Annotated in this window: 54 protein-coding genes (1 of these 54 cut by a window edge); 5 read left to right on the top strand and 49 right to left on the bottom strand. The window is 71.5% G+C overall.

Going from position 1 to position 57,262, the window contains the following annotated elements; genetic code table 11:
* Positions 1-246 precede the first annotated feature (246 nt).
* Positions 247-2,391, bottom strand: coding sequence for a primosomal protein N' (locus tag AB0P17_RS21370; protein WP_365813177.1), 2,145 nt, complete (start codon positions 2,389-2,391; stop codon positions 247-249).
* A 61-nt stretch (positions 2,392-2,452) separates the two neighbouring features.
* On the bottom strand, positions 2,453-2,896 hold the full coding sequence (locus tag AB0P17_RS21375; RefSeq protein ID WP_365813179.1) for a helix-turn-helix domain-containing protein: 444 nt from the start codon (positions 2,894-2,896) through the stop codon (positions 2,453-2,455).
* Positions 2,897-3,028: 132 nt separating this feature from the next.
* Between AB0P17_RS21375 and AB0P17_RS21380 the strand changes: the two genes are divergently transcribed.
* Positions 3,029-3,901, top strand: a complete 873-nt coding sequence (locus tag AB0P17_RS21380; protein ID WP_365813180.1) for an aldo/keto reductase family oxidoreductase — start codon at positions 3,029-3,031, stop codon at positions 3,899-3,901.
* Between the two features lie 331 nt (positions 3,902-4,232).
* Here AB0P17_RS21380 and metK read toward each other — a convergent pair whose 3' ends face one another.
* The 13 genes from metK to pyrR all read right to left on the bottom strand — a co-directional run bounded on the left by metK (position 4,233) and on the right by pyrR (position 18,986).
* Positions 4,233-5,456, bottom strand: coding sequence for a methionine adenosyltransferase (gene metK / locus AB0P17_RS21385; protein ID WP_365813182.1), 1,224 nt, complete (start codon positions 5,454-5,456; stop codon positions 4,233-4,235).
* A gap of 354 nt (positions 5,457-5,810) precedes the next feature.
* Positions 5,811-7,019, bottom strand: coding sequence for a bifunctional phosphopantothenoylcysteine decarboxylase/phosphopantothenate--cysteine ligase CoaBC (gene coaBC, locus AB0P17_RS21390; protein ID WP_365813381.1), 1,209 nt, complete (start codon positions 7,017-7,019; stop codon positions 5,811-5,813).
* 115 nt (positions 7,020-7,134) lie between these two features.
* A complete protein-coding gene (gene rpoZ / locus AB0P17_RS21395; RefSeq protein ID WP_003970369.1) occupies positions 7,135-7,407 on the bottom strand; it encodes a DNA-directed RNA polymerase subunit omega in 273 nt (90 codons plus the stop codon).
* Between the two features lie 226 nt (positions 7,408-7,633).
* Complete coding sequence (gmk, locus tag AB0P17_RS21400; RefSeq protein ID WP_365813184.1) at positions 7,634-8,197, bottom strand: guanylate kinase; 564 nt, start codon at positions 8,195-8,197, stop codon at positions 7,634-7,636.
* A gap of 38 nt (positions 8,198-8,235) precedes the next feature.
* Complete coding sequence (locus tag AB0P17_RS21405; protein WP_329828420.1) at positions 8,236-8,559, bottom strand: integration host factor; 324 nt, start codon at positions 8,557-8,559, stop codon at positions 8,236-8,238.
* A gap of 233 nt (positions 8,560-8,792) precedes the next feature.
* Positions 8,793-9,647, bottom strand: a complete 855-nt coding sequence (pyrF, locus tag AB0P17_RS21410; protein ID WP_365813383.1) for an orotidine-5'-phosphate decarboxylase — start codon at positions 9,645-9,647, stop codon at positions 8,793-8,795.
* Positions 9,648-9,691: 44 nt separating this feature from the next.
* The gene (locus tag AB0P17_RS21415; protein WP_365813384.1) at positions 9,692-10,837 is read right to left on the bottom strand and encodes a quinone-dependent dihydroorotate dehydrogenase; all 1,146 of its coding nucleotides are present in this window, start codon (positions 10,835-10,837) and stop codon (positions 9,692-9,694) included.
* Between the two features lie 32 nt (positions 10,838-10,869).
* Complete coding sequence (gene carB, locus AB0P17_RS21420; RefSeq protein WP_365813186.1) at positions 10,870-14,181, bottom strand: carbamoyl-phosphate synthase large subunit; 3,312 nt, start codon at positions 14,179-14,181, stop codon at positions 10,870-10,872.
* Complete coding sequence (gene carA, locus AB0P17_RS21425) at positions 14,174-15,310, bottom strand: glutamine-hydrolyzing carbamoyl-phosphate synthase small subunit (RefSeq protein ID WP_365813188.1); 1,137 nt, start codon at positions 15,308-15,310, stop codon at positions 14,174-14,176. Before carA ends, carB begins: the two co-directional genes overlap by 8 nt.
* Positions 15,307-15,939: a hypothetical protein gene (locus AB0P17_RS21430; protein WP_365813190.1), complete on the bottom strand. Its 633-nt coding sequence runs from the start codon at positions 15,937-15,939 to the stop codon at positions 15,307-15,309. Before AB0P17_RS21430 ends, carA begins: the two co-directional genes overlap by 4 nt.
* Positions 15,936-17,222 (bottom strand): dihydroorotase, encoded by a 1,287-nt coding sequence (locus AB0P17_RS21435; RefSeq protein ID WP_365813191.1) that lies wholly within the window; start codon positions 17,220-17,222, stop codon positions 15,936-15,938. Before AB0P17_RS21435 ends, AB0P17_RS21430 begins: the two co-directional genes overlap by 4 nt.
* 2 nt (positions 17,223-17,224) lie before the next feature.
* On the bottom strand, positions 17,225-18,262 hold the full coding sequence (locus AB0P17_RS21440) for an aspartate carbamoyltransferase catalytic subunit (protein ID WP_365813192.1): 1,038 nt from the start codon (positions 18,260-18,262) through the stop codon (positions 17,225-17,227).
* 94 nt (positions 18,263-18,356) lie between these two features.
* The gene (pyrR, locus tag AB0P17_RS21445) at positions 18,357-18,986 is read right to left on the bottom strand and encodes a bifunctional pyr operon transcriptional regulator/uracil phosphoribosyltransferase PyrR (RefSeq protein ID WP_365813193.1); all 630 of its coding nucleotides are present in this window, start codon (positions 18,984-18,986) and stop codon (positions 18,357-18,359) included.
* A 299-nt stretch (positions 18,987-19,285) separates the two neighbouring features.
* On the opposite strand from pyrR, the gene bldD reads away from it, so the two are divergent.
* A complete protein-coding gene (gene bldD / locus AB0P17_RS21450) occupies positions 19,286-19,786 on the top strand; it encodes a transcriptional regulator BldD (RefSeq protein WP_329828429.1) in 501 nt (166 codons plus the stop codon).
* Between the two features lie 210 nt (positions 19,787-19,996).
* Here the strand turns inward: bldD and nusB are convergent, their stop codons facing one another.
* The 15 genes from nusB to rpsD all read right to left on the bottom strand — a co-directional run bounded on the left by nusB (position 19,997) and on the right by rpsD (position 34,568).
* On the bottom strand, positions 19,997-20,425 hold the full coding sequence (gene nusB, locus AB0P17_RS21455; RefSeq protein WP_365813196.1) for a transcription antitermination factor NusB: 429 nt from the start codon (positions 20,423-20,425) through the stop codon (positions 19,997-19,999).
* 2 nt (positions 20,426-20,427) lie between these two features.
* The gene (gene efp / locus AB0P17_RS21460; protein ID WP_365813198.1) at positions 20,428-20,994 is read right to left on the bottom strand and encodes an elongation factor P; all 567 of its coding nucleotides are present in this window, start codon (positions 20,992-20,994) and stop codon (positions 20,428-20,430) included.
* Positions 20,995-21,135: 141 nt separating this feature from the next.
* A complete protein-coding gene (locus AB0P17_RS21465) occupies positions 21,136-22,248 on the bottom strand; it encodes an aminopeptidase P family protein (RefSeq protein WP_365813200.1) in 1,113 nt (370 codons plus the stop codon).
* A gap of 105 nt (positions 22,249-22,353) precedes the next feature.
* A complete protein-coding gene (locus AB0P17_RS21470; RefSeq protein ID WP_365813202.1) occupies positions 22,354-23,409 on the bottom strand; it encodes an AAA family ATPase in 1,056 nt (351 codons plus the stop codon).
* A gap of 152 nt (positions 23,410-23,561) precedes the next feature.
* Complete coding sequence (gene aroQ / locus AB0P17_RS21475) at positions 23,562-24,002, bottom strand: type II 3-dehydroquinate dehydratase (RefSeq protein ID WP_365813204.1); 441 nt, start codon at positions 24,000-24,002, stop codon at positions 23,562-23,564.
* On the bottom strand, positions 23,999-25,093 hold the full coding sequence (gene aroB / locus AB0P17_RS21480; RefSeq protein WP_365813205.1) for a 3-dehydroquinate synthase: 1,095 nt from the start codon (positions 25,091-25,093) through the stop codon (positions 23,999-24,001). The genes aroQ and aroB overlap by 4 nt, the downstream gene beginning before the upstream one ends.
* Complete coding sequence (locus tag AB0P17_RS21485) at positions 25,090-25,665, bottom strand: shikimate kinase (protein ID WP_365813206.1); 576 nt, start codon at positions 25,663-25,665, stop codon at positions 25,090-25,092. Before AB0P17_RS21485 ends, aroB begins: the two co-directional genes overlap by 4 nt.
* The gene (aroC, locus tag AB0P17_RS21490) at positions 25,662-26,846 is read right to left on the bottom strand and encodes a chorismate synthase (RefSeq protein ID WP_365813208.1); all 1,185 of its coding nucleotides are present in this window, start codon (positions 26,844-26,846) and stop codon (positions 25,662-25,664) included. Before aroC ends, AB0P17_RS21485 begins: the two co-directional genes overlap by 4 nt.
* 165 nt (positions 26,847-27,011) lie before the next feature.
* Positions 27,012-27,836, bottom strand: a complete 825-nt coding sequence (locus AB0P17_RS21495) for a shikimate dehydrogenase (protein ID WP_365813210.1) — start codon at positions 27,834-27,836, stop codon at positions 27,012-27,014.
* Positions 27,836-29,638, bottom strand: coding sequence for an endolytic transglycosylase MltG (mltG, locus tag AB0P17_RS21500; RefSeq protein WP_365813212.1), 1,803 nt, complete (start codon positions 29,636-29,638; stop codon positions 27,836-27,838). The genes AB0P17_RS21495 and mltG overlap by 1 nt, the downstream gene beginning before the upstream one ends.
* Positions 29,639-29,760: 122 nt before the next feature.
* Positions 29,761-30,234: a Holliday junction resolvase RuvX gene (gene ruvX, locus AB0P17_RS21505; protein ID WP_365813214.1), complete on the bottom strand. Its 474-nt coding sequence runs from the start codon at positions 30,232-30,234 to the stop codon at positions 29,761-29,763.
* A 14-nt stretch (positions 30,235-30,248) separates the two neighbouring features.
* Complete coding sequence (gene alaS, locus AB0P17_RS21510) at positions 30,249-32,918, bottom strand: alanine--tRNA ligase (protein ID WP_365813215.1); 2,670 nt, start codon at positions 32,916-32,918, stop codon at positions 30,249-30,251.
* On the bottom strand, positions 32,918-33,253 hold the full coding sequence (locus tag AB0P17_RS21515) for a DUF6167 family protein (RefSeq protein ID WP_365813217.1): 336 nt from the start codon (positions 33,251-33,253) through the stop codon (positions 32,918-32,920). Before AB0P17_RS21515 ends, alaS begins: the two co-directional genes overlap by 1 nt.
* A gap of 8 nt (positions 33,254-33,261) precedes the next feature.
* Positions 33,262-33,708, bottom strand: a complete 447-nt coding sequence (locus AB0P17_RS21520; RefSeq protein ID WP_365813219.1) for a DUF948 domain-containing protein — start codon at positions 33,706-33,708, stop codon at positions 33,262-33,264.
* Between the two features lie 245 nt (positions 33,709-33,953).
* Complete coding sequence (gene rpsD / locus AB0P17_RS21525; RefSeq protein ID WP_365813221.1) at positions 33,954-34,568, bottom strand: 30S ribosomal protein S4; 615 nt, start codon at positions 34,566-34,568, stop codon at positions 33,954-33,956.
* Between the two features lie 185 nt (positions 34,569-34,753).
* Between rpsD and AB0P17_RS21530 the strand changes: the two genes are divergently transcribed.
* Positions 34,754-35,449 carry a DUF2470 domain-containing protein gene (locus AB0P17_RS21530; RefSeq protein ID WP_365813223.1) on the top strand — a complete coding sequence of 232 codons (696 nt, stop codon included), beginning with the start codon at positions 34,754-34,756 and terminating at the stop codon, positions 35,447-35,449.
* Between the two features lie 69 nt (positions 35,450-35,518).
* Here AB0P17_RS21530 and AB0P17_RS21535 read toward each other — a convergent pair whose 3' ends face one another.
* The 4 genes from AB0P17_RS21535 to AB0P17_RS21550 form a co-directional block, all read right to left on the bottom strand.
* Positions 35,519-36,874 carry a replication-associated recombination protein A gene (locus AB0P17_RS21535; protein WP_365813225.1) on the bottom strand — a complete coding sequence of 452 codons (1,356 nt, stop codon included), beginning with the start codon at positions 36,872-36,874 and terminating at the stop codon, positions 35,519-35,521.
* Between the two features lie 52 nt (positions 36,875-36,926).
* Complete coding sequence (locus tag AB0P17_RS21540; RefSeq protein WP_365813226.1) at positions 36,927-37,562, bottom strand: vitamin K epoxide reductase family protein; 636 nt, start codon at positions 37,560-37,562, stop codon at positions 36,927-36,929.
* A gap of 138 nt (positions 37,563-37,700) precedes the next feature.
* Entirely contained in the window at positions 37,701-38,963 is a 1,263-nt protein-coding gene (gene hisS, locus AB0P17_RS21545; protein ID WP_365813228.1) for a histidine--tRNA ligase, read from the bottom strand.
* Positions 38,964-38,976: 13 nt separating this feature from the next.
* A complete protein-coding gene (locus AB0P17_RS21550) occupies positions 38,977-39,690 on the bottom strand; it encodes an MBL fold metallo-hydrolase (RefSeq protein WP_365813230.1) in 714 nt (237 codons plus the stop codon).
* A gap of 215 nt (positions 39,691-39,905) precedes the next feature.
* Here AB0P17_RS21550 and AB0P17_RS21555 point away from each other — a divergent pair, with 215 nt between their 5' ends.
* Both AB0P17_RS21555 and AB0P17_RS21560 read left to right on the top strand, forming a co-directional pair.
* The gene (locus AB0P17_RS21555) at positions 39,906-40,694 is read left to right on the top strand and encodes a peptidylprolyl isomerase (RefSeq protein ID WP_365813232.1); all 789 of its coding nucleotides are present in this window, start codon (positions 39,906-39,908) and stop codon (positions 40,692-40,694) included.
* 149 nt (positions 40,695-40,843) lie between these two features.
* Positions 40,844-42,073: a DUF349 domain-containing protein gene (locus AB0P17_RS21560; protein WP_365813234.1), complete on the top strand. Its 1,230-nt coding sequence runs from the start codon at positions 40,844-40,846 to the stop codon at positions 42,071-42,073.
* Between the two features lie 162 nt (positions 42,074-42,235).
* Here AB0P17_RS21560 and AB0P17_RS21565 read toward each other — a convergent pair whose 3' ends face one another.
* The 15 genes from AB0P17_RS21565 to pgsA all read right to left on the bottom strand — a co-directional run.
* A complete protein-coding gene (locus AB0P17_RS21565) occupies positions 42,236-44,743 on the bottom strand; it encodes a RelA/SpoT family protein (RefSeq protein WP_365813236.1) in 2,508 nt (835 codons plus the stop codon).
* 204 nt (positions 44,744-44,947) lie between these two features.
* Positions 44,948-45,493, bottom strand: a complete 546-nt coding sequence (locus AB0P17_RS21570) for an adenine phosphoribosyltransferase (protein ID WP_365813238.1) — start codon at positions 45,491-45,493, stop codon at positions 44,948-44,950.
* Positions 45,490-46,614 (bottom strand): protein translocase subunit SecF, encoded by a 1,125-nt coding sequence (gene secF / locus AB0P17_RS21575; protein WP_365813240.1) that lies wholly within the window; start codon positions 46,612-46,614, stop codon positions 45,490-45,492. The genes AB0P17_RS21570 and secF overlap by 4 nt, the downstream gene beginning before the upstream one ends.
* A 1-nt stretch (position 46,615) precedes the next feature.
* The gene (secD, locus tag AB0P17_RS21580) at positions 46,616-48,448 is read right to left on the bottom strand and encodes a protein translocase subunit SecD (protein ID WP_365813241.1); all 1,833 of its coding nucleotides are present in this window, start codon (positions 48,446-48,448) and stop codon (positions 46,616-46,618) included.
* 143 nt (positions 48,449-48,591) lie between these two features.
* Positions 48,592-49,134, bottom strand: coding sequence for a preprotein translocase subunit YajC (yajC, locus tag AB0P17_RS21585; protein ID WP_365813243.1), 543 nt, complete (start codon positions 49,132-49,134; stop codon positions 48,592-48,594).
* Positions 49,135-49,299: 165 nt separating this feature from the next.
* Entirely contained in the window at positions 49,300-50,385 is a 1,086-nt protein-coding gene (gene ruvB / locus AB0P17_RS21590; RefSeq protein WP_365813245.1) for a Holliday junction branch migration DNA helicase RuvB, read from the bottom strand.
* 89 nt (positions 50,386-50,474) lie between these two features.
* On the bottom strand, positions 50,475-51,098 hold the full coding sequence (gene ruvA, locus AB0P17_RS21595; protein ID WP_365813247.1) for a Holliday junction branch migration protein RuvA: 624 nt from the start codon (positions 51,096-51,098) through the stop codon (positions 50,475-50,477).
* Entirely contained in the window at positions 51,095-51,652 is a 558-nt protein-coding gene (ruvC, locus tag AB0P17_RS21600) for a crossover junction endodeoxyribonuclease RuvC (RefSeq protein ID WP_365813249.1), read from the bottom strand. The genes ruvA and ruvC overlap by 4 nt, the downstream gene beginning before the upstream one ends.
* A 120-nt stretch (positions 51,653-51,772) precedes the next feature.
* Positions 51,773-52,525, bottom strand: a complete 753-nt coding sequence (locus tag AB0P17_RS21605) for a YebC/PmpR family DNA-binding transcriptional regulator (RefSeq protein WP_249951051.1) — start codon at positions 52,523-52,525, stop codon at positions 51,773-51,775.
* 63 nt (positions 52,526-52,588) lie between these two features.
* Entirely contained in the window at positions 52,589-53,179 is a 591-nt protein-coding gene (gene pdxT, locus AB0P17_RS21610) for a pyridoxal 5'-phosphate synthase glutaminase subunit PdxT (protein WP_365813251.1), read from the bottom strand.
* Positions 53,179-54,093, bottom strand: coding sequence for a pyridoxal 5'-phosphate synthase lyase subunit PdxS (pdxS, locus tag AB0P17_RS21615; RefSeq protein ID WP_365813253.1), 915 nt, complete (start codon positions 54,091-54,093; stop codon positions 53,179-53,181). The genes pdxT and pdxS overlap by 1 nt, the downstream gene beginning before the upstream one ends.
* Before the next feature lie 79 nt (positions 54,094-54,172).
* On the bottom strand, positions 54,173-54,724 hold the full coding sequence (locus AB0P17_RS21620; RefSeq protein WP_365813386.1) for a hypothetical protein: 552 nt from the start codon (positions 54,722-54,724) through the stop codon (positions 54,173-54,175).
* A gap of 60 nt (positions 54,725-54,784) precedes the next feature.
* Positions 54,785-55,945 (bottom strand): glycosyltransferase family 4 protein, encoded by a 1,161-nt coding sequence (locus AB0P17_RS21625; RefSeq protein ID WP_365813255.1) that lies wholly within the window; start codon positions 55,943-55,945, stop codon positions 54,785-54,787.
* On the bottom strand, positions 55,942-56,847 hold the full coding sequence (locus AB0P17_RS21630) for a phosphatidylinositol mannoside acyltransferase (protein ID WP_365813257.1): 906 nt from the start codon (positions 56,845-56,847) through the stop codon (positions 55,942-55,944). The genes AB0P17_RS21625 and AB0P17_RS21630 overlap by 4 nt, the downstream gene beginning before the upstream one ends.
* Positions 56,844-57,262, bottom strand: partial view of a phosphatidylinositol phosphate synthase gene (gene pgsA / locus AB0P17_RS21635; protein ID WP_365813259.1) — the 3' portion only. It continues 271 nt past the right edge of the window; 419 of the gene's 690 nt are visible here — the last part of the coding sequence; its start codon lies off the right edge, out of view; it ends in the stop codon at positions 56,844-56,846. Before pgsA ends, AB0P17_RS21630 begins: the two co-directional genes overlap by 4 nt.

The raw sequence follows: 57,262 nt of genomic DNA on the forward strand, positions 1-57,262 counted from the left end.
GGCGGCCGGTAGCCGCTGGTGTCACGCCCCCCATGTTGCCGGGACAGCCTGCCAAATGTGACGCACTGTGGGGGGCAGCCGCCCGGCCGCACCGCCGCGCTCCGCTCCGTTCTGCACCGCCGCGCTCCGCTCCGTTCTGCACCGCCGCGCTCCGCTCCGTTCTGCACCGCCGCGCCGTACCGCTCCGTCCCGTCCTCCCGCCCCGTCTGTCCCGTCCCGTCCGTTCCGCCCCGTCCTGTCGCGGCCTCAGCCGATGTCCGGGGGATCGATCCTGATCCGCACCGGATCGCCGCCGCCCCGCGACATCCGCGCCGCCTGAGCCGCCTTCAGCGCCCGTGCCAGCGCGGCGCCGCTGCCCGGCGGCACCCGGAGCAGAGCGCGCTCCCAGCGCTCCCCCGGCGGCGGATCGCCCGGTCTGCGCGGCCGGCCCGGGTCGGTCATGGGCAGTGGTACGGGCCCCAGCACCTCGGCGTCGCCCGGCAGTTCGGCCGAGGTGAGGAACGCGCCCACCGCCTCCGTGCGCCCCACCACGGCGGCCATTCGTGACACCGGGGGGAACCCCAGCTCGGTCCGCTCGGCCAGCTCACGCCGCGCGTGCCCCACCGGGTCCCAGCGGACCAGCGCCTGCACCGGCCGCAGGGTCGGTTCGGCGACCACCACCACCGTGCCGCCCTCGCCCTGCCCCCGGACCAGGGACGCCGCCTGCGTCCAGCGGCGCAGCGCCTCCTCGCCCGCCCGCAGATCGGGGCGGCCGAGCATCGCCCAGCCGTCGAGCAGCAGCGCCGCCGCGTAGCCGCCCTCCGCGACGGGCTCGGCGCCCGGCGTGCTGACGACGAGCGCGGGGCGCCCCGGCACGGAGTCGAGCACATGGTCGCGTCCCGACGTACGGACCGGGACGGCCGGGAAGGCCCTGCCCAGCTCCTCCGCCGTACGCCGTGCCCCCACGATCCGCGCGCGCAGCCGGGGACTCCCGCAGGCGGCGCAGTGCCAGTCCGGCTCCTCACGTCCGCACCAGCCGCAGTGCAGCTCCCGCTCGCGCGGGGCCTCCAGCGGCCCCGCGCAGTGCCGGCACCGGGCCGGGGTACGGCAGAGCTCGCAGGCCAGCCGGGGCACATAGCCGCGGCGGGGCACCTGCACCAGCACCGGGCCGCTGCGCAGCCCGTCCCTGACGGCCCCCCAGGCGAGGCTGGGCAGCCGGGCCGCCCGCGCCGCCTCGTCGCGCGCCAGCTCACCGTCGCCGATGGTGCGCACCAGCGGCGCGGCCGTACGCACCTGCTCCCGGCCCGCCGCCAGCGGCAGCGCCCAGCCCGTGGAGACGAGCTGGGCCGCCTCGACCGTGCACGACGTACTGCCCAGCAGGAAGCCGCACTTGTCGTGCGCGGCGCGCAGCAGCAGCACCTCGCGGGCGTGCGGCTGGGGGGCGTGCGGCTCGCTGTGGCTGGAGTCACCGTCGTCCCAGATGGCCACCAGCCCCAGGTCCCGGACGGGCGCGAACATGGCCGCACGGGTCCCGACGACCGCCCGCACCGCGCCGCGCCGGACCGCGAGCCACTCCCGGTAGCGCTTCTCGGGCCCGGCCTCCGCCGTGAGCAGCGCGTGCCGCCCCTCGCCCAGCAGCGCCGTCAGCGCGGCGTCGGCCCGCGCCGCGATCCGCCCGTCCGGTACGACGACGAGCGCGCCCCGCCCCGAGGCGAGCGTCGCGGCGACGGCCCGCGCCAGCTCGTCCGCCCAGCCCGGCCCCGGCAGCGCGGTCCACACCGCGCGCGGCGCGCCACCTCCCGCGAGCGCGCCGAGGAACGCGGGCCCGTTCGCATACCGCTCCCAGCCTCCCGGCTCCGGCGCGGCGGGCGGCGGGGCCGGCTCCGGCGACGGCTTCGCCTCGGCGCGCGCGTTCCGCGGCGGCACGGCGAGCTGGAGCACGTCCGCGAGGCTCCCCGCGTACCGGTCGGCGACGGCCCGCGCCAGCCCCAGCAGCTCCGGGCTGAGCACCGGCTCGGTGGACACGACCCCGGCCAGCGCGGCGAGCGGCCCCGCGTAGTCCGACTCGGCCCGCCGCTCCACCACGAACCCGTCGATCAGCCGGCCGCCCTCACGCCGCCCGCCCCGCACCTGATGCGCCCCGGCCCCGAACCGCACCCGCACCCGCACCCCGGGCTGCGCCGCCTCGTCCAGTTCCTCGGGCACGGCGTAGTCGAAGAACTGGTCGAGATGGAGCACCCCCTTGTTCACCACCACCCGCGCCACCGGCAACCCCCCGGCCAGCGCGGCCCCCCGCCAGGTCCGCGGCTTGGCCCGCGGCACCTTCGCCTTCCGCACACTCTCCCGAATGAGCGCAAGCTGCTCGGGCCCACCACCGGCGGGTTCGTCGGGCCGCTCGTTGTCGCTGCTCACAGCTTCATACCTACCAGACGCCACCGACACCGTTCGCCCGGTGCGGTGCCCGGTCCCCGGTTCAGACGACGCGGGTGTCGTATGCCGAGCGGTTGGCGAGGACATCGTCCATATGTGTCTCGGCCCAGGACTTGAGGCCGCGCATCATCCGGTGCAGGGAGAGACCGAGGTCGGTCAGCTCGTAGGAGACCGTGACGGGCACGGTAGGCACCACGGTGCGGGTGACGAGCCCGTCACGCTCCAAGGAGCGCAGCGTTTGGGTCAGCATCTTCTGGCTGACGCCTGCCAGCAGGCGATGCAGCTCCGAGTAGCGCATCGACCGGGGTTCACCGGCGCAGTCGGCGCCGAACTGATGCGAACCGTCACTGCCCAGGGCGGCCAGAATCAGCGTGACCCATTTGTCGGAGATCCGGTCGAGCAGCTTGCGGCTGGGGCATGCGGCCAGGAAGGCATCGTATGCGGCCTTGGCCTGTGCCTTCTTCTGGGCCTCCGTCGTCGTGACCATCGACCGCTCCTTCAACTCGCGGGTGCCTTACGCACTCCAGAGTGCCTACTTCCCATCAGGGAGTTACCTCCCCATAGTGACGCAAGGAGCCATTGGGCACCATCACTCACCTCAGCACGAAAGGCACGGGGCATGAACACCTACTCCCCTTCGCTTCCCGGCGGCACCTGGTCTCTGGGTGATCTGACCGTCACCCGGTTCGGCTACGGCGCCATGCAGCTCGCCGGTCCCGGGGTCATGGGGCCGCCTGCCGACCAGGACCGCGCACTCGGCGTCCTCCGCGAGGTCGTCGGCCTCGGGATCACCCATATCGACACGAGCGACGCCTACGGGCCGCGCGTGACCAATCAACTGATCCGCCAAGCGCTGCACCCGTACCCCGCGTCGCTGCACATCGTGACCAAGGTCGGCGCGACCCGCGACGGACAGGGCGGCTGGCCCACGGCCCGAGAGCCCGAAGACCTGCGCCGCTCCGTCCGCGAGAACCTTGCCGGCCTCGGCCTTGAGGCGCTCGACGTGGTCAACCTCCGGCTCGGCAACGCCGAAGGGCCACAGTCCGGCTCACTCGCCGAGGCGTTCGAGACGCTGGTCGAACTCCAGGAGCAGGGCCTGATCCGGCACCTGGGGGTAAGCAACGCGACGGCGGAACAGGTCGCCGAGGCACGGTCCATCGCGCCGATCGTGTGCGTGCAGAACATGTACAACCTCGCCCACCGCCAGGACGACGAGCTGATCGACATGCTCGCCGAAGAGGGCGTCGCCTACGTGCCCTTCTTCCCACTCGGCGGCTTCAGCCCCCTGCAGTCCTCGGCGCTCTCGGCCGTCGCCGCCCGGTTGGATTCGACACCTATGCCGGTCGCCCTGGCCTGGCTGTTGCAGCGGTCACCGAACATCCTGCTGATTCCCGGCACGTCGTCGGCGGAGCACCTGCGCGAGAACCTCACCGGCGCGGGACTCTCACTCTCCGGCGAGGATCTCGCCGAGCTGGACAAGATCGGCCGCTAGGGCGTGTTTCGAAAGTCCCGCCTGGCTCGCGGCGTCTGGCAGGCACGCTCGCTGCGTTGTCGGAGTCGTCCACGTACGGCCAGGCCATCGAGGGCGCCGATCCTCCGCCTTGCGATCGCGCTCGGCGTCCACAGGACGAATCAAGGTGCCGAGACGGAGCGAGCGGAGCGAGTGCAGTGCACCAGACGCCGCAAGCCCCGCCCTACGGGCGGACGGCGCTCCTTTCGAAACACGCCCCAGGCCCTCTCCGTGAGCTTCGCCCCCGGCCGACAGCGAGGCCCCGGACACCGAGGTGGTGTCCGGGGCCTCGCTCAGGAACGCGGTCCGCGGCTCAGACGCCCGCGGCCTCGCGCAGCGCGTCCACGCGGTCCGTGCGCTCCCAGGTGAACTCGGGGAGCTCGCGGCCGAAGTGGCCGTACGCCGCCGTCCGGGCGTAGATCGGGCGCAGCAGGTCGAGGTCGCGGATGATCGCCGCCGGGCGGAGGTCGAAGACCTGGCCGATGGCCTGCTCGATCTTCTCCGGCTCGACCGTGGCCGTGCCGAAGGTCTCGACGAAGAGGCCGACCGGCTCCGCCTTGCCGATCGCGTACGCGACCTGGACCTCGCAGCGCGCGGCGAGGCCCGCGGCCACGACGTTCTTGGCGACCCAGCGCATCGCGTACGCCGCCGAGCGGTCGACCTTGGACGGGTCCTTGCCGGAGAAGGCGCCGCCGCCGTGGCGGGCCATGCCGCCGTACGTGTCGATGATGATCTTGCGGCCGGTGAGGCCGGCGTCGCCCATCGGGCCGCCGATCTCGAAGCGTCCGGTCGGGTTGACCAGCAGGCGGTAGCCCTCGGTGTCCAGCTTGATGCCGTCGTCCACCAGCTCCTTGAGCACGTGCTCGACGACGAACTCACGGACGTCGGGGGCGAGCAGCGAGTCCAGGTCGATGTCGGACGCGTGCTGCGAGGAGACGACGACCGTGTCGAGGCGTACGGCCTTGTCGCCGTCGTACTCGATGGTGACCTGGGTCTTGCCGTCGGGGCGCAGGTACGGGATGGTCCCGTTCTTGCGGACCTCGGAGAGGCGGCGCGAGAGCCGGTGCGCGAGGTGGATCGGGAGCGGCATCAGCTCGGGGGTCTCGTCGCAGGCGTAGCCGAACATCAGGCCCTGGTCGCCGGCGCCCTGCTTGTCCAGCTCGTCGTCGTCCCCGCCCGCGGCGGCACCCTCGACCCGCTTCTCGTACGCCGTGTCGACGCCCTGTGCGATGTCGGGCGACTGCGCGCCGATGGAGACCGAGACGCCGCAGGAGGCACCGTCGAAGCCCTTCTTCGACGAGTCGTAGCCGATCTCCAGGATCTTGTTCCGCACGAGCTGGGCGATCGGCGCGTACGCCTTGGTGGTCACCTCGCCGGCGACGTGCACCAGACCGGTGGTGATCAAGGTTTCCACGGCGACCCGGGAGGACGGGTCCTCCTGGAGGAGCGCGTCGAGAATGGTGTCGCTGATCTGGTCAGCGATCTTGTCGGGGTGACCTTCGGTCACCGACTCCGAGGTGAACAGACGGCGGGACACATCGCTCCCTGAGGTTGCAGCGGCTGCTGGCTGATCATTGGCGGACGTGCGGGGCGCTGCACGCCCCGCGGCGGTCCTCGACCACTTTATCGGTCGAATCGGGCCACGGGGGCAAGTGTCTCGATCTGTGGGAGCCCCCACGCTCGCGGTCTCGCATTATGCGCCACCGTGATCGCCCCTGGCCAGAGCCCCGAGAAAGATGTGACGAAGGGCGCGTAAGCGGCACAGGGGGAGGAAGGGTGCGTAATAAAGAAATTCATCCGGCCGGAGGCTCCTCGCCGCCCTGGCCGGCGCCGGCGGACGGGAGCCCGTCGCCGAGGCCGTCCGTGGCCTCGGGCACCCCGCCGCCCCGCCCTATCCGGCCACCACCCGGGGCACCACCAGGTCCCAGACCACGTCCGCCAGGGTCTCCTTCGGACCGTACGGTACGGGCGTCTCCGCACCGTCGGCCGCGAGGACGACGGCCTCGTTCTCCTCGGCACCGAACGCCTTGCGGTCCCCGACCTCGTTGACCACGAGGAGGTCGCACCCCTTGCGCCGCAGCTTGCGCCGGCCGTTGGCGAGGACGTCGTCCGTCTCCGCCGCGAAGCCGACGACCACCTGTCCCGGGCGGGGCCGCTCGGCGGCGAGCTCGGCGAGGATGTCGGGGTTGCGGACGAGGTCGACCGGGGCGGGCTCCTCGCCGTCCTTCTTCTTGATCTTGCCCGTGGCGTAGGCGGCCGGCCGGAAATCGGCCACGGCCGCCGCCATGACCACCGCGTCGGCCTCGGCGGCGGCCTTCAGTACGGCCTCCCGGAGCTGTACGGCGGTGCCGACGTGGACCATGTCCACGCCCGCCGGGTCGGGCAGTCCCGTGTTCGCCTCGATCAGCGTGACCCTGGCCCCCCGGGCCACGGCCGTACGGGCCAGGGCGTACCCCTGCTTGCCCGAGGAGCGGTTGCCCAGGTAGCGGACCGGGTCGAGCGGCTCGCGCGTACCGCCCGCGCTGATCACCACATGGCGTCCCGCCAGGTCGGGCGCGGGGACGCCACGGGCCAGGATCCGGCGGCAGAGCTCGAAGATCTCGCCCGGGTCCGGCAGCCGCCCCTTGCCGGTGTCGACGCCCGTGAGGCGGCCCACGGCGGGCTCGACGACGACGGCGCCCCGGGCGCGCAGGGTCGCGACGTTCTCCTGGGTGGCGGGGTGCTCCCACATCTCGGTGTGCATGGCGGGCGCGAAGACGACCGGACAGCGGGCCGTGAGGAGCGTGTTGGTCAGCAGGTCGTCCGCCAGGCCGTGCGCCGCCTTCGCGAGCAGGTCGGCGGTGGCCGGGGCGACGACGACCAGGTCGGCGCCCTGGCCGATCCGTACGTGCGGCACCTCGTGGACGTCCGACCAGACCTCGGTGGAGACGGGATGGCCGGACAGGGCCGACCAGGTCGCCGCCCCGACGAAGTGCAGCGCCGAGTCGGTCGGCACGACCCGTACGTCATGGCCCGACTCGGTCAGCCGGCGCAGCAGCTCGCACGCCTTGTACGCGGCGATCCCCCCGGCGACCCCCAGTACGACCTTCGGCTTGCCCACCGTGCCCACTTCCCCTCCACTGGCCCCACAAGGACGTGACAGCTCCCATGACACACCACAGGCCCGGCGGTCGCTCCACCGGGCCTGTGCCGAAAAACGTGTGATGCCTGGGCGCCTACTGGGCCGGGCCCTCGATGGCCTCGGAGGTCAGCAGACCCGCGTTGATCTCGCGCAGGGCGATCGAGAGCGGCTTCTCGTGGACGTGGGTGTCCACCAGCGGACCGACGTACTCAAGCAGGCCCTCACCGAGCTGCGAGTAGTACGCGTTGATCTGGCGCGCGCGCTTGGCCGCGTAGATCACGAGGCTGTACTTCGAGTCCGTGGCTTCGAGCAGCTCATCGATCGGCGGGTTGATGATGCCCTCGGGCGTGGTGATGGAAGAGGACACTCTCTTGCCTTCCGAAGAAAATTCAGGGAAACACTTCAGGGAAATACTGTGGTCACACCCTCACCGAGGGTGCGGGACCGTGCACCGCGGACCGGGGAATCCTCGGGGTTCGGAGAATCCTCGCGGTTCTGATGATTCTCGTGGTTCTGATGATTCCGTCGTTCTGGTGATTCTCGCGCTTCGCGCAATTCCGATGGCCCCCGGTGTCCGGACGGCACACCAAAGATCATGCAAGTGCCATCAAGGCTAGCAGCTCGCGTGCGACGTCCTCGACCGAGGTGTTGACCAGCGTCGTATCGAACTCCGACTCGGCGGCCAGCTCCACCTTCGCGGCCGCCAGCCTGCGCTCGATCACCTCGGGCGATTCCGTGCCCCGGCCGGTGAGCCGGCGCACCAGCTCGTCCCAGCTCGGCGGGGCCAGGAAGACCAGCCGGGACTCCGGCATCGACTCCTTGACCTGCCGGGCGCCCTGGAGGTCGATCTCCAGGAGTACGGGCTCCCCCGCGGCCAGCCGGTCCAGGACCGCCTGCCGCGGGGTGCCGTAGCGGTTTCCCGCGAACTCCGCCCATTCCAGCAGTTCGCCGTTGGCCACCGACTTGTCGAACTCGTCGTCGGTGACGAAGAAGTACTGGACGCCGTGGCGTTCGCCGGGGCGCGGCTTTCTCGTGGTGGCCGACACCGAGAGCCATACCTCGGGGTGGACCTTGCGCATATGCGCGACGACCGTGCTCTTGCCGACCCCGGAGGGGCCGGAGAGCACGGTCAGCCGCGGTCGTACGTCTGCTGCCATGCGGCGATTATCCAGGTTCCCGGGGGAACCCGGAAACGTCAGGCGCCGCCACCGCCGAACTCGCGCTCCAGGGACGCGATCTGATTGGAGCCGAGACCCCGCACGCGACGGCTCTCGGAGATCCCGAGCCGCTCCATGATCTGCTTGGCACGGACCTTGCCCACGCCGGGCAGCGACTCAAGGAGGGCGGAGACCTTCATCTTCCCGATGACGTCGTTCTCCTGACCCTGCTTGATCACGTCATGGAGCGAAGCGCCGGAGTGCTTGAGTCGATTCTTGACCTCGGCCCGCTCCCGGCGAGCCGCGGCGGCCTTTTCGAGCGCGGCTGCGCGCTGTTCAGGGGTAAGGGGCGGAAGAGCCACGCCTACGTCACCTCGGATGTCGAACTGTCGGATACGGACCGGTGAGGAACCTAATCGCCCCACACCAGGCGAGCAACGGGCAACGAACTGCGCGTTGACTCTCGACGGAGACTAGCGGCCAACTCCGCCCGAGTCAGCGAGAACAGACGAAAAGTCCTGGTCAGCATCGATCAGGGGTGACATTTTGGTCATTTTGCCCAACTTTTTGGACAGGAAGCCGCGCATTGCCTCCGTCACCTGCCCGCCGTGTCACCGCCGACGGCCGTTCTCACGTCGTCCGCGAAGCGGTCCGCGGCCTTCCGCAGCGCCCCTGCGTCCGGACCGTGTCGGAGAACACCCCGGCTGACGCTCGGTACGACGTTGCCGACCGCCGCGCCGAAGACGGCGGGCAGATCCGCGGGCGTCGCGCCCTGCGCGCCGATGCCGGGCGCCAGCAGCGGCCCGTTGATCGCGAGGTCCACGCCCGTGTCCGCGAGATCACCGAGGGTGGCCCCCACGACGGCGCCGACCGAGCCGAGCGGCGTCGCGCCCGCGTTCTCGGCGGCCATGTGGCCGAGCATGAGCCCCGCGAGCGGGCGCCCGTCGGCGGCGGTGGCGCGCTGCACCTCGGCGCCCTCCGGGTTGGAGGTCAGCCCGAGGACGAAGACCCCGCAGCCGGCCGCCGAGGCCGCGTCCAGCGCCGGGCGCAGCGAGCCGAAGCCGAGGTACGGGGAGAGCGTCACGGCGTCCGAGAAGAGCGGCGAGGCCGGGTCCAGGTAGGCCGCCGCGTACGCGCCCATCGTGGAGCCGATGTCGCCGCGCTTGGCGTCCATCAGGACCAGCGCCCCGGCCGCCCGTGCCTCCGCGACGGCCTTCTCCAGGACGGCGATGCCCCGCGACCCGAAGCGCTCGAAGAACGCCGACTGCGGCTTGAGCACGGCGACCCGGTCGGCCAGCGCCTCCACCGTCGTACGGGTGAACCGCTCCAGGCCCGCGATGTCGTCGTTCAGCCCCCAGTCGGTGAGGAGCGAGCCGTGTGGGTCGATGCCGACGCAGAGCGGGCCGCGGCGGTCCATCGCCTGCCGCAGCCGTGCGCCGAAGGGGGCCATGGGGTGCGCGGGGCCCGGAGTGCTCGTGGGGGCCTGTGGTGCGGTCATGCCTCGGCCTTCTTCCGGTTCGCGGTGTCCCTGGTGGACCGCGTGGCCGCGCCGACGGCCTCGGCGAGCGTGGCGTACGGGGAGAGCGCGAGCCGCGCCGCGAGCCCCTTGTGGATCTCGCGGCTCCAGAACGGGCCCCGGTAGATGAACGCGCTGTATCCCTGGACGAGCGTGGCACCGGCCAGGATGCGCTGCCAGGCGTCCTCGGCGTCCTCCACGCCCCCGACGCCCACCAGGGTGATCCGGTCGCCCACACGCGCGTACAGGCGGCTCAGCACCTCCAGGGAGCGCTCCTTGAGCGGCGCGCCGGAGAGCCCGCCGGTCTCGGCGGTCAGCTCGGGGCCGGAGACGAGGCCGAGCCCCGCGCGGGCGATGGTGGTGTTGGTGGCGATGATGCCGTCCAGGCCCAGCTCCACGGCGAGGTCGGCGACGGCGTCGACGTCCTCGTCCGCCAGGTCGGGCGCGATCTTGACCAGCAGCGGCACCCGGCGCCCGGGAACCGTGCGGTCGGCGGCCTCGCGTACGGCGGTGAGCAGCGGCCTGAGCTGGTCGACCGCCTGGAGGCTGCGCAGCCCGGGGGTGTTGGGCGAGCTGACGTTGACCACGAGGTAGTCGGCGTGGCGGGCCAGGCGCTCCGTGGAGAGCACGTAGTCCGCAACCGCCTCACTTTCGGGGACGACCTTGGTCTTGCCGATGTTGACGCCGACGGTCGTCCTGAAGACCGGCTTACGGGCCGTACGGGCCGCGAGGCGCTCCGCCACGGCGGCGGAGCCCTCGTTGTTGAAGCCCATGCGGTTGATCAGCGCGCGGTCGGGGACGAGCCGGAAGAGCCGCTGCTTCGGGTTGCCGGGCTGCGGTTCGCCGGTGACGGTGCCGATCTCGACGTGGTCGAAGCCGGCCATCGCCAGTCCGTCGATGCCCACGGCGTTCTTGTCGAACCCCGCGGCGAGCCCGAACGGGCCGTGCATGCGCAGCCCGAACGCCTCGGTGCGCAGCTCCTCGTAGCGGGGCGCGAGCGCGGCGGCGGCGAAGGTGCGCAGCACGGGGACGCGGGCGGCGAGCCGGATCCACCGGAAGGCCAGGTGGTGCGTCTGTTCGGGGTCCATCCGCCGGAAGACCAGCCGGAAGAGCACCTGGTACATCGTGTTCGTGTTGTCCGCGATATTCATGGGCATCAGTCCTCGCGCGCCGCGGTGAGGTGCTCCGCGTGCTCCTGGAGGGAGCGGACGCCGACGTCACCGTGCTTGAGCGCGTCGATGCCCTGGACGGCGGCGGCCAGCGCCTGGACCGTCGTGAGGCAGGGGATGCCGCGCGCCACGGCCGCCGTGCGGATCTCGTAGCCGTCGAGCCGGCCGCCGGTGCCGTACGGGGTGTTGACGATGAGGTCGACGTCCCCGTCGTGGATGAGCTGGACGATGGTCTTCTCGCCGGCCGGGCCCTCGCCCTCGCTCTGCTTGCGTACGACGGTGGCGTTGATGCCGTTGCGCCTGAGGACCTCGGCGGTGCCGGAGGTGGCCAGCAGTTCGAAGCCGTGGGCGACCAGCTCGCGCGCCGGGAAGATCATCGAGCGCTTGTCGCGGTTGGCGACGGAGATGAAGGCGCGGCCCTTGACCGGCAGCGGTCCGTACGCCCCGGCCTGCGACTTGGCGTACGCCGTGCCGAAGGCGGAGTCGATGCCCATGACCTCGCCGGTGGAGCGCATCTCCGGGCCGAGGACGGTGTCGACGCCGCGGCCGTGGATGTCGCGGAAGCGCGACCAGGGCATCACGGCCTCCTTGACGGAGATCGGCGCGTCGAGCGGCAGCGTGCCGCCGTCGCCCTGCGCGGGCAGCAGCCCCTCCGTACGCAGCTCCGCGACGGTGGCGCCGAGGGAGATCCGGGCGGCGGCCTTCGCGAGCGGTACGGCGGTCGCCTTCGAGGTGAAGGGGACGGTGCGGGAGGCGCGCGGGTTGGCCTCCAGGACGTAGAGGATGTCGCCCGCCATCGCGAACTGGATGTTGATCAGTCCGCGCACGCCGACACCGCGGGCGATGGCCTCCGTGGAGGCGCGCAGCCGCTTGATGTCGAAGCCGCCGAGCGTGATGGGCGGCAGGGCGCACGCCGAGTCGCCGGAGTGGATGCCGGCCTCCTCGATGTGCTCCATGACGCCGCCGAGGTAGAGCTCCGTACCGTCGTAGAGGGCGTCGACGTCGATCTCGATGGCGTCGTCGAGGAAGCGGTCCACCAGGACCGGGCGGGTGGGACTGATCTCGGTGGACTCGGCGATGTACGCGGAGAGCCTGGTCTCGTCGTACACGATCTCCATGCCGCGTCCGCCGAGGACGTACGAGGGCCGGACGAGGACCGGGTAGCCGATCTCGTCCGCGATGGCCTTGGCCTCGGCGAAGGTGGTGGCGGTGCCGTGCTTGGGCGCGGGCAGGCCGGCCTCGGCGAGGACCCGGCCGAAGGCGCCCCGGTCCTCGGCGGCGTGGATCGCCTCGGGGGAGGTGCCGACGACGGGCACGCCGTTGTCCTTGAGGGCCTGCGCGAGGCCGAGCGGGGTCTGGCCGCCGAGCTGGACGACGACGCCCGCGACCGGTCCCGCCAGCGTCTCGGCGTGCACGATCTCCAGGACGTCCTCCAGGGTGAGCGGCTCGAAGTACAGCCGGTCGGAGGTGTCGTAGTCGGTGGAGACGGTCTCCGGGTTGCAGTTGACCATCACGGTCTCGTACCCGGCGTCGCTCAGGGCGAAGGAGGCGTGGACGCAGGAGTAGTCGAACTCGATGCCCTGGCCGATCCGGTTGGGGCCGGAGCCGAGGATGATCACGGCGGGCTTCTCGCGCGGCGCGACCTCGCTCTCCTCGTCGTACGACGAGTAGAAGTACGGGGTCTTCGCGGCGAACTCGGCGGCGCAGGTGTCGACCGTCTTGTAGACGGGGCGTACGCCGAGGGCGTGCCGGACCTCGCGGACGACGTCCTCGCGCAGCCCGCGGATCATGGCGATCTGGGCGTCGGAGAAGCCGTGCCGCTTGGCCTCGGCGAGCAGTCCGGCGTCGAGCCGCTCGGCGGCGGCCAGCTCGTCCGCGTACTCCTTGATCAGGAAGAGCTGGTCGACGAACCACGGGTCGATCTTCGTGGCGTCGAAGACCTCCTCGGGGGTGGCCCCGGCCCTGATGGCCCGCATGACGGTGTTGATCCGGCCGTCGGTGGGGATCCCTGCGGCCTCCAGCAGCTCCGTACGATCGCCGGGTTCCCCGGTGAAGGAGAACTGGCTGCCGGCCTTCTCCAGGGAGCGCAGCGCCTTCTGGAGGGCCTCGGTGAAGTTGCGGCCGATGGCCATGGCCTCGCCGACGGACTTCATGGTGGTGGTGAGGCTGGCGTCGGCGGCCGGGAACTTCTCGAAGGCGAACCGCGGCACCTTGACGACGACGTAGTCGAGCGTGGGCTCGAAGGACGCCGGGGTCTTCTCGGTGATGTCGTTGGGGATCTCGTCCAGCGTGTAGCCGACGGCGAGCCGGGCGGCGATCTTGGCGATCGGGAAACCGGTGGCCTTGGAGGCGAGCGCGGAGGAGCGGGAGACGCGCGGGTTCATCTCGATGACGATGACGCGGCCGTCCTCGGGGTTGACCGCGAACTGGATGTTGCAGCCGCCGGTGTCGACGCCGACCTCGCGGATCACGGCGATGCCGACGTCCCGCAGGATCTGGTACTCGCGGTCGGTGAGCGTCATGGCGGGCGCGACGGTGATCGAGTCGCCGGTGTGCACACCCATGGGGTCGAAGTTCTCGATGGAGCAGACGACCACGACGTTGTCGTGCTTGTCGCGCATCAGCTCCAGCTCATACTCCTTCCAGCCGAGGATGGACTCCTCCAGGAGCACCTCGGTGGTCGGCGAGAGCATCAGGCCCTGTCCGGCGATCCGGCGCAGGTCCTCCTCGGTGTGGGCGAAGCCGGAGCCGGCGCCGCCCATGGTGAAGGAGGGGCGGACGACGACGGGGTAGCCGCCGAGCGTGTCGACGCCGGCGAGGACGTCGTCCATGGAGTGGCAGATGACCGAGCGGGCGGACTCGCCGTGGCCGATCTTGGCGTGGACGGCCTTGACGACCTCCTTGAAGAGGTCGCGGTCCTCGCCCTTGTTGATGGCCTCGACATTGGCGCCGATCAGTTCGACGCCGTACTTGTCGAGGGTGCCCGAGCCGTGCAGCGCGATGGCGGTGTTCAGCGCGGTCTGGCCGCCGAGGGTGGGCAGCAGCGCGTCGGGGCGCTCCTTCGCGATGATCTTCTCGACGTACTCGGGGGTGATCGGCTCGACGTACGTGGCGTCGGCGATCTCCGGGTCCGTCATGATCGTGGCGGGGTTGGAGTTGACCAGGATGACCCGCAGCCCCTCCGACCTGAGGACGCGGCACGCCTGGGTTCCGGAGTAGTCGAACTCAGCGGCCTGGCCGATGACGATCGGTCCTGAACCGATGACCAGGACGGACTGGATATCGGTGCGCTTAGGCACGCTGGCCCTCCATGAGCTGTGTGAAGCGGTCGAACAGGTACGCGGCGTCGTGCGGGCCCGCGGCCGCCTCGGGGTGGTACTGGACGCTGAAGACCGGCCGGTCGAGCAGCCTGAGCCCTTCGACGACGTTGTCGTTGAGGCAGACGTGCGAGACCTCGGCGCGGCCGTAGGGGGTGTCGGAGACGCGGTCGAGCGGGGCGTCGACGGCGAAGCCGTGGTTGTGCGCGGTCACCTCGACCTTGCCGGTCGTCCGGTCCTGCACCGGCTGGTTGATGCCCCGGTGCCCGTACTTCAGCTTGTACGTGCCGAAGCCGAGTGCGCGGCCGAGGAGCTGGTTGCCGAAGCAGATCCCGAAGAGCGGTGTGCCGCGCTCCAGCACGCCCCGGACGACGGTGAGGTCGGCGGTGGCGGGGTCGCCGGGCCCGTTGGAGAGGAAGACCCCGTCGGGGCGGGTCGCGTACACCTCGTCCAGCGTGGCGGTGGCGGGCAGGACGTGCACCTCGATGCCGCGCTCGGCCATCCGGTGCGGGGTCATGCCCTTGATGCCGAGGTCGAGCGCGGCGACGGTGAAGCGCTTCTCACCGATGGCGGGGACGACGTACGGCTGCTCGGTGGCGACCTCGGCGGAGAGGTCGGCGCCGGTCATCTCCGGGGCCTGCCGGACCCGGGCGAGCAGCGCCGCCTCGTCCGCCAGGGACTCCCCGGAGAAGATGCCGACGCGCATGGCGCCGCGCTCGCGGAGGTGGCGGGTGAGGGCGCGGGTGTCGACGCCGCTGATGCCGACGACGCCCTGGGCGACCAGTTCGTCGTCGAGGGAGCGGCGCGAGCGCCAGTTGGACGGGGTGCGCGCGGGGTCGCGTACGACGTAGCCGGAGACCCAGATCCGCCGGGACTCGGGGTCCTCGTCGTTGACGCCGGTGTTGCCGATGTGCGGGGCCGTCATCACGACGACCTGGCGGTGGTACGACGGGTCGGTGAGGGTCTCCTGGTAGCCGGTCATGCCGGTGGAGAAGACGGCCTCGCCGAAGGTCTCCCCCACGGCCCCGTAGGCGCGGCCGCGGAAGCTGCGGCCGTCCTCCAGGACGAGTACGGCGGGAACGCGGCCGGTTCCCCGGATGGAGGTGGTCATCGTGCGGGGCCTTCCGTAGTGCTGGTGTGGTGCGTGGTGGCGCTCTCGGGCGCCGTGCCGGACCGGTTCGCCGTGACGAACTCGTCCGGGGAGGTCATGGCGTCGACCCAGGCCGCGTGTTCGGCGGACCGGTCGGAGCGGAAGCCGGAGTCGATCAGCCGCTCGCCGTGCTCCCAGGTGACGATCAGCAGCCCGCCCTCGGCGAGGACCTTGCCCGCGATGCCCTTGTCGAGCCGGGCCCCGCGCAGCCGATCGGCCGGGATGAAGAAGTCGTTCGCGCCGGGTCGTACGACGTCGAGCCCCGCGTCCGTGAGCGTCAGCTCCACGCGGCTGCGGGCGCCGAGCCCGTGGGCGACGATCCGGTCGAGCCACTGCCCGGCGGTCGTGGAGCCGTGGTAGCGGCCCGCCATGGTCAGCCGCGCCGTACCGGGGTCGTCCGGCGCCGTGGGGAGCCCGGGCAGGTCCGACTGGAGGCTGCCGCGCCACTTCCAGCCCTGGCGCATCAGCCAGTACACGAAGGCGACGAAGAGCAGCAGACCGGCCACCCAGCCGATCCGGGCGGCCCAGTCGGTCACGTCCGCCGACTTCTGCTCGGCGGCCAGGGGGAGGAGAAGGTTCGCAGTTGTCACGCCAGATTCCCGTCGACGACCGTGGCCCGGCCCCGCAGGAAGGTGTGGGTCACACGTCCCGGCAGCTCACGCCCCTCGTAGGGGGTGTTACGGCTGCGCGAGGCGAAGCCCGCGGGGTCCACGGCTCCACGGTATGCCGGATCCACCAGGGTCAGGTTGGCGGGCTCGCCTGCCGAGACGGGCCGGCCGTGGCCTTCGAGGCGGCCGATGCGCGCCGGACGGAACGACATCCGGTCGGCGACGCCCGCCCAGTCCAGCAGCCCGGTCTCGACCATCGTCTCCTGGACCACCGACAGGGCGGTCTCCAGGCCGACCATGCCCATGGCCGCCGCGGCCCACTCGCAGTCCTTGTCCTCGTGCGGGTGGGGCGCGTGGTCGGTGGCGACGCAGTCGATCGTGCCGTCGGCGAGGGCCGCGCGCAGGGCGAGGACGTCGGCCTCGGTGCGCAGCGGCGGGTTCACCTTGTAGACGGGGTTGTACGACCGTACGAGCTCGTCGGTGAGGAGGAGGTGGTGCGGGGTGACCTCGGCGGTGACGTTCCACCCCTTGGACTTCGCCCAGCGGACCAGCTCGACGGAGCCCGCGGTGGAGAGGTGGCAGATGTGCACGCGGGAGCCGACGTGCGCGGCGAGCAGGACGTCGCGCGCGATGATCGACTCCTCGGCGACGGCGGGCCAGCCGCCGAGCCCCAGCTCCGCGGAGACGACGCCCTCGTTCATCTGGGCGCCCTCGGTGAGCCGCGGTTCCTGGGCGTGCTGGGCGACGACGCCGTCGAACGCCTTCACGTACTCCAGCGCCCTGCGCATGATCACCGCGTCGTCGACGCACTTGCCGTCGTCGGAGAAGACCCGGACGCCCGCGGCGGAGTCGTGCATGGCGCCCAGCTCGGCGAGGTGCTTGCCCTCCAGGCCGACGGTGACGGCGCCGACGGGCTGCACGTCGCAGTAGCCGGACTCCTTGCCGAGCCGCCAGACCTGCTCGACGACGCCGGCCGTGTCGGCGACGGGGAAGGTGTTGGCCATGGCGTGGACGGCGGTGAAGCCGCCGACGGCGGCGGCCTTCGTGCCGGTCAGGACGGTTTCGGAGTCCTCGCGGCCGGGCTCGCGCAGATGGGTGTGGAGGTCGACCAGGCCGGGCAGCAGGATCTGTCCGGCGGCCTCCACGACGGTGGCGTCTCCGGCGTCCAGACCGGTGCCCACGGCCTCGATGACCTCGCCGTCGATCAGTACGTCCTGGATGTCGCCGCCGAGCACCTGCGCGCCCCGGATAAGGATCTTGCTCATGGTTACTTGTTCTCCTCGGGTGACGGGCGGGACGGCTCGGACGACGGGCGGGACGTGGTGACGGCGGGCTCGTTGCCGCCCAGCAGCAGGTAGAGCACGGCCATGCGGATGGAGACGCCGTTGGTGACCTGCTCGACCGCCGTGCAGCGGTCGGAGTCGGCGACCTCCGCGGTGATCTCCATGCCGCGGTTCATCGGCCCGGGGTGCATGACGACGGACGTCGCGGGCATCCGGCCCATCCGCTCCCCGTTCAGACCGTAACGCCGCGCGTACTCGCGCTCGGTCGGGAAGAAGGCGGCGTTCATCCGTTCGCGCTGGACCCGCAGCATCATCACGGCGTCGGACGCGGGCAGCACCCGGTCCAGGTCGTAGCTGACCTCGCAGGGCCAGTGCTCGACGCCGATGGGGACGAGAGTGGGCGGCGCGACGACGGTGACGTGGGCGCCGAGCGTGTGCAGCAGCAGGACGTTGGAGCGGGCGACGCGGCTGTGCAGCACGTCGCCGACGATGGTGACCCGCTGCCCGGCCAGGTCACGGCCGATCCCGGCGTCCGCGCCGACCAGCCTGCGGCGGAGCGTGAAGGCGTCCAGCAGGGCCTGGGTCGGGTGTTCGTGGGTGCCGTCGCCCGCGTTGACGACCGCGCCGTCGATCCAGCCGGACGTGGCGAGGCGGTACGGGGCGCCGGAGGCGCCGTGCCGGATGACGACGGCGTCGGCGCCCATCGCCTCCAGGGTGAGCGCGGTGTCCTTGAGCGACTCGCCCTTGGAGACGGACGACCCCTTGGCCGAGAAGTTGATCACATCGGCGGAGAGCCGCTTGGCGGCGGCCTCGAAGGAGATCCGGGTACGGGTCGAGTCCTCGAAGAAGAGGTTGACGACGGTACGGCCGCGCAGGGTCGGCAGTTTCTTGATGGGCCGGTCGGCGACCCGGGCCATCTCCTCGGCGGTGTCGAGGATCAGCACGGCGTCGTCGCGGCTGAGGTCGGCGGCGGAGATCAGGTGGCCGGGTGTGCGGGGGTTCGCCCCGGGAAGACGCAGCATCGGAAGAGCGCTCCGGTGTGGTGGGGTGTGCGCGCGTGCGGGCGCGCGGAGGCAGCCGTACGGGATGGGTGGCGTACGGGGCGGGCCGCGCCCGCTATCGCTCGCCGGACTCGGCGGGCCGCTGGAGGCCGAGCAGCACGGTGTCGCGGCCGTCCTCCTCGGCGAGCTGGACCTTGACCGTCTCCCGCAGCGAGGTGGGGAGGTTCTTGCCGACGTAGTCGGCGCGGATCGGCAGCTCTCGGTGGCCGCGGTCGACCAGGACCGCGAGCTGGACGGCGCGCGGGCGGCCGATGTCGCCGAGCGCGTCGAGGGCGGCGCGGATCGTCCGGCCGGAGAAGAGCACGTCGTCGACGAGGACGACGAGGCGCCCGTCGACGCCGTCCCCGGGAATGTCGGTGCGGGCCAGCGCGCGGGCGGGCCGCAGCCTCAGGTCGTCGCGGTACATGGTGATGTCGAGGGAGCCGACCGGGATGGTGCGGCCGGTGATCTCGGCGAGTTTTCCGGCGAGGCGGCGGGCCAGGAAGACCCCGCGGGTCGGAATGCCGAGGAGCACGACGTCGTCGGCGCCCTTGGCGCGTTCGACGATCTCGTGGGCGATACGGGTCAGGACCCGCGCGATGTCGGGTGCCTCCAGAACGGGGCGCGCCGAAGCCGCTGGGGCCGTGCTGTCCGTACGGCCGGTGTCGCCGTGCGTGTCACTGCCGGGGATGTTGCCGGTGTCCATGAGAAACGGACCTCCTTCTCCGCCTCACGGGACGGACCTTAAAGGACGTCGGAAATACCGAAACCGCTGAAATTACGCCACTCAGGCTAGCAGGGGGTCCACGGCACATTCGGCACCACCCCCTGCGGAAAGCCGCCCGGGGGCGGTACGGAGCGCGGTACGGACGGCGGTACGGAGGCCGGTACGGACCCCGGTCCGGCGCCCCCGGCTTGACGCATCCAAGTAACGCTGCGTAACCTCACAGTGAGTTACCAGCCACGCGGCGGAGCCGCACAATGTTCCAGCGTCCGGGGAGCTATATGTCCAGCGAATACGCAAAGCAGCTCGGGGCCAAACTCCGCGCCATCCGCACCCAGCAGGGCCTCTCTCTCCACGGCGTGGAGGAGAAGTCCCAGGGCCGTTGGAAGGCCGTGGTGGTGGGTTCGTACGAGCGTGGAGACCGTGCCGTCACGGTGCAGCGCCTCGCCGAGCTGGCGGACTTCTACGGTGTCCCGGTCCAGGAGCTTCTTCCCGGCACGACGCCCGGCGGTGCCGCCGAGCCGCCGCCGAAGCTCGTTCTCGACCTGGAGCGCCTGGCCCACGTGCCGCAGGAGAAGGCCGGCCCGCTCCAGCGGTACGCGGCGACGATCCAGAGCCAGCGGGGCGACTACAACGGCAAGGTGCTGTCGATCCGCCAGGACGACCTGCGCACCCTGGCCGTCATCTACGACCAGTCGCCGTCGGTCCTGACCGAGCAGCTCATCAGCTGGGGTGTGCTGGACGCGGACGCGCGGCGCGCGGTCGCGCACGACGAGAGCTGACCGCCCCGCGGGCCCGGCCCGCGGACCGGCAGAAACGTCCCCTCCATATGCGCCGATGGGCGGTCCCGTACGCACGTACGGGACCGCCCATCGGCGCGTCCGCCCTCCGGCGCTTCCGGCGTCCGGCCGGCCCGGGTCCGGACACACGCGCGCCCTCACGTACCGGGCGGGCTGGCTGATCCCGTCCGGCGCGTGAGGGCGGACCGCCGCTCAGGCGCGGCGCAGACTCGGCTTGAGGTCCTTGAAGCGGCTGAGGAGGCCGTTCACGAACGCCGGGGACTCGTCGGTGGAGAACTCCTTGGCGAGCTGGACCGCCTCGTCGATCGCCACCGCGTCCGGGGTGCCGTCCAGCCAGATCAGTTCGTACGTACCGAGCCGCACGATGTTGCGGTCGGCGACCGGCATCCGGTCGAGGTCCCAGTCCACCGCGTAGGTGCCGATGAGCTCGTCGATACGGGCCACGTGCTCCGCGTATCCCTCGACCAGTTCCATGGTGAACTCGCTGACGGGCGGCTGCCGGTCGTCGGAGCGGGAGTGCCTGATCCAGTCCGCGAGAACGTTCTGTACGGACGTACCGCGCTGATCGGCCTCGAAGAGGATCTGGAACGCGCGCTTACGGGCATTGCTCCTGGCAGCCACGGCTAGCTGTTCACCCGGCCGAGGTAGTCGCCCGTGCGGGTGTCGACCTTGATCTTCTCGCCGGTGGTGATGAAGAGCGGGACGCCGATCTCGTAGTCGGTCTCCAGCGTCGCCGGCTTGGTGCCGCCGGTGGAGCGGTCGCCCTGGACACCCGGGTCGGTGTGCTTGATGACCAGCTCGACCGCGGCGGGCAGCTCGACGTAGAGCACCTCGCCCTCGTGCGTGGCGACCGTGGCGGTGAAGCCCTCGATCAGGAAGTTCGCCGCGTCACCGACCGACTTGCGGTCGATCATGAGCTGGTCGTACGTCGTCATGTCCATGAAGACGAAGTACTCGCCGTCCATGTACGAGAACTGCATGTCGCGGCGGTCGACAGTGGCCACCTCGACCTTCACGCCGGCGTTGAAGGTCTTGTCGACGACCTTGCCGGAGAGCACGTTCTTCAGCTTGGTGCGCACAAAGGCCGGGCCCTTGCCGGGCTTGACGTGCTGGAACTCGACGACGGACCAGAGCTGGCCTCCGTCGAGCTTGAGCACCAGGCCGTTCTTGAGGTCGTTCGTGGAAGCCACGGTTGCGGAATCTCCTGGACTGAAAGCAGGTGGACGACCGGGGGCCGCGCGCCGCCCCGGCGGGCGGACATCGCCGGCCAGCGGCACCAGCGCCCCTCCCGGCAAACTCTGCCCTCGGGGCAGACATTGCAGGTCGCGGCGCTAAAGCGCGAGCAGCTCCTTGGTCGTGATGGTGAGTAGCTCGGGTCCGCCGTCCGCCTCGGGGCGGACGACGAGCGTGTCATCGATCCGGACACCGCCCCGGCCCGGGAGGTGGACCCCCGGTCCGACGGTGACCGGCACACGAGCGTCCAGTTTACCCATGGCCGCGGGAGCGAGCTGCGGGTCCTCGTCGATTTCGAGTCCGACACCGTGTCCCGTACGGGGCGCGAGCCCCTCGCCGTGCCCGGCGGCCTCCAGCGGATACCGCGTCGCGCGGTCCACGTCGCGGTAGCCCGCGCCGGGCACCAGCCCCTCCCGACCTGCCCGTTGTGCCGCGAAGACCAGCTCGTACAGCTCGATCTGCCAGTCGGCCGGGGAGGTCCCGATCACGAACGTACGGCCGATGAGACAGCGGTATCCGCGGTAGTCGGCACCGAGACCGACCGAGAGGAAATCGCCCTCCTCGACCCGCCGGTCCGAGGGACGGTGCCCGGGGCGGCCCGAGTGCGGCCCGGTGGCCACGACGGTCGGGAAGGCGGGGCCGTCGGCGCCGTGGTCGACGAGCCGCCGCTCCAGCTCCAGCGCGAGATGCCGCTCCGTGCGGCCCACCAGGATCGACTCCAGCAGCTCCCCCAGCGCGTGGTCGGCGATCTCCGCGGCGATCCGCAGACAGGCGATCTCCTCCTCGTCCTTCACGATCCGCTGCTGCTCGACGGCGCAGCCGAGGTCCGTGAGGCGCAGGGCGGGCGCGACGGCGCCGATCGCCCGGTGCCGGGCGACGGTGAGGTGGTGCTCCTCGACGGCGAGTCTGCCCGCGGCGGACGGGGTGAGGAGGCCCGCGGCCGCCACGGCGGGGTCGCCGCTGGTCGGTACGGCGGTGCGGCGCAGCTGTTCGTCGACCGGCGCGTGCCCGTCCTCGCCCCCGTGGCCCGGGGCGGGCGGGCAGAGCAGCGTGTCGTCGTCGTACGGGCCGAGCAGCAGTACGGCGCCGGGCGGCGCCCCGCCCGCGAGGTAGCGGACGTTGGCGGGCCGGGAGACCAGCGCCGCGTCGTTGCCCGCGGCGGCGTACCGGTCACGCAGCCGCGCGCGGCGGACCGCATGCACGTCTGACATGACCCGATGGTACGAGTGTGCACCTCACCCGGCCGGTTCAGCGCGTCCGACCGGGGAACCCCCGGGGCCGTCGCGGGAGCCCCCGCGGTGGCCCCGGGGGGCGGCTCACCAGCTCGGCGGCGAGGCCAGCGCGCGGGCCAGGACGTCGTCCAGGACCCGGGCGGTGGTCTCCACGTCGTACTTGGAGTTGTCGATGATGGGCAGCCCCGAGCCGTACCAGCCGGCCATCCGGCCGTGGATGCCCGCGACCTCCTCGTCGGCCAGCCGGCGGTTGCCGCTGCGCTCGGCGTTGCGCTCCAGCACGATCTCCAGGCCGGGGAGCAGGACCACGGGGAGCAGTCCGGGGCCGACATGGCGCTTCCAGCCGCCGAGCCCGACGACCGGGCGGTCCGGGAAGACCGCGTCGTCGAGGATGCAGGAGATGCCATTGGCGAGGAAGTTGCGCGCGGCGAAGCCGCAGGTGCGGCGGGCCAGCCGGTACTGCGCCTCGGAGTGGTCGTTCCAGCCGGACTGCGGGTCGGCGAAGCCCGCACAGACCCATTCGCGGACGTCGTCCAGGCTGATGTGCGCGGTGGGCACCCGGCGGCTGCTCGCCCAGTGCCGGGCGACGGTCGTCTTGCCCGCGCCCGCGGGCCCGATCAGCAGGACCGCGAGCGTCGCGGTGCCCGTGCCACTGTCGGCCGGCGGCACGGCGGGGATCGGCACGGGTCCGCCGGGCGGCAACTGGACATGCCCGGTGACGTCCGGGGGCGGCGGCCCGGTACCCGGACCGGGCGGCGGCACGGGGCCGTGTCCGTGCCCCGGCGCGGGCCCGGGAGGTGGTCCCGGGTGCTGGCCCGGAATCTGAGGCTGAGGGGGCTGAGGGGACCGGCCCCGCGCGCCGGGGGGCGCCGGGGGTCCTTGCGGCGCGGGCGGCCCCGCGGGCCGAGGATGCCCGGGAGGCTGGTGAGACCCCTGTGGCCCCTGTGGCCCCTGTGTCTGCTGCGCGCCAGGGGCCTGGTGCGGTCCATGTGGCCCCTGCGGACCGGGCGGCCCCTGCGGGCCCTGTCCCGGGTACATGCCGTGGGCCTGGTGCGCGGCGTGTGCCTGCGGCGGCCATCCCCCCGTGCCCCGCCCTGGTCCCTGGGGAGGCGGCAGCGGAACCCCCACTGAGTGCTGCATCCGGTGCCACTCCGTCTCGTACGACTGACGCTGGTCTGCGGGGCCCGGCGGGGCCGCGCCACCGAACGGTACCGCCCCCGGCCGCCGCCGTGGGAACGGCCGGGTGCGCGGGCGGCGGCGCCCGCGCACCCCGGTCCGTCCCGTCAGGGCGGTCAGCTCGTCAGTTCGTCGGCGAGAGCGCGCAGCGCGAGCCGGTACGAGCCGATGCCGAAGCCCGCGACCATACCGCTGGCGACGGCCGCGACCACCGAGGTGTGGCGGAACTCCTCGCGCGCGTACGGGTTCGAGATGTGCACCTCGATCAGCGGCGCCGTGCGCTGCGCCGCCGCGTCCCGCATCGCGTACGAGTAGTGGGTGAACGCGCCGGGGTTGAGGACGACCGGCAGGGCGCCGTCCGCGGCCTCGTGGAGCCAGCGGATCAGCTCGCCCTCGTCGTTCGTCTCCCGTACGTCGACGTCGAGCCCCAGCTCCTTGCCGAGGTCGCGGCAGGCGTCCACCAGCCCGGCGTACGACGTCGCCCCGTACACGTCGGGCTCGCGTGAGCCGAGGCGGCCCAGGTTGGGCCCGTTGAGGACGAGGACCCGCCGGGTCACGCCGACACCTCCCCGTACGCCGCGAGCAGCACCGCCGGGTCCGGGCCCTCCAGCACGGTCGGCTTGCCGAGGCCGTCGAGCACGATGAAGCGCAGCAGGTCACCGCGGGACTTCTTGTCGACCTTCATCGTCTCCAGCAGCTTGGGCCACTGGTCGCCGCGGTAGGTCAGCGGGAGGCCGACGGACTCCAGTACGGCGCGGTGCCGGTCGGCGGTCGCGTCGTCGAGCCGGCCGGCCAGCCGGCCCAGTTCGGCGGCGAAGACCATGCCGACGGAGACGGCGGCGCCGTGCCGCCACTTGTAGCGCTCGTTCTTCTCGATGGCGTGCGCCAGGGTGTGGCCGTAGTTGAGGATCTCCCGGAGACCGGACTCCTTGAGGTCGTTGGAGACGACCTCGGCCTTGACCCGGATCGACCGCTCGATCAGCTCGGCGGTGTGCGGCCCCGACGGCGCCCGGGCGCCCTCCGGGTCGGCCTCGACCAGCTCCAGGATGGCCGGGTCCGCGATGAAGCCCGCCTTGATGATCTCCGCCATGCCGCTGACGTAGTCGTGGACCCCGAGGGAGTCCAGCGCGGCGAGGTCGCAGAGCACCCCGGCGGGCGGGTGGAAGGCGCCGACGAGGTTCTTGCCCTCGGCGGTGTTGATGCCGGTCTTGCCGCCCACGGCCGCGTCGACCATGCCGAGCACGGTCGTCGGTACGGCGATCCAGCGCACCCCGCGCAGCCAGGTCGCGGCGACGAACCCGGCCAGGTCGGTGGTGGCGCCGCCGCCCACGCCGATGATCACATCGCTGCGGGTGAAACCGGTCTGGCCGAGCGCCTTCCAGCAGTACGCGGCGACCTCGGCGGTCTTCGCCTCCTCGGCGTTCGGCACCTGGATCGCGACGGCCTCGTACCCCTGCTCGGCGAGGTCCGCGCGGAGCGCCTCGCCGGTGTCCGCCAGTGCCTCGGGGTGGATGACGGCGATCCGCCGGACCCGCGGCCCGATCAGCCCGGGCAGCTCGCCCAGGAGCTGCCGGCCGACCAGCACCTCGTACGGGTCGTGCCCCGCGGTGCCGCCGACCTGAATACGGGTGACTGCCTGGTCCGTCATACGGGGTTCTCCTTGCCGGGGGTCCTGAGCTCTTCCGCCGGAGGAGGGGTGAGCTCCAGCGCGTCGAGGACGGTGTCCACGACCTCTTCGGGTGCGCGGTCGTCGGTGGCGACGCAGACCCTGGCCACCTCCGTGTACAGGTGGCGGCGCCCCTCCATCAGCTTCTTCCACTGCTGGCGGGGGTTGACGGCCAGCAGCGGGCGCGCCGTGTTGAGCCCGGTCCGCCGGGCCGCCTCGGCGACCTCCATCGAGAGGTAGACCACGGGCAGCCCGGTCAGTTCCGCGCGGGTGGCGGCGTCGAGGACCGCGCCGCCGCCGAGCGCGAGGACGCCGGGGTGCTCGGCGAGCGCGCGCCGTACCGCCGCGCGCTCCAGCTCCCGGAAGTGCGACTCGCCGTCGTCGACGAAGATCTCCGAGATGGACCGGCCCTGGGCGGCGACGATGTCGGCGTCGCTGTCGCGGAAGGCGGTGCCGAGCCGCGCGGCGAGCAGTTCACCGACCGTCGACTTGCCGACGCCCATGGGGCCGACGAGGACGACCACCGGCCCGTTCGCCGGATCCGGGGCGCTCATCGGATCCGGAGGTTGTCGAGGTACGAGTCGACGTTGCGGCGCGTCTCCGTGACACTGTCGCCGCCGAACTTCTCCGCGACCGCGTCGGCGAGGGTCAGCGCGACCATCGCCTCGGCGACGATGCCGGCGGCCGGCACGGCGCACACGTCGGAGCGCTGGTGGTGGGCGCTGGTCACCTCGCCGGTGGCCACGTCGACGGTGGCCAGCGCACGCGGCACGGTCGCGATGGGCTTCATCGCGGCCCGTACGCGCAGCAGCTCACCGGTGGTCAGCCCGCCCTCGGTGCCGCCGGAGCGGCCGGAGGCGCGCCGGATGCCGTCGGCGGTCGGGACGATCTCGTCGTGCGCCTTCGAGCCCGGCACCCGGGCCAGCCCGAAGCCGTCGCCGACCTCGACGCCCTTGATGGCCTGGATGCCCATGAGCGCGGCGGCGAGCCGGGCATCGAGCCTGCGGTCCCAGTGGACGTGCGAGCCGAGTCCGACCGGCACGCCGTACGCCAGCACCTCGACGACCCCGCCGAGGGTGTCGCCGTCCTTGTGGGCCTGGTCGATCTCCGCGACCATCGCCTTGCTCGCGTCGGCGTCCAGACAGCGCACCGGGTCGGCGTCGAGCCTCGCCACGTCGGACGGCTCCGGGTAGACCCCGTACGGGGCCTTCGCCGCGGCCAGCTCGACGACATGGGAGACGATCTCGATCCCGGCCGTCTCCTTCAGGTACGAGCGCGCCACGGCGCCGAGCGCCACCCGCGCGGCCGTCTCCCGGGCGCTGGCGCGCTCCAGTACGGGACGGGCCTCGTCGAAGCCGTACTTCTGCATGCCCGCGAGGTCCGCGTGACCGGGCCTGGGCCGGGTCAGCGGGGCGTTGCGCGCGAGCTGGGCCAGCTCCGCGGGGTCGACCGGGTCGGCCGACATGACCTGCTCCCACTTGGGCCACTCGGTGTTGCCCACCATGATCGCGACGGGCGAGCCCATCGTCAGGCCGTGCCGTACCCCGCCGAGGAAGGTGACCTCGTCCCGCTCGAACTTCATCCGGGCACCGCGGCCGTAGCCGAGGCGGCGCCGGGCCAGGTGGTCCGCCACCATCTCCGTGGTGATGGGCACACCGGCGGGAAGACCCTCCAGCGTCGCCACGAGTGCGGGTCCGTGGGACTCCCCCGCGGTCAGCCAGCGCAACCTGCTCAACGGTGCTCCTCATACTCGCGCGCGCCCGAAACGACAACGGCGAGACCGGGTGCGCGTCCCTGGCCCGCCTTGTCCGATTCTCCCACGACGGGGACCGGCGGCGGGCAGCGGTCCGCAGACCGGACCACCGCGTCCGACGGGCCGGACGTAGTGGCCCGGTCCGCGTCAGCCGAGCGCCGCGGTGCCGGCCTCGCGCATCACGTCGAGCGGCGCGGGCGAGCGGCCCGTCATCAGTTCCACCTGGAGCGCCGCCTGGTGGACCAGCAGATCGAGCCCGCTCACGAGGGCTCCGCCGCGCCCGGACCAGGCCGCCGCGAGCGGCGTCGGCCACGGCTCGTACAGCACGTCGAAGAGGGTGCCCGGCGCCCCCGGGACCGCGTCGGCGAGCACATCGGCGGTGCCCGCCGGGGTGGTGGCGATCACCAGCGGCGCGCCCAGCGCTCCGTCGGCCTCCGCCCAGTCGGCGATCCGGACCTCGACCCCGAGCCGCTCGCCCCAGCCGCGCATCTCGGTGGCGCGGGCCTCGCTGCGCACGTACGCGGTGACGGGGCCGGCGCAGACCACGGCGAGGGCCGCGAGCGCGGACGAGGCGGTCGCGCCCGCCCCGAGGATCGCCGCCGTCTCCACCTTCTCCACGCCACGCTCGCGGAGCGCGGCGATCATGCCGGGGATGTCCGTGTTGTCGCCGGTGCGCCGGCCGCCCTCGCCGAAGACGACCGTGTTGACCGCCTCCACCGAGGCCGCGGTGCCGGTGATCTCGTCCAGCAGCGGGATGACGGCCCGCTTGAGCGGCATGGTCAGTGACAGCCCCGCCCAGGAGGGGTCGCCCCGCACCTCTTCGAGGAATCCGGGGAGCCCGGCCTCGTCCACCTCGAACCGACCGTACGACCACTGGTCCAGGCCGAGCGCCGCGTACGCGGCGCGGTGCAGCGCCGGGGAAAGGGAATGAGCGATGGGCGATCCGAGGACCGCCGCTCGCCGTGGTGACATCACTGTTTCTTGCTTTCCCTCTCGTACTCCTGGCGGTTCGCCTCGTGCTCCTCGTTGGTGACGGCGAAGAGCGTCCTGTCCGAGGTGACCGAGACGAAGTAGTACCAGGGACCGTCCGCCGGGTTGATCGCCGAGTGCAGGGCGTCGGCGCCCGGGTTGCCGATCGGACCGGGCGGCAGGCCCTTGATGTCGTACGTGTTGTACGGGTCCTTGATCCTGCGCAGGTCGTCGACCGCGCCGAGATCCAGCCTGCTCTGGCTCTTGATGTAGTTGACGGTGGAGTCGAACTCCAGACGGCCGACGGTCTCGGTGTTCTCCGGCTGCAGCCGGTTGTAGACGACGCGGGCGACCTTGTCGAAGTCGTGCTTGTACTTGCCCTCCGCCTGGACGAGGCTCGCGACGGTGATCAGCTGGAGCGGCGACTTCAGCTTCAGCTTCTTCGCCTCGGCTTCGAGATTCTGTTTCTCGTATTCGACCTTGGCGCGGGCGACCATCTTCTTGAGGACGGTCTCCGGCTTCGTCCCCTTCGCGACCGGGTAGCTCGCCGGGAAGAGGAATCCCTCCAGCGGATCCTTTATATCCCTGTTGTCGTTGGCCCAAGTCGGGAGACCCAGGTTCTTCGCCTGCGCCTTGGCGACGGCCGCCGTCTCGCCCTTCTTGAGTCCGAGCCGCTTGTCGATCTGCTCGTAGACGAATTCGTTGCGCTTGCCCTCGGGGAAGATCAGCGCGTTCCGGCTGCTCGGACTGAGCATCTTCGTGACCGCGTTCCGCGCCGACATCTCCTTGCCGAGAATGTAGACGCCCGCCTGGATCGTATTTCCCTTGGGGTTCTGCTTCTGTGCGGCGACGAAGGCGCGCTGGCTCTTCACCACGCCGTTCTTCACCAGAATGGCGCCGATCTCATAGCCGCCGGCGCCCGACGGAATTTCCACCTCGACATCGCCGGAGCCCGCGCCCGCAAAGTCCGGCGGCGGGCCGAATTTGCTCTCCCAGAACTGGTAGCCGACATAGCCGATACCGCCGGCGCCGCCGATGAAGACCACGGCGACGACCAGGCAGGCCGTGCCGTTGCGGCTCTTCTTTTTCTTCTTCGTCTTGCCGCGGCGCTCGCGGCCCTCGCCGCCGCGGCCCTCGCCGCCGTCGTCGTCCCCGTCGCCGCCCTCACCGGTGAAGAAGGGGTGCTTCTCCTTCTCCGGCGTGTCCGCCTCGGCCTCGGCCGGATCGGGTTCGGCCTGGGGCTCGGGGTCGGGCTGCCGCCGGCCGGGGGGCTGCGGGGGCGGGTAGGCGTCGGGGGTGCCGTAGTAGTCGTGGTTCTCCGCGTAGTTGCCGTGCTCACCCGCGTAGGGGGCCGGGGCGGTGGCCCCGTACGGCATCGCGGCCTGCTGGCCGTTGTCCCAACCGCTGTTGTACTGCGGGTCGTTGTACTGCGGATCGGCGTACTGCTGCTGGGGGTGGTGCTGCGGGTGCTGCTGGCCGCCGTACGGCCCCTGCTGCGGCTGCTCCTGGTACTGCGGTTGCTGCTGCGTGCCGTACTGCTGGCCGCCGTACTGCTGAGCACCGTACTCGGGCTGACCGCCCTGGTACTGAGGGTGCTGCGGCTGCTGCGGGTACTGCTGCTGGTACGGGTCCTGCGTCCCCCCGTACTGCGCCTGCGCCTGCGACTGCTGCGGGTACTGCTGCTGCCCTCCGTAGGAGGAACCGCTGCCGTCGGTGGCCTGCTGTGCCGCCCACCCCGAGTCCCCGTACAGAGGGTCCCCGGGGTGCCACGGTGCGGAGCCGGGGCCCCGGCCATAGTCAGTCATCGATCCCCTTGAGCCGCGAGGCGCGGCCGCTGACCGCAGTGGCACGGCGTCCGTTTCGCCTCTTTGCTGTGCGGTGGCTGTTCGAACACCGCCGCATCGCGCGGAACGTTACCGTACCGCGATCAGATGACCACTTCGACGCTCTCGCCGGGAGGATTACCTGATACCCGTTCGGCCTCCAGCGCGCTCTGGAGGATGACAACTGCCGCCACTTGGTCGATAACGGACCGCCCTTTCTTGGACTTAACGCCCGAAGCGCGCAGCCCTTGACTGGCCGTCACTGTGCTCATCCGCTCATCGACCAGTCGTACCGGCACGGGTGTGATGCCCCGCGCCAGCTCCTGGGCGAACACCCGCACCTTCGCGGCGGCCGGCCCCTCTCCCCCGTTGAGGGAGCGGGGCAGCCCGACCAGTACTTCGACGGGTTCGTACTCCTCGACGATCCCCCGCAGCCGCCGGTGGGCGGCCGGGACGTCGCGTCCCGGCACGGTCTCCACCGGCGTGGCGAGGATCCCGTCGGGGTCGCACGAGGCGACCCCGATCCGGGCGTCCCCGACGTCGATCGCGAGCCGGCGTCCTCTGCGCATACCGCTCATGCGGTGCCCGCCCCTCAGGCGGTCTCGGCGACGAGGCGCTCGACGGCGGCGACGGCGTCCCCGATGGCCGCCGGGTTCTGGCCACCGCCCTGGGCGACGTCCGGCTTGCCGCCGCCTCCGCCTCCGAGGGTCTTGGCGGCGGTACGCACCAGGTCACCGGCCTTGAGCCCGCGCTCGCGGGCGGCCTCGTTGGTGGCGATGACCGTCAGCGGACGGCCGCCGGCCGTGGTGAACAGCGCCACGACCACCGGCCGGTCGCCACGGATGCGACCGCGCACGTCGAGGACGAGCTTGCGCAGGTCGTCGGCCGAGGTGCCGTCCGGGACCTGCCCGGTGACCAGCGCCGTGCCCCGTACGTCCTTGGCGGAGTCGGCCAGTCCGGCGGCGGCGGCGAGCACCTTCTCCGCGCGGAACTTCTCGATCTCCTTCTCGGCGTCCTTGAGCTTGCCGAGCATCCCGGCGATCTTCTCGGGGAGTTCCTCGGAGCGGCCCTTGACCAGTTCCTGGAGCTGGGCGACGACACTGTGCTCCCTGGCCAGGAAGTTGTACGCGTCCACTCCGACCAGGGCCTCGATACGCCGCACCCCGGAGCCGATCGACGACTCGCCGAGCAGCTTCACCAGGCCGAGCTGGGCGGTGTTGTGGACGTGCGTGCCGCCGCACAGCTCCTTGGAGAAGTCCCCGATGGTGACGACCCGGACCCGCTCGCCGTACTTCTCGCCGAACTCGGCGATGGCGCCCTGCTTCTTGGCCTCGTCGATCGACATGACCTCGGCCTGGACGTCCAGCTCCCGGGCGAGCACCTCGTTGATCTTCTGCTCGACGTCGAGGAGCACCGTGCCCGGTACGGCGGCGGGCGAGCCGAAGTCGAAGCGGAAGCGGCCCGGGGAGTTCTCCGAACCGGCCTGGGCGGCCGTCGGACCGAGGGCGTCGCGCAGCGCCTGGTGGGTGAGGTGGGTGGCGCTGTGGGCCCGGGCGATGGCCCGGCGGCGGTTCAGATCGATGGCGGCGTACGCGGAGGCGCCCACCGTCACCTCGCCGACCTGCACCGTTCCCTTGTGCACGGAGACACCGGGGACGGGCTGCTGGACGTCGTGGATCTGGACGACGGCGCCGCTGTCGAGCCGGATCCGGCCCTGGTCGGCGAGCTGGCCGCCGCCCTCGGCGTAGAAGGGCGTGCGGTCGAGGACGATCTCGACGTCGTCGCCCTCGGTGGCGGCGGGCGACGGCACCCCGTCGACGAGCAGGCCGACCACGGTCGACTCGCCCTCGGTGGCGGTGTAGCCGGTGAACTCGGTGGAGCCGCCGGCGTCGGCGACCGAGCGGTAGGCGGAGAGGTCGGCGTGGCCGGACTTCTTGGCCTTGGCGTCGGCCTTGGCCCGCTCCCGCTGCTCCTTCATGAGCCGCCGGAAGCCCTCCTCGTCCACGGAGAGGCCCTGTTCCGAGGCCATCTCCAGGGTGAGGTCGATGGGGAAGCCCCAGGTGTCGTGGAGCAGGAACGCCTTGTCGCCGGGGAGCACCTGGCCACCGGCGGCCTTGGTCTCGGTGACGGCGGTGTCGAGAATGTTCGTGCCGCCCTTGAGGGCCTTGAGGAAGGCGGCCTCCTCGGCGAGGGCGACGGTCTCGATGCGCTTGCGATCGGTCTCCAGCTCCGGGTACTGCTCGCCCATGGTCCTGATGACCACGTCGACCAGGGCGGCGACGACCGGCTCCGTGGCGCCGAGCAGGCGCATGTTGCGGATGGCGCGGCGCATGATGCGGCGCAGGACATAGCCGCGCCCCTCGTTGCCCGGGGTGACGCCGTCGCCGATGAGCATCGTGGACGTACGGATGTGGTCGGCGACCACGCGCAGCGAGACGTCCGAGCCGTGCTCGGCGCCGTAGCGCACGCCGGTCAGCTCGGTGGCCTTGTCCATGACGACCCGGAGCGTGTCCGTCTCGTACATGTTCTGTACGCCCTGGAGGATCATGGCGAGACGTTCGAGACCGAGACCGGTGTCGATGTTCTTGGAGGGCAGCTCACCGAGGATCGGGAAGTCCTCCTTGCCCTCCCCGGCGCCACGCTCGTACTGCATGAAGACCAGGTTCCAGATCTCCACGTAGCGCTCGTCGTTGACGGCGGGACCGCCCTCGACGCCGAACTCGGGGCCCCGGTCGTAGTTGATCTCCGAGCAGGGGCCGCAGGGGCCCGGCACGCCCATGGACCAGTAGTTGTCCTTCTTGCCGAGGCGCTGGATGCGCTCGGCGGGGACGCCGATCTTCTCGCGCCAGATCTGCTCGGCCTCGTCGTCGTCGAGGTAGACGGTGACCCACAGGCGCTCCGGGTCCAGTCCGTAGCCGCCGTCCGCCACGGAGCTGGTCAGCAGCTCCCAGGCGTAGGTGATGGCGCCTTCCTTGAAGTAGTCGCCGAAGGAGAAGTTGCCGCACATCTGGAAGAACGTGCCGTGCCGGGTGGTCTTGCCGACCTCTTCGATGTCCGGGGTACGGACGCACTTCTGCACGCTGGTGGCCCGGTCGAACGAGGGCTTGACCTCGCCGAGGAAGTACGGCTTGAAGGGCACCATGCCCGCCGGGACCAGCAGCAGAGTCGGGTCGTCCGCGATGAGCGACGCCGAAGGGACGACGGTGTGACCGCGCTCCTCGAAGAAGCTCAGCCAGCGGCGACGAATTTCAGCCGACTCCATCAGTGGTCCTCATTCCGGTTGTGCGGGTTGTAGGAGTGCGTGGTCGTGGTTCTGCGGGGGTGCTCGATCGCGGCGAGCCTGCGCGGGGCGGGCAGCGCGTGGTCCGCCGGTGCGTCCAGGCCCAGTGCCTCACCGAGCTCGGCCTCGCGCCGCACCATTCCGGAGCGTACGTCGACGGCGAACTCCCTGACCTTGTGTCCGGCGTCGATCGCCTTGTTCGCCGCCTGGGCGGCGAGGCTCTCCGGGGTGAGCTGCTTGAGCTTACGGTTGACCTTGGCGGTGGCCCAGACGCCGGCTGCGGCGCCCGCGGTGAACCAGAACGTACGGCGGAACATCGCTGCGGTCAGCCCTTCTTCTTCCTGAGCCGGGCGGCGGGGAGCGCCCGGCCGACGACGACCGTACGGCGGGTGGCCCGCTCCGTGGGCTCGCTCCCGGCGGCGGGCGCGCCCCGGCGTCCCATGGCCTGGCGTACGCCGTAGCCGAACGCCGCGACCTTGACGAGGGGGCCACCGAACGTCGAGGCGACCGTGGTGGAGAGCGCCGAGGCGTTCGAGGTGACTTCCTGGACGTCCGACGCGATCGCGTCGACCCGGTCGAGCTGGGTCTGCGCGGACCGGACCGTCGCGGACGCGTCCGCGAGCAGGGGGACCGCCTGTTCGGTGATGTCCGCCACCAGCCGGGTGGTCGCCTTGAGCGTCTGGGCCAGCCTCACCAGCACCACGGCGAGGAAGGAGACCAGGATGGCCCAGAACACGGCCACCAGGATTCCGGCAACCTCTCCACCGGTCACGCCGCACCGCTCCCTGATCGTCGAACGCCCCTGGCAGCGGGTCACTGACACGACAGAAGGTCACTGACACCTGACAGGCGACTGGAAAGTCGTCCTCCGACCTTATCGCGCCGACGCCCCCGCCCCGTACCGGATTAGAGGTCGCGCGGACAGGTGGGAGGGTCCACGCGAAAGCCCGCCGGCTCTCCGTCCGCGAGGGGCGGGGAGACGGCGGGCCGAAGCGTGGTGGAGCTACCGCGTCCGGGTCAGCGGGCGTAGTACTCGACGACGAGCTGCTCGTCGCAGATGACCGGGATCTCCTTGCGGTTCGGGTCGCGGTCCAGGCGGAAGGCCAGCGCCTTCAGGTTGACCTGGAGGTAGCGCGGGGTCTCGCCCTCCGTGTCGTAGCCACCCTCGCGGGCGACCTGGAAGGGGACCTTGTCGCGGCTGCGCTCGCGGACCATCACGACGTCGTCGGGACGGACACGGAACGACGGCTTGTCGACCTTGCCACCGTTGACCTCGATGTGACCGTGCACGACCATCTGACGGGCCTGGTAGATGGTGCGGGCGATGCCCGACCGCAGGACGAGCGCGTCGAGACGGCGCTCCAGCTCGACGACCAGGGCCTCGCCCGTCTTGCCGCCGGCCTTCTTGGCGCGGTCGTAGGCGCGGGCCATCTGGCGCTCGCTGATGTCGTACTGGGCGCGCAGGCGCTGCTTCTCCAGCAGACGGACCTTGTAGTCACTGTTCTGCTTGCGTCCACGACCGTGCTCACCCGGCGGGTAAGGACGGGCCTCGAAGTACTTGACGGCCTTGGGCGTCAGGGCGATACCGAGCGCACGCGACTTCTTGACCTTGGGACGCGACTGGTTAGGCACGTTCTCCAGACCTCCGTTGTAGGTTAGGTTAGGCTCACCTTACTTAAGGAGATCGCATGTCTCGCCCTGGGAACACCACGCGCATCACGGACATCACAGACAAGCTCGGCGCGCAGAGCGACGAATCGACGGAGGTCCGATCAGCTCATGGTCAGCCGCGTCCCAGCGGGCTTGAAATCGATCGGATGCCGTCAGCAGCCGAACGCACACGAACTCTCGTACAGGGTACATGCTCGGCGGTGCTGTTCATCCCCGGTCTGCACGGGGCCAGGTCCCCCTACCAGCTCATGCCCGACGTGCGGTCCGTGGGCCCGGACGGCGAGGTGTTCCTTGTCTTCGCGTCGGACTCCCCCGCGGTACGGGCCGCCACCCACGCGCAGGACGACGAACTCCACGCGGTGCTGGAGCTCACCGACGTCGCGCCCGTCTCCGTGCCCCACCGTATCCGCGGCCGGGCCTGGCTCTCCGGCTGGCTCACCCGCGAACCCGGCCTGGCGGACGCCGGCCGGATGACGCTGCGCCTGGAGATCGGCGAGGCGTGCGTGGACGACCTGTGGGGCGCCGAATCCGTGGAACCCGAGGACTTCGTGAAGGCCACCCCCGACCCGCTGGTGGAGCACGAGGCGGAGCTGTTGCAGCACCTCCACTCCGCGCACGGCGCCGAGGTACGGTCGCTGCGCGCGCTGCTCGGCGAGCGGACCGCGGCCGCCTCGGCCGCCGGGACCGCGGCCGTACCGGTGGGGCTCGACCGCTTCGGGCTGCGGGTGCGCTTCACCGGCGTCCGGTGCTTCGACGCCCGCTTCGACTTCCCCGAGCCGGTGCGGAACGTCAACGAGCTGCGCCACGCGATGCACACACTCTTCGACGCGGCCGCCCGCTGACCCGCGGCAGCGCCCGACCGGGCACCGCGGACGCCCGCGGTCCGGCACCGCCGGCGCCCGCCGGGAGACTCAGCCGCCGTCGCCGCGCAGCCGCTCGCGCACCTTGTCGACCACGTCCGCGTAACGCGCCTCCGCGCCGTACCGCGTGGGCTCGTAGTAACGCCTGCCGCGCACCGGCTCCGGCGCGTACTGCTGGGCCGCGATACCGCCCGGGACGTCGTGCGGATAGATGTAGCCCTGGGCATGGCCGAGCTTGGCCGCGCCCTTGTAGTGGCCGTCGCGCAGATGCGCCGGGACCTGGCCCGTCAGCCCCTTCTTCACATCCTCCAGGGCCGCCGAGATCGCGGTCGTGGCGGCGTTGGACTTGGGCGCGAGCGCCAGCGCGATGGTGGCGTGGCTGAGGGTGAGGGCGGCCTCCGGGAAGCCGATCATGGCCACGGCCTGGGCGGCGGCGACCGCGATCGGCAGCGCGGTCGGATCGGCGAGACCGATGTCCTCGCTCGCCGAGATCATCAGCCGTCTGGCGATGAACCGGGGATCCTCCCCCGCGTCGATCATCCGGGCCAGATAGTGCAGCGCGGCGTCCACGTCGGAGCCGCGGATCGACTTGATCAGCGCGCTCGCCACGTCGTAGTGCTGGTCGCCGTCCCGGTCGTACATCACCGCCGCGCGGTCGACGGTCTCCTCGACGGTCTGGAGGGTGATCTCCTTCTCGCTCTTGGCGAGCGCGGCGCCGGCCGCCGCCTCCAGCGCGGTCAGCGCCCGCCGGGCGTCGCCGCCCGCCACCCGCAGCAGATGCGCCTCCGCGTCCTCGGGCAGGGTGACGGCGTCCCCGAGACCACGCTCCTCGGTGAGCGCCCGCCGCAGCAGGGCGCGCAGGTCCTCGTCCGTGAGCGGTTCCAGCGTGAGCAGCAGGGAGCGGGAGAGCAGGGGGGAGATCACCGAGAAGTACGGGTTCTCCGTGGTGGCGGCGATCAGCGTCACCCAGCGGTTCTCCACCGCGGGCAGCAGGGAGTCCTGCTGGGCCTTGCTGAAGCGGTGGATCTCGTCGAGGAAAAGGACCGTTTCCTTGCCGAAGCCGCCGGAGGCCCGCCGCGCCCCGTCGATGACGGCGCGGACCTCCTTGACGCCCGCGGTGATGGCGGACAGCTCGACGAAGCGCTTGTTGGTGGCCTTGGAGACGACGTAGGCGAGGGTCGTCTTCCCGGTGCCGGGCGGGCCCCAGAGGATCACCGACGAGGGGCCCGCGGGGCCGCCGCCGCCCTCGCCCACCAGCCGGCGCAGCGGGGATCCCGGCTTCAGCAGATGCCTCTGGCCGACGACCTCGTCGACGACACGGGGGCGCATCCGGACGGCCAGGGGGCTGGCCGACGGGTCCTTCTCCTGGCGGTCTTCGGCGGCTGCGGTAAAGAGGTCGGGCTCCACGGGTGAAGCCTATGCCAGCCCACTGACAGAACTGACAGAGCTGTCGGCGCTGTCAGCTCGTCCAGAAGTCCCACCAGCGGGTCAGGATCAGCATCCCGATGATCCCGATGTGCAGCGCGGGCAGCACCCAGGTGAACTCGTCGAGGAAGCCGCGCAGCCAGCCGGGCGCGGGCAGCACCCGGTGGCGGATGTTGTGGGCGGTGACGTACCAGAACATCAGGATCGTGGCGACCCAGGCGAGACAGCACCACAGGCAGAGCGAGTTGATGTTGTACAGCGACTGGTACTGGAGCCAGGTGCAGAACCCGACGCCGAAGAGCGTCCCCGCGTTCAGCCCCAGCCAGAACCAGCCGCGGTAGCGGGCCCCGGCGAGCAGGCCCATGCCGATGGCGATGACCACGGAGTACGCGGCGAGCCCGAGCATCGGGTTGGGGAAGCCGAAGACCGACGCCTGGTCGCTCTTCATGATGTTGCCGCAGGACACCACCGGGTTCAGGCTGCACCCCGGAGTGAAATCGGGGTCCTCCAGCAGCTTGAACTTGTCGATCGTGATCACCCACGCGGCCAGCAGCCCCGCCGCGCCCGTGACGACCAGCAGCAGCGCGAACACGCGGCCGCCGCCGACCGCGCCGGGGATCTTCCCGTCCTCCCGGTCGGAGGAGACGTCGTCAACCGCAGCACTCGTCATATCGCCGTTCCATCGGTCAGGGGCCTGGGGCCTGTACGCGCAGGCTCATTCTGCCGTACAGGCTCCTACGACCGGCGTCCGCGGGGGATAAAGGCGCTTCAGGAGGGGCCGGGGCTCAGCTTCGGAAGGGGCCGGGGCTCAGCCGAGCCGCCGGGCCACCTCGGCCACCAGGATGTCGAGCGCGACCGCCGTCTGCTCGCCGCTCTCCATGTCCTTGAGCTGGACCACGCCCTCCGCGAGATCCCGCTCCCCCGCGACGAGCGTGTAGCGCGCGCCGGAGCGGTTGGCCGACTTCATCGCGCCCTTGAGACCGCGGCCGCCGAAGGCGAAGTCCGTCGCGATCCCGGCCGCGCGCAGCTCCGTGACGACGCCGAACAGCCGCCGCCGCGCCTCCTCGCCGAGCGGGATCGCGTACACGCTGGTGGCCGGCGGGATGTCCAGTTCGATGGACTCGGCCTCCAGGGCCAGGACCGTACGGTCCACGCCCAGCGCCCAGCCGACCGAGGGCAGCGCGGGGCCGCCGAGCATCTCGGAGAGGCCGTCGTAGCGGCCGCCGCCGCCCACCGCGGACTGCGCGCCGAGGCCGTCGTGGACGAACTCGAAGGTGGTGCGGGTGTAGTAGTCCAGGCCGCGGACGAGCTTCTCGTCGTCCTCGAAGGCGACGCCCTGGACTGTCAGCAGCTCCCGTACCTCTTCGTGGTACGCCTTGCAGGCGTCGCACAGGTAGTCGCGCAGCATCGGCGCCCCGACGAGCTGCTTCTGGACGTCGGCGCGCTTGTCGTCGAGCACGCGCAGCGGGTTGATCTCGATGCGGCGGCGGGTCTCCTCGTCCAGGTCGAGGCCGCGCAGGAAGCCCTGGAGGGCCTCGCGGTAGACGGGACGGCACTCCTTGTCGCCCAGCGAGTTGAGGAGGATGCGGAAGTTCCGCAGGCCCAGCGAGCGGTACGCCTGGTCGGCCAGGACGATCAGCTCGGCGTCGAGCGCCGGGTCCTCGACGCCGATCGCCTCGGCGCCGACCTGCGAGAAGTGGCGGTAGCGGCCCTTCTGCGGGCGCTCGTAGCGGTAGTACGAGCCGGAGTACCAGAGCTTTACGGGCAGATTGCCGGCCTTGTGGAGGTTGGCCTCCAGCGCGGCGCGCAGCACGGAGGCGGTGCCCTCGGGGCGCAGCGCGAGCTTGTCGCCGCCCTTGGTCTCGAAGGCGTACATCTCCTTGGAGACGATGTCGGTGGACTCGCCGACACCGCGGGCGAACAGCTCGACGTTCTCGAATCCGGGCGTCTCGACATAGCCGTAGCCGGAGTTCCTCAGCGGCGCGGCGATGGCCTCGCGTACGGCGAGGAAGGTCGCCGAGACGGGCGGGATCAGGTCGTAGGTGCCCTTGGGTGCCTGAAAAGTGCTCATGGAGATCGGTGTTTCACATTCCTCGTCGCGGAGCGGCGTGCGTGCCGTCTCCCTGGCCGGTGGCCACGTCCCGGAGATACGGGTTGGTGGCGCGCTCCCGGCCGATGGTCGTCTGGGGGCCGTGGCCGGACAGCACCACGGTCGAGTCGTCGAGCGGCAGGCACACGCGGCCCAGCGACGCCAGGATCTCGGCGTGGTCACCGCCGGGCAGGTCGGTGCGTCCGATGGAGCCGGCGAAGAGCAGATCGCCCGAGAAGAGGACCGGCGGGATGTCCGCGGCCTCGGGCATCGCGAAGGTCACCGACCCCTTCGTATGGCCGGGCGCGTGCGCGACGGTGAACTCCAGGCCCGCCAGCACCAGTCCGGCGCCGTCGGTCAGCTCCCGCAGGTCGTCCGGCTCGCCGACCGTCAGCTCGCCCATGAGCGGCATCCCGATCGAGCGGCCGAGGGCCTTCTCCGGGTCGCTCATCATGAAGCGGTCGGCGGGGTGGATCCACGCCGGTACGTCATGGGCGCCGCACACCGGGACGACGGAGGCGACATGGTCGATGTGTCCGTGGGTGAGGATGACGGCGACGGGCTTGAGGCGGTGCTTCCTGATCGTTTCCTCGACCCCTTGGGCGGCCTGGTGGCCCGGGTCGATGATCACGCACTCCTCACCCGCGGCGGGGGCGACCAGGTAGCAATTGGTCCCCCAGGCTCCGGCGGGGAACCCGGCAATGAGCACGATCGTCCTTATATGTCGTCCGGATATGTCGTCCGGGCACGTGGTCCGGCGGAGAATGCGGCAGTTCGGAGAGGATACCGGCGCTCCTCATTCCACAGCCAACCCATATACCGTACGCATCTGGTGCCCCTCCCGGAAAGATTTGCCCGGTCGTGGCACTGGTCAGGCCGGATGGGACCGAACAGGATCACACACAGACACGAGGAGTGGACCCGGTGGTCAAGAGCGATCAGCGGCGGCGGCAGCTCGCCAGGGAGAAGTTCGAGCGGCAGCAGCAGCGGCGGGTTGAGGCCCGGCAGAAGGCGAAGCGGCGTAACGCGATCATCGCCTCCGTGCTGGCCGTGGTGGTGCTCGCGGGAGGCGCGGCGTACTTCTCCGTCGGCCTGAGCGACGGCGACAAGCCGGAGAAGGACGACGCGGCGGCCGAGGCGAGCCCGTCGGCGGAGCCCTCGGAGAAGGCCGAGCCCGAGCCGAAGATGGCCATCGACCAGAACGCGAAGTACTCGCTGGACCTCAAGACGAGCCAGGGTGACATCGCGATCGCCATGGACGCGAAGAAGACCCCGCACACGGTGAACTCGTTCAAGGCGCTCGCCGACAAGGGGTACTTCGACGGCACGAAGTGTCACCGGCTGACCACCGAGGGCATCTTCGTGCTCCAGTGCGGCGACCCGAAGGGTGACGGGACCGGCGGCCCCGGCTACACGATCGAGGACGAGAACCTGACGGCTCTCGGCAAGGCCGGCGCGGACGGCAGCGTGACGTACCCGGCGGGCACGGTGGCCATGGCCAACACCGGCCAGCCGCACACCGGCGGCAGCCAGTTCTTCCTGGTCTACAAGGACACCAAACTGCCGCCCAGCTACACCCCGTTCGGCACCATGGACGACGCCGGGCTGAAGGCCGTGGAGGCCGTGGGGAAGGCCGGGGTGGACGGCGGGGCGAGCGACGGCGCGCCCAAGAAGGCCGTCACCGTGGAGAAGGTCACGGTCGACACGGCGTGACCCTGTGAATTTCGGCCGCGCTGAGTGCGGACAGCCGGGCGGCCGGTCGCCTAGATTGGCGTTGTGCAGGGCGGGCGCGGCCCGCCCCAGGAACTGTGGATGATGCCCGGGGGCCAATCCCCTCACGGGCATCAGGTGGAGGAGGCGCTGTGAGCAGCGACCCGTGGGGCCGTGTCGACGAGACGGGCACCGTGTACGTGCGTACGGCCGAGGGCGAGCAGGTGGTCGGATCGTGGCAGGCCGGCTCTCCGGAGGAGGCTCTGGCCTATTTCGAGCGCAAGTACGAGGGCCTGGTGGTCGAGATCGGCCTCCTGGAAAAGCGCGTGAAGACCACCGACCTGTCCGCGAAGGACGCGACGACGGCCATCGACCATCTGCGCGTTCAGGTGGACGAGCACCACGCCGTCGGCGATCTCGACGCGCTGCGGACGCGGCTCGACGCGCTGGTCGCCACGGTCGAGGCGCGCCGCGAGGAGCGCAAGGTGCAGCGGGCCAAGCAGACCGACGAGGCGCGTCACGCCAAGGAGGCACTGGTCGCCGAGGCGGAGGAGCTCGCGCAGAGCGACCAGTGGCGGTCGGCCGGTGAGCGGCTGCGGGCGCTCGTGGACACCTGGAAGGGCCTGCCCCGGCTGGACCGGAAGTCCGACGACGAGCTGTGGCACCGCTTCTCGCACGCACGCTCGGCGTTCTCCAAGCGGCGCAAGGCGCACTTCGCGGCGCTCGACGCGCAGCGCGAGGAGGCCCGTAAGGCCAAGGAGAAGCTGGTCGCCGAGGCGGAGTCGCTCTCCGGCTCCACCGACTGGGGCGGTACGGCGGCGCGCTACCGCGAGCTGATGACCGACTGGAAGGCGGCGGGCCGCGCGCAGCGCGACGCCGAGGACGACCTGTGGAACCGCTTCCGCGGTGCTCAGGACGTCTTCTTCGCGGCGCGCGGCGAGGTCTTCGCGGAGCGCGACGCCGAGCAGTCGGAGAACCTGAAGCTCAAGGAGGAGCTGGCGGTCGAGGCCGAGCGGCTGGTGCCGGTCACGGACCTCAAGGCGGCCCGGGCCGCCTTCCGCGCGCTGAACGAGCGCTGGGAGGCCATCGGCCACGTACCGCGCGACGCCAGGCCCAAGGTCGAGGCCCGGATGCACGCGGTGGAGCGGGCGCTCCAGGAGTCCGAGGAGAACGAGTGGCGCCGGACGAACCCGGAGGCCCGTGCGCGGGCCGCGGGTCTGACGGGCCAGCTCCAGGCGGCCGTGGACAAGCTGCGCGCGCAGATCGACGCGGCGCGCGCGGCGGGCAACAACGCCAAGGCCGACAAGCTGGCCCGGGAGCTGGAGGGCCGGCAGGCCCTGCTGGACCAGGCGCTCAAGGGCCTCCAGGAGTTCGGCGGCTGAGCCAACGGGCCGGACCGGCCGGAACAACGCGTACGGAGGGCGGCCCGGCAGTGGACTCCACTGCCGGGCCGCCCTCCGTGTGTACCCATGTCTGTGCGCTTGCGTGTGCGCCCGCTGTGGCCGCCCTCTGTACCCGTCTGTGTGCCCGTGCGTCGGCCGCGCTCAGGGCCTGCGGGCCGAGGTGACGCGGTAGACGTCGTAGACGCCCTCCACGCCCCGTACCGCCTTCAGTACGTGGCCCAGGTGCTTGGGGTCGCCCATCTCGAAGGTGAAGCGCGAGGTGGCGACGCGGTCCCGGGAGGTCTGGACGGCGGCGGAGAGGATGTTGACGTGCTGGTCGGAGAGGACGCGGGTGACGTCCGACAGCAGCCGGGAGCGGTCCAGTGCCTCGACCTGGATGGCGACCAGGAAGACCGAGGACTGGGTGGGCGCCCACTCGACCTCCTTGATCCGCTCGGGCTGCTGGGAGAGCGCGTCCACGTTGACGCAGTCGGCGCGGTGGACGGAGATGCCGCTGCCGCGGGTGACGAAGCCGATGATCGGGTCGCCGGGGACGGGCGTACAGCAGCGGGCGAGCTTCACCCAGACGTCCTCGACGCCCTTGACGACCACGCCGGGGTCGGCGTTGGAGCGGCGCTTGCCGCGGCTGTGGGAGGGCGGGGAGTTCTCCGCGATGTCCTCGTTGGCGGCCTCCTCGCCGCCGAGGGCCTGCACCAGCTTCTGTACGACGCCCTGCGCGGCCACATGGCCCTCGCCGATCGCCGCGTACAGGGAGGAGATGTCGGGGTAGCGCATCTCGTGCGCGAGGGTGACCAGCGAGTCCCCGGTGAGGATGCGCTGGATCGGCAGGTTCTGTTTGCGCATGGCCCGCGCGATGGCGTCCTTGCCCTGCTCGATCGCCTCGTCGCGGCGCTCCTTGGAGAACCAGGCGCGGATCTTGTTCCTGGCCCGGGGCGACTTGACGAAGCCGAGCCAGTCGCGCGAGGGGCCCGCCCCGGACGCCTTGGAGGTGAAGACCTCCACCAGGTCGCCGTTGTCGAGGGTCGATTCGAGCGGTACGAGCCGGCCGTTGACCCGCGCCCCTATGGTGCGGTGGCCGACCTCCGTGTGGACGGCGTACGCGAAGTCGACGGGGGTGGCGCCGGCGGGCAGCGCTATGACGTCGCCCTTGGGCGTGAAGACGAAGACCTCGTTGCGCGAGAGGTCGAAGCGGAGCGACTCCAGGAACTCGCTGGGGTCCTCGGTCTCCTTCTGCCAGTCCAGGAGCTGGCGCAGCCACGCCATGTCGTTGACGGTGTCCTGGCCCGCGCCCCGGCCGGCGCTCCTGGGGACGTCGGTGCGGACCTTGGAGGCGCCCGCGACGGCCTCCTGCTTGTACTTCCAGTGCGCGGCGATGCCGTACTCGGCGCGGCGGTGCATGTCGAACGTACGGATCTGGAGTTCGACCGGCTTGCCGTTGGGCCCGATGACCGTCGTGTGCAGCGACTGGTACATGTTGAACTTGGGCATCGCGATGTAGTCCTTGAACCGGCCGGGGACCGGGTTCCACCGCGCGTGGACGGTGCCGAGCGCCGCGTAGCAGTCACGGACCGTGTCGACCAGGACCCGGATGCCCACCAGGTCGTAGATCTCCGCGAAGTCCCGGCCGCGGACGATCATCTTCTGGTAGACGCTGTAGTAGTGCTTCGGCCGCCCGGTGACGGTGGCCTTGATGCGGGCCGCGCGCAGGTCCGACTGGACCTCGTCGGTCACTATGGCCAGGTATTCGTCGCGCTTGGGCGCGCGCTCGGCGACCAGCCGGACGATCTCGTCGTACATCTTGGGGTAGAGAATCGCGAAGGCGAGGTCCTCCAGCTCCCACTTGATGGTGTTCATGCCCAGCCGGTGGGCGAGGGGGGCGTAGATCTCCAGCGTCTCGCGGGCCTTCTTCTCCTGCTTCTCCCGCTTGAGGTACCGCATGGTGCGCATGTTGTGCAGCCGGTCGGCGAGCTTGATGACCAGGACGCGCGGGTCCTTGGCCATGGCGACGACCATCTTGCGTACGGTCTCGGCCTGCGCGGCCTCGCCGAACTTGACCTTGTCGAGCTTGGTGACGCCGTCGACGAGGAGCGCGACCTGGTCGCCGAAGTCGCGGCGCAGGGTGTCCAGGCCGTACTCGGTGTCCTCGACGGTGTCGTGCAGCAGCCCGGCCATCAGGGTGGCGGGGTCCATGCCCAGCTCGGCGAGGATCGTGGTGACCGCGAGGGGATGCGTGATGTACGGGTCGCCGCTCTTGCGCTTCTGTCCGCGGTGCCAGCGCTCGGCGACCTGGTACGCGCTCTCGATCTGGCGCAGCGTCGCGGTCTCGATCTTGGGGTCGTTCCCGCGTACGGTCCGCAGCAGCGGCTCCAGGACGGGGTTGTACGGCGAGGAGCGCTGCACCCCGAGCCGTGCGAGCCGGGCCCTCACCCGGTTGGAGGAGCCTCCGGAGCGCGGAGCGGCCGTGGCGCCGGGCTTGGGGGCGCTGACGGGGACGGCTGAGCGCTCGGGCGGCGCGGACTTCGCGGCGCCGCGGACGGGCTGCTCGGCGGCGACCGGGGCCTTGTTCCGGGGCACGGCGGAACCCACCGCGGCCTGGTCGGCGGGGTGATCGGGCGTCGCGGCGGCCAGTGGCTGAACCTCGTCTGGCAAGAGCGCTCCTCGTGCGGATCCAGGTCCCCCGGTCAGGCCCGGAGGTTCCATGGTATCGACCCCGGGCGTCCCTCTCGTCCCAAGGCCGGTCTCCCGGGTCCGGCCGGGCCCGGCTCCCCGGAACGCGGGACGGGCACCCGTCTGTTCCCGGGTGCCCGTCCTGCCGTGTTCGCATGCCCGCCGGAATCCGCGTTCCGGCGGCGCTCAGAGCGTGATCAGAGCCTCCAGCGGGGCCCCGCCGAGCGCGGGTGTCAGCCGCTCGCGGCCGCCCAGGAAGCCCAGCTCCATCAGGACGGCGACGCCCACGACCTCGGCGCCGGCCCGGCGGACCAGCTCCAGGGACGCCTCGGCCGTACCGCCCGTGGCGAGGACGTCGTCGATGACGAGGACACGGTCCCCGTGCTCCAGGTCCTCGGCATGGACCTCGATCTCCGCGGAGCCGTACTCCAGGTCGTACGCCTGCGACAGTGTCGCGCCGGGGAGCTTGCCGGCCTTGCGTACAGGAATGAACCCGACGCCCGCCCGGACCGCCACGGGGGCGGCGAGGATGAAGCCGCGCGCCTCCAGGCCGACGATCTTCGTCGCGCCGAACCGCGCGCAGAGCGCGGCGAGGGCGTCGGTCAGCGCCGTGAACGCCTTCGGGTCGGCCAGCAGCGGGGTGATGTCCTTGAACACCACGCCCGGCTTCGGGTAGTCGTCCACATCACGGATGCGGCTGAGCAGCAGCTCCTGGACGCCGGTGTCGGTCATCGACGCCTCCCCGAGCCCGAGGGGCGGCCCCGGCCGCCGCGGCCGCGCTGGCCCGCCACGGCGGGTGCCGGAGCGCCCGTGACGCCGTCCTGCGGGCCGTCGTCGGCGGTGTCGTCACCGTCCGCGGCGGAGCCGTTCAGTTCGCCTTTGGCGGCGGCCGCCGCGCGCTTGGCGAGCACCCGCTTCTTCAGCGCCTTGATCTGCGGGTCGCGTTCCTTCAGGTCCGCGACGAGCGGTGTGGCGATGAAGATCGAGGAGTACGCGCCGGCGGCGAGGCCGACGAAGAGCGAGAGCGAGATGTCGTTCAGCATGCCGGCGCCGAGGAAACCGCCACCGATGAAGAGCAGCGCGCCGACGGGCAGCAGGGCGACCACGGTGGTGTTGATGGACCGCACCAGCGTGCTGTTGATCGACCGGTTGGCGACCTCGCTGTAGGTCCAGCGGGTCTGCTTGGTGATCCCCTGCGCCCCCTCCTTGAGGCTGTCGAAGACGACGACCGTGTCGTAGAGGGAGTAACCGAGAATGGTCAGCAGACCGATCACCGTGCCCGGGGTGACCTCGAAGCCGACCAGGGTGTAGACGCCGACGGTGATCGTGAGGTCGTGGATCAGGGCGATGAGCGCGGCGGCCGCCATCCGCCATTCGAAGGCGATGGCCAGATAGATCACCACCAGGACCATGAAGATCCCGAGGCCCATCCACGCCTTGTTGGCGATGGTCGCGCCCCAGCTCGGGCCGACCAGGTCCGCGTTGATCTTCGCCTCGTCGACCTTCAGGTCCTTGGCGAGCTGGACCTTCACGGCGTCGGCCTGCTTGGTGTCCAGCTCCGTGACCTGGATCCGCATGCCGCCGTTGCCGAGCTTCTGGACGATCGCGGCGTGTCCGGACGCGGCCTGCGCGTCCTCGCGTGCCTGGACCTCCGAGACGCTCGTGCTCGGGATGGTGAAGACGGCACCGCCCTTGAACTCGATGCCCATGTTGAGCCCGCGCACCGCCAGGGCCGCGATGGCCGTGATGGTGATCAGGATCGAGATTCCGTACCAGATCTTGCGCTTCCCGATGAAGTCGTAGCCGACTTCGCCGCGGTAGAGCCGGGCGCCGAGATCGCCGAGTCGGGACATCTCACGCCTCCTTCGGGTCGGTGGGGGCGCTGACACGGCGGGCGCGGCGCAGGGGCGGCTTGGCACCGAGGCGCTTCGGGTCCAGGCCGGACCACGAGTGGCCGCTGGAGAAGAACTTCGTACGGGCCAGGATCGTCATGACGGGCTTGGTGAAGAAGAACACCACGACCACGTCGAGAAGCGTGGTCAGCCCGAGGGTGAACGCGAAGCCCTGGACCTTGCCGACGGTGACCAGGAACAGCACCGCCGCGGCGAGGAACGACACGAAGTCGGAGACGAGGATCGTGCGCCGGGCGCGCGGCCAGGCCCGTTCCACGGCGGGGCGGAGCGAACGGCCCTCGCGGATCTCGTCCCGGATGCGTTCGAAGTACACGATGAACGAGTCCGCGGTGATACCGATGGCGACGATGGCGCCGCATACCGCGGGGAGGTTCAGCGCGAAGCCGATGCCGGGGCCGAGGAGCGACATGATCGTGTACGTCATGATGCCGGAGGCGCCGAGGCTGAGGATGGCGATCGCGGAGAGACCCCGGTAGTAGGCCACCAGGTAGATGATGACCAGGGCGAGGCCGATCGCACCGGCGATCAGACCGGCTTCGAGCTGCTCACCGCCGAGCGCGGCGGTGACCGTCGTGACGGACTGCTCCTGGAACGTCAGGGGCAGCGCGCCGTACGACAGGATGTTGCCCAGGTCCTGGGCGGACTGCTGGGTGAAGCTGCCGGAGATCTCGGCGCTGCCGCCGAGCGTCTGGCTCACCGAGGGCGCGGAGACCACGTTGCCGTCGAGCACGATGGCGAACTGGTTCATCGGCGCCTGCTGCTGCGAGAGCTTGCCGGTGATCGACTGGAACTTCTTCGTGCCGGCGCCGGTGAAGTCCATCGTGACGATCCACATGCCACGCTGCTGGTCGAGGACGCCCTTGGCGTCGTCGACGTCCGTGCCTTCCAGCTCGGCCGGGCCGAGGACGTACTTCTCCCACTCGCCGCCGGAGTTCTGGCCGCAGGCGACGATGGTGTCCTTGGGCGCCGCGCTCTGGTTGACCTCGGTGCGGGCCTTCTCGTTCGTGCAGTCCAGCTCCGTGAACTTCTTCTCCAGGGCGGCGGTGGCCGCGTCGCTGGAGGGGCTCGCGGACGGCGCGGGGGCGCCGGAGTCCTTGTCCGACGGCTTGTCGGAGGACTTGTCGGACGGATTGTCCGAGCCGGAGGCGTCGGGCGACGGCGAGGCGTCCGCCTTCAGGGCGTCCGTCACGGCGCGGCCCTGGGCGGTGGCGCTCGCGTCGGGGGACGCGGTCGAGCCGGTCGAGCCGTCGCCGGCCTTCTCATCCGCCTTCTCGCCGGCCTTGTCCCCGGTGGAAGCGCTGGTCGACGAGGAGGGAGCGGCGCTCGGCGAACCGCTGCCGGAGGGCTGCGGGGTCGTCGGGCTCCCGGCGGCGACGGTCAGCACCGGCCGGAAGTAGAGCTGGGCGGTGGTGCCGACCTGCTCACGGGCCTGCTTCTCGTTCGTGCCCCGGGGGATGTTGACGATGATGTTCTCGTTGCCCTGGGTCTGAACCTCGGCCTCCGAGACACCAAGACCGTTGACGCGCCGCTCGATGATGCTGACGGCGGTGTCCATGTTGGTCTTGTTGATCGCGTTCGGCTTGCCCGGCGTGTTCTTCGCCTGGAGCGTGATGCTGGTGCCGCCCGCGAGGTCGATCCCCAGACGTGGCGTGACATGGCCGGACCAGAACATCCCGCCCGTGAGGGCCACCATGGCAATCAGGAACAGCGCCAGGGTGCGGCCTGGCCTGCCTGGGGACCCCGCTTGCCTTCGGCCCTTATTGGGTGCTGCCACCTTCTCGTTTCTCCCTGTCCAACCGCCCCCACGCCGGGTGTGCGGGGGAGCGGCCACGAAGTGTTGTGGGGACCTGCCCCCGCGGAAATCGGCGCGACCGTGAGTCGCCGGGAGCCGTTGTGCGGCCCGTCGGCGCGGACCGGCTACTTCACGCCGGACTCGCCGTCGGTCTTCTCGGCCTTCTCGGCCTTCTCGGCCTTGTCGGCCTTCTCGGCGCTGTCGGCCTTGTCGGCGGATACGTCCTCGGACTTCGCGTCGGCGGGCTCGGCGTCCGCCGTGTCCGTGCCGTCCGCGGACCCGGCGTCCTCGGGCTTCTTGCCGAGGTCGATCCTGGCCTCGTCGGCGGGACCGGTCAGCGAGGAGGCGTCGTCGGGCACGATCGGCGTGTCGGAGTCGCTCGCCTCGTCGCCGTGCACGATGCGGTTGTACTCGTCGTCGTCGAGCACCGCGCCGATGGCGTTCTTCGCGTAGACGGCGTGGACGCCGGGAGCCACCTCCAGGAGGACCATGTCAACGTGCACCTCCTTGACGGTGGCGTACATGCCCCCGATGGTGCGGACGCCGGTGCCGGGCTGGATCTCGTCGCGCATCCGCGCGGCGGCCTCCTGCTTCTTCTTGGCGGACCGGGTCATCAGGAACATGGCCCCGATGAGCACGATGAAGGGGAGAAGGGTCACGAGACTCACGGGAGGGAACTTCCTTCGCACGACCGCGCTGTCGAGCGGCCTGGTATACGGGGGTGGGCATGCCGCGCCGGAAGGGCGGCATCGGCGGAGTCTAAGCGAGTCCGCTTCGTTGGAACAACGCCCAGCATCGCACCCGGGTTCCTGCCCATGCGCGTGTCCGTGCCGTCACGCCCCGAACAGGCCGGGTTGTCCGGCCGCTCCCGGTGCCTGCTGGGGCGGGACGAGCCCGAGGTGCGCCCACGCCGCGGGGGTGGCGACCCGGCCACGCGGGGTACGGGCGAGCAGTCCCTCCCGTACGAGGAAGGGCTCGGCGACCTCCTCGACGGTCTCGCGCTCCTCCCCCACCGCGACCGCCAGCGTCGACAGCCCCACGGGCCCGCCGCCGAAGAGCTTGAGCAGCGCCTGGAGCACCGCCCGGTCGAGCCGGTCGAGGCCGCGCGCGTCGACCTCGTACACCCCGAGCGCCACCCCGGCCACCTCACGGGTGATCCGGCCGTCCGCTCTGACCTGGGCGTAGTCCCGTACGCGGCGGAGCAGCCGGTTGGCGATACGGGGCGTGCCGCGGGAGCGTCCGGCGATCTCCGCGGCGCCCTCGGTGTCGATCTCCAGGTCGAGGAGCTGGGCCGAGCGGTGGATGACGCGCTCCAGCTCGGCGCTCTCGTAGAACTCCATGTGACCGGTGAAGCCGAAGCGGTCGCGCAGCGGGGGCGGCAGCAGTCCGGCCCGGGTGGTGGCGCCGACCAGGGTGAAGGGCGGCAGCTCCAGCGGGATGGCGGTGGCGCCGGGGCCCTTGCCGACGATCACGTCGACCCGGAAGTCCTCCATCGCCATGTAGAGCATCTCCTCGGCGGGCCGGGACATGCGGTGGATCTCGTCGAGGAAGAGGACCTCGCCCTCCTGGAGCGAGGAGAGGATCGCGGCGAGATCCCCCGCGTGCTGGATCGCGGGGCCGGAGGTGATGCGGATCGGGGCGTTCATCTCGGCGGCGATGATCATCGAGAGGGTGGTCTTGCCGAGCCCGGGCGCCCCGGAGAGCAGCACGTGATCGGCGGTGGCGCCGCGGGCGAGGGCCGCCTTGAGCACGAGGTCGAGCTGGACCCGTACCCGCTCCTGCCCGACGAACTCGTCCAGCGACTTGGGCCGCAGCGCCGCTTCGACGGCCTGGTCCTCGCCGTCCGCGGACGCCCCGACCAGCCGATCGGCCGCGTCCTGCGGCGCGGGGCCCGCGCCGGCGGTGTCGTCCCAGTTCACTCAGTCTCACCTCGGGAAGAGGGCGCGTACGAGAACGCCCGGATGGAGTACATCGAGGCGGGCCGGGAGCGGGCCCGGCCCGGCCGTGCTCAACGCGTGCGGTTGAGGCTCTGGAGCGCGGCGCGCAGCAGCCGGGGCACGGGCGGCTGCTCGCCGGCCGCGAGGGCCGCCTCGGCCTCCGGGGCGACCTGGGCGACCGCTTCCTCGGCTTCCCGGCCGGCGTATCCCAGGCCGATCAGCGCGGCGTGGAGCTGGTCGCTCCAGGAGGCGGCGGGCGCCCCGGTGGACTGCCGCCCCACGGTGGCGCCCAGCGGCGCGCCGAGCCGGTCCTTCAGCTCCAGCAGCAGCTTCTGGGCGCCCTTCTTTCCGATGCCGGGGACCGCCGTCAGCGCCTTCTCGTCGCCGGTGGAGACGGCGAGGCGCAGCGCGTCGGGGCTGTGTACGGCCAGCATCGCCTGGGCGAGCCGGGGCCCGACGCCGCTGGCGGTCTGCAGCAGCTCGAACACCTGGCGTTCGTCGTCGTCCGCGAAGCCGTACAGCGTGAGGGAGTCCTCCCGGACGACCAGTGAGGTGGCGAGCCTGGCCTCCTGGCCGACGCGCAGCGCGGCGAGGGTGCCGGGGGCGCACTGGACGGACATGCCGACGCCGCCGACCTCGATCACCGCGGTGGTCGGGGCGAGGGCGGCGACCTGGCCGCTGACGAACGCGATCATCGCGTGACCTTCCGGACGGGTGCGGAGGCGGGGACACGGGGCGCGCGGGCCGCGGCCTGCGCCTGCTGGAGGCGGTTCATGGCGGGAGCCCGCCAGATGTGGCAGATGGCCAGCGCGAGGGCGTCCGCCGCGTCGGCCGGCTTGGGCGGCGCGGCCAGCCGCAGCAGCCGGGTGACCATCGCGCCGACCTGCGCCTTGTCGGCCCGGCCGCTGCCGGTGACGGCGGCCTTGACCTCGCTGGGGGTGTGCAGGGCGACGGGGATGCCCCGGCGTGAGGCGCAGAGCATGGCGACCGCGCTGGCCTGGGCGGTGCCCATGACCGTACGCACATTGTGCTGCGCGAACACCCGCTCCACGGCGACGCGTTCGGGCCGGTGCTCGTCCAGCCAGGCGTCCATGCCCTGCTCGATGGCGACGAGGCGCGACCCGATCTCCGCGTCGGAGGGCGTACGCACCACGCCGACGCCCAGCATCGTCAGCGGCCGTCCCGCGACGCCCTCGACGACACCGATCCCGCACCGGGTCAGTCCGGGGTCCACAGCCAGCACCCGCATCGCGCCCCCACTCTCTCGGTCATACGTTCTCCCCCGGGGGAAGAAGCCCTGATCGGACCCTATCGGCCGGCACTGACAACGGCCGGACCGACATCGAGGAGGGGGGTGCGAAGGGCGGGGTCAGGCGTCGACCTTCTCCATCACGTCGTCCGAGACGTCGAAGTTGGCGAAGACGTTCTGGACGTCGTCGCTGTCCTCCAGGGCGTCGATCAGCTTGAAGATCTTGCGCGCCCCCTCCTCGTCCAGCTCCACCTGCATGGTGGGCACGAAGTTGGCGTCCGCCGAGTCGTAGTCGATGCCCGCCTCCTGGAGCGCGGTGCGGACCGCGACCAGGTCGGTGGCCTCGCTGAGCACCTCGAAGGACTCGCCGAGGTCGTTGACCTCCTCGGCGCCCGCGTCGAGCACCGCGCCCAGCACGTCGTCCTCGCCCAGCTCGCCCTTGGGGACGATCACGACGCCCTTGCGGTTGAAGAGGTACGACACGGACCCGGGGTCGGCCATCGAGCCGCCGTTGCGGGTCATCGCGACCCGCACGTCGGAGGCGGCGCGGTTGCGGTTGTCGGTGAGGCACTCGATGAGCACCGCGACACCGTTGGGGCCGTACCCCTCGTACATGATCGTCTCGTAGTCGGCGCCACCGGCCTCCAGGCCGGCGCCGCGCTTGACGGCCGAGTCGATGTTCTTGTTCGGGACCGAACTCTTCTTCGCCTTCTGGATGGCGTCGAACAGCGTCGGGTTGCCGTCGACATCCGCGCCGCCGGTGCGGGCCGCGACCTCGATGTTCTTGATCAGCTTCGCGAAGAGCTTGCCGCGCTTGGCATCGATCACGGCCTTCTTGTGCTTCGTCGTAGCCCATTTAGAGTGGCCGGACATCTGCCTGTCTCCTTCGCGTAACCGGTACTGCTCCCGTTCGGCAGCGATCCTACCGGGCGGAGGTCACTGTACGGAGCGCACCATGTCGGTGAAGAAACGGTGCAGCCGGTGGTCGCCCGTCAGTTCGGGGTGGAAGGACGTCGCCAGCGCGTTGCCCTGCCGTACGGCGACCACGTGCCCCCCGTACTCGGCGAGCACCTGGACCTCGGCCCCCACCGACTCGACCCATGGAGCGCGGATGAAGACGCCCTCCACAGGGCCGCCTTCGACACCGGCGACCTCAACTGCCGCCTCGAAGGACTCGTTCTGCCTGCCGAAGGCGTTGCGCCGGACGATCATGTCGATGCCGCCGACCGTCTCCTGACCCGACCGCGGATCGAGGATCTTCTCGGCGAGCATGATCATCCCCGCGCAGGTGCCGTACACCGGCATCCCGGCCCGGACCCGGGTGCGCAGCGGCTCCAGCATGCCGAAGAGCGCGGCCAGTTTGGACATCGTGGTGGACTCGCCACCCGGGATCACCAGGCCCTCGACCGCGGCCAGCTCCTCGGGGCGCCGTACGGCCCTGGCCACGGCGCCCGCCGCGGCCAGGGCGCTCAGGTGCTCCCTGACGTCACCCTGGAGCGCCAGGACGCCGATCGCGGGGGTGTTCATCACCAGCCGCGGTTCGCGTAGCGCTCGGCCTCGGGCAGCGTGTCGCAGTTGATGCCGACCATGGCCTCACCCAGGTCGCGCGACGCCTCCGCGATGACCTTCGGGTCGTCGTAGAACGTGGTGGCCTTCACGATCGCGGCGGCGCGCTTGGCCGGGTCGCCCGACTTGAAGATGCCGGAGCCCACGAAGACGCCCTCCGCGCCGAGCTGGCGCATCAGCGCGGCGTCGGCGGGGGTGGCGACACCGCCCGCGGAGAAGAGCACCACGGGCAGCTTGCCCAGCTCCGCGACCTCCTTCACGATCTCGTACGGGGCGCGCAGCTCCTTGGCCGCGGCGTACAGCTCGTTGTTGTCGCAGCCGCGCAGTCTGGCGATCTCGTTCTTGATCTGCCGCAGGTGCCTGACCGCCTCGACGACATTGCCGGTCCCGGCCTCGCCCTTCGAACGGATCATGGCCGCACCCTCGGCGATCCGGCGCAGCGCCTCACCGAGGTTGGTGGCACCGCAGACGAAGGGGGTCGTGAACGCCCACTTGTCCGAGTGGTTGACCTCGTCGGCGGGGGTCAGCACCTCCGACTCGTCGATGTAGTCGACACCCAGCGACTGGAGCACCTGGGCCTCGACGAAGTGGCCGATACGGGACTTCGCCATGACCGGGATCGACACCGCGCCGATGATGCCCTCGATCATGTCGGGGTCGGACATCCGCGCGACGCCGCCGTCCTTCCGGATGTCGGCGGGCACCCGCTCCAGCGCCATCACGGCGACCGCGCCGGCGTCCTCGGCGATCTTCGCCTGGTCCGGTGTGACCACGTCCATGATCACACCGCCCTTGAGCTGCTCGGCCATGCCGCGCTTGACGCGCGCGGTGCCGGTCTCGGGGTTCTGGGGCGTGGTGGACACGGGCGACCTCACAGACTCGTACGACGGGGAACTCCAGAGAACGCCCCGGAACCAGTCCACAGCAAGGGCCAATGGGAAGCCGGTGGATCGTTCAGGCCCCCGGCCGGTCCGCCAGCGCGACCGGCGGCTCGTCGTCCATCTCGAAGGCCAGCGGGAAGGGCGCGTGCCCCGCGAGCCGGAACCACCGCACCGCGCGGTGGCGCCGCAGCGCCCGGGCGGCCCGTACGGCGTCGTTGTGGAACCGCCGCGCCATCGGCACCCGCCGTACCGCGGCGGCGAGTTCCCCGGCGGCGTCCTCGCCCCCGGGCGCCTCCTGTACGGCCTCGACCTGGGCCGCCTCCCCGAACACGGCCCGCAGCGCCTGGCTCAGCTCACTCTCGGCGACCTCCCGCTGCTCCTCCTCGGCCTGCCGCGCCGCGTGCGCGGCCTGGTACAGCACGATCGACGCGGCCGGATCGAGCACCCCGGAAGTGGCCAACTCCTGCGCGACCGAGGCGCGCCGCAGCAACTGGGCGTCCAGCGCGGCCCGGGCGGCGTCGATCCGGGTGTGCAGCCGGTCGAGCCGGCCCGCGGTCCAACTGAGATAGAGCGCGATCGCGATGACGGCGACGGCGATCCAGACAAGGGTGGTCACGCAGGGCAGGGTACGCGGTACGGCCGCCTGGCCACCCACCTCGGCCCGGCCCGGTCCGGGCGGCGGACCCTACTCCCGCGCCAGCCCGAACCGCGCCCGCAGCCCCGTCCGTTCGTCCGCCGCCACCGACGCCGCCCCGTCCGTCACCGTCTCGTACACCGCGAGGATGTCCGCGCCGACCGTCGACCAGTCGAAGCGCCGTACGTGCGCGCTGCCCCGTTCGCGCAGTGCCGCGCGGCGGGCCGGGTCGCCCAGGAGGCGGACCGCGGCGCCCGCGAGCGCGTCCGCGTCCTCGTTGGTGAAGAGTTCCCCCGCCGCCCCGTGGTCCAGGACCTGCGCGAACGCGTCCAGGTCGCTGGCGAGCACCGCCGCGCCCGCCGACAGCGCCTCCACGAGGATGATGCCGAAGCTCTCGCCGCCGGTGTTGGGCGCCACGTACAGGTCGACGCTGCGCAGCAGTCTCGCCTTGTCCTCGTCGCTGACCATCCCGAGGAACTCGACGCTGCGGCGCATCTCCTTCGGCAGGGACTCCACCGCCTCCTTCTCGTCCCCGCGCCCCGCCACCAGCAGCCGGGTCTCCGGGTGGACGGCGAGGATCTTCGGGAGGGCCCGCATCAGCACCGGCAGCCCCTTGCGCGGCTCGTCGATGCGCCCGATGAAGCCGATCGTGCCGCCCTGCCAGGCCGGTTCCGTCCCGGCCTCGGCGAAGAAGTCGACATCGACGCCGTTCGGGATGACGACGGCGTCGCCGCCGAGGTGTTCCACCAGCGTGCGCCGCGCGTACTCGCTCACCGCGATCCGGGCGCTGATCTTCTCCAGCGCGGGCTGCAGGATCGGGTACGCCGCGATCATGGCGCGCGAGCGGGGGTTGGAGGTGTGGAACGTCGCGACGATCGGCCCCTGCGCCGCCCAGCAGGCCAGCAGGCCCAGCGACGGCGAGGCCGGCTCGTGGATGTGGATGACGTCGAACGTGCCGTCGTGCAGCCAGCGCCGCACCCGCGCCGCCGACAGGAAGCCGAAGTTGAGCCGGGCGACCGACCCGTTGTACGGGACGGGCACGGCGCGGCCCGCCGAGACGACGTACGGCGGGAGCGGTGTCTCGTCGTCCGCCGGGGCCAGCACGGAGACGTCGTGGCCGAGCCGGATGAGATGTTCCGCGAGGTCCCTGATGTGGAACTGGACGCCGCCCGGTACGTCCCAGGAGTACGGGCAGACGATGCCGATCTTCACTCGGGCCCCCGGTCCAGGTCCGCGACCCACAGCCGTTGCAGCATGTGCCAGTCCTCCGGGTGTTCGGCGATTCCCGCGGCGAAGGCGTCGGCCACCGCCTGTGTCATCACGGACGCCTTTTCCGCGCGGGTGCCTGTCTCCGGCACGGGGACGGGCGGGAAGACCTGCCCCCGCATCACCCGGGAGTCGTCGAACCACAGCGAGACGGGCAGCAGCAGCGCCCCGGTCTGCTGCGCCAGCAGCGACGGGCCTGCGGGCATCCGGGCCGTGTCCCCGAAGAAGTCGACCTCGATGCCGGACGCCGACAGGTCCCGGTCGGCGACCAGGGCGACGAGGCCGCCGTCCCGCAGCCGCCGGGCCAGGGTGCCGAAGGCGGAGCCCCCGGTGTGCGGCACCACCTCCATGCCCAGGCTCTCGCGGTAGGCGACGAACCGGTCGTACAGCGACTCGGGCTTCAGCCGCTCCGCTACCGTCGTGAACGGCACGCCGTGGGCCCGGGTGAGCCAGGCTCCCGCCAGATCCCAGTTGGCCATGTGCGGCAGTGCCAGGACGACGCCGCGCCCGGTGGTGAGGCCGTCGAAGAGCCGGTCGATGTCCTTGATCTCGACGCCGTCGCGCACCCGCTCCTCGCTCCAGGCGGGCAGCCGGAACGACTCCATCCAGTACCGCATGTACGAGCGCATGCCCGCCTTGGAGAGGGCCGCCAGCCGTTCGGGACCGGCGTCGGGCACGACCCGCGCCAGATTGGACTCCAGGCGCAGCACGCTCGTGCCGCGCCGTTTCCACACGGTGTCCGCGATGGTCCTGCCGAGGGCTCCGGCCACGGGTTCGGGCAGCTTCTTGACCGTGCCCCAGCCGAGCCCGTAAAGCGCGTCGGTCAGCCGGTCGCTCGCCGCGCTCATGACGTGGCTCCACTCCCCCGGGCGTGGTCGGTCCCGGCGCGGTCGGCCGCCGCGGCCGCGTCGGCCTCCGCGGACTCGCGGCGTACGGTCACCACGCGCTGGCCGAGGGTCACCAGGCTGCCGGCGGCGACGATCCACAGCGCGATCGGCAGCAGGACGCCGATGCCGGGGACGCCGAAGGCGGCCAGCCCGGCGAGGCCGGCCGCGACGAGGGAGATGACCAGCCGCTCCGCGCGCTCGATCAGTCCGTTGACGGCCACCGGCAGCCCGATGGACTCGCCCCTGGCCTTCGTGTACGACACGACCTGGCCGCTGGCGAGGCAGAAGATGGCGACGGCGCACAGCGCGGTGTTGTCACCGTCGCCCGCGTACCAGAGGGCGAAACCGGCGAAGATCGCGCCGTCCGCGACCCGGT

The organism is Streptomyces sp. NPDC088124, assembly GCF_040685895.1.
In the GTDB taxonomy this organism is placed as follows: domain Bacteria; phylum Actinomycetota; class Actinomycetes; order Streptomycetales; family Streptomycetaceae; genus Streptomyces.

Bases quoted from the DNA above. Each gene is read 5' to 3' on its own strand.
- AB0P17_RS21415 (WP_365813384.1), bottom strand. From the start codon at position 10,837: ATGTACCAGGTGCTCTTCCGGCTGGTCTTCCGGCGGATGGACCCCGAA.
- pyrF (WP_365813383.1), bottom strand. From the start codon at position 9,647: ATGGCCCCCTTCGGCGCACGGCTGCGGCAGGCGATGGACCGCCGCGGC.
- AB0P17_RS21470 (WP_365813202.1), bottom strand. From the start codon at position 23,409: ATGCAGCACTCAGTGGGGGTTCCGCTGCCGCCTCCCCAGGGACCAGGG.
- AB0P17_RS21440 (WP_365813192.1), bottom strand. From the start codon at position 18,262: ATGCTGCGTCTTCCCGGGGCGAACCCCCGCACACCCGGCCACCTGATC.
- AB0P17_RS21380 (WP_365813180.1), top strand. From the start codon at position 3,029: ATGAACACCTACTCCCCTTCGCTTCCCGGCGGCACCTGGTCTCTGGGT.
- ruvC (WP_365813249.1), bottom strand. From the start codon at position 51,652: ATGCGGGTGCTGGCTGTGGACCCCGGACTGACCCGGTGCGGGATCGGT.
- gmk (WP_365813184.1), bottom strand. From the start codon at position 8,197: ATGGCAGCAGACGTACGACCGCGGCTGACCGTGCTCTCCGGCCCCTCC.
- AB0P17_RS21605 (WP_249951051.1), bottom strand. From the start codon at position 52,525: ATGTCCGGCCACTCTAAATGGGCTACGACGAAGCACAAGAAGGCCGTG.
- mltG (WP_365813212.1), bottom strand. From the start codon at position 29,638: ATGACTGACTATGGCCGGGGCCCCGGCTCCGCACCGTGGCACCCCGGG.
- AB0P17_RS21530 (WP_365813223.1), top strand. From the start codon at position 34,754: ATGCCGTCAGCAGCCGAACGCACACGAACTCTCGTACAGGGTACATGC.
- AB0P17_RS21540 (WP_365813226.1), bottom strand. From the start codon at position 37,562: ATGACGAGTGCTGCGGTTGACGACGTCTCCTCCGACCGGGAGGACGGG.
- AB0P17_RS21630 (WP_365813257.1), bottom strand. From the start codon at position 56,847: ATGAGCGCGGCGAGCGACCGGCTGACCGACGCGCTTTACGGGCTCGGC.
- secF (WP_365813240.1), bottom strand. From the start codon at position 46,614: ATGTCCCGACTCGGCGATCTCGGCGCCCGGCTCTACCGCGGCGAAGTC.
- aroB (WP_365813205.1), bottom strand. From the start codon at position 25,093: ATGACGGACCAGGCAGTCACCCGTATTCAGGTCGGCGGCACCGCGGGG.
- AB0P17_RS21465 (WP_365813200.1), bottom strand. From the start codon at position 22,248: ATGTCAGACGTGCATGCGGTCCGCCGCGCGCGGCTGCGTGACCGGTAC.
- pdxT (WP_365813251.1), bottom strand. From the start codon at position 53,179: ATGAACACCCCCGCGATCGGCGTCCTGGCGCTCCAGGGTGACGTCAGG.
- carA (WP_365813188.1), bottom strand. From the start codon at position 15,310: ATGACCACCTCCATCCGGGGAACCGGCCGCGTTCCCGCCGTACTCGTC.
- ruvX (WP_365813214.1), bottom strand. From the start codon at position 30,234: ATGAGCGGTATGCGCAGAGGACGCCGGCTCGCGATCGACGTCGGGGAC.
- hisS (WP_365813228.1), bottom strand. From the start codon at position 38,963: ATGAGCACTTTTCAGGCACCCAAGGGCACCTACGACCTGATCCCGCCC.
- AB0P17_RS21485 (WP_365813206.1), bottom strand. From the start codon at position 25,665: ATGAGCGCCCCGGATCCGGCGAACGGGCCGGTGGTCGTCCTCGTCGGC.
- AB0P17_RS21570 (WP_365813238.1), bottom strand. From the start codon at position 45,493: ATGACCGACACCGGCGTCCAGGAGCTGCTGCTCAGCCGCATCCGTGAT.
- ruvA (WP_365813247.1), bottom strand. From the start codon at position 51,098: ATGATCGCGTTCGTCAGCGGCCAGGTCGCCGCCCTCGCCCCGACCACC.
- AB0P17_RS21515 (WP_365813217.1), bottom strand. From the start codon at position 33,253: ATGTTCCGCCGTACGTTCTGGTTCACCGCGGGCGCCGCAGCCGGCGTC.
- pyrR (WP_365813193.1), bottom strand. From the start codon at position 18,986: ATGGACACCGGCAACATCCCCGGCAGTGACACGCACGGCGACACCGGC.
- bldD (WP_329828429.1), top strand. From the start codon at position 19,286: ATGTCCAGCGAATACGCAAAGCAGCTCGGGGCCAAACTCCGCGCCATC.
- alaS (WP_365813215.1), bottom strand. From the start codon at position 32,918: ATGGAGTCGGCTGAAATTCGTCGCCGCTGGCTGAGCTTCTTCGAGGAG.
- AB0P17_RS21495 (WP_365813210.1), bottom strand. From the start codon at position 27,836: ATGTCACCACGGCGAGCGGCGGTCCTCGGATCGCCCATCGCTCATTCC.
- AB0P17_RS21435 (WP_365813191.1), bottom strand. From the start codon at position 17,222: ATGAGCAAGATCCTTATCCGGGGCGCGCAGGTGCTCGGCGGCGACATC.
- AB0P17_RS21375 (WP_365813179.1), bottom strand. From the start codon at position 2,896: ATGGTCACGACGACGGAGGCCCAGAAGAAGGCACAGGCCAAGGCCGCA.